Origin of the sequence: Ruminiclostridium cellobioparum DSM 1351 = ATCC 15832 (assembly GCF_000621505.1) — a bacterium.
GTDB lineage: Bacteria > Bacillota > Clostridia > Acetivibrionales > DSM-1351 > Ruminiclostridium > Ruminiclostridium cellobioparum.
Map to the genome: position 1 here is coordinate 53,501 of NZ_KK211290.1, position 57,671 is coordinate 111,171.

Sequence of the window (57,671 nt, forward strand, 5' to 3'; positions counted from 1 at the left end):
CCGGTCCTGCCGGTCCAACTGGCGCTACCGGTCCTGCCGGCCCGACGGGTCCAACGGGTGCTACCGGCGCTGCCGGCCCAACGGGTCCGACGGGTGCTACCGGCGCTGCCGGCCCAACGGGTACTACTGGTCCTGCGGGTGCTACAGGCGCAACAGGTGCTACCGGTCCTGCCGGTCCAACTGGCGCTACCGGTCCTGCCGGCCCGACGGGTCCAACGGGTGCTACCGGCGCTGCCGGCCCAACGGGTCCGACGGGTGCTACCGGCGCTGCCGGCCCAACGGGTACTACTGGTCCTGCGGGTGCTACAGGCGCAACAGGTGCTACCGGTCCTGCCGGTCCAACTGGCGCTACCGGTCCTGCCGGCCCGACGGGTCCAACGGGTGCTACCGGCGCTGCCGGCCCAACGGGTCCGACGGGTGCTACCGGCGCTGCCGGCCCAACGGGTACTACTGGTCCTGCGGGTGCTACAGGCGCAACAGGTGCTACCGGTCCTGCCGGTCCAACTGGCGCTACCGGTCCTGCCGGCCCGACGGGTCCAACTGGCGCTACCGGTCCTGCCGGTTCAACAGGTGCTACTGGTCCTGCCGGCCCAACAGGTGCTACTGGTCCTGCGGGTGCAACAGGCGCAACAGGTGCTACCGGGCCTGCCGGTTCAACAGGTGCTACTGGTCCTGCCGGCCCAACAGGTGCTACTGGTCCTGCCGGCCCAACGGGTACTACTGGCGCTACCGGCCCAACGGGTCCAACTGGCGCTACCGGTCCTGCCGGTCCAACTGGTACTACTGGTCCTGCCGGCCCAACAGGTGCTACCGGTCCTGCCGGTCCAACTGGTGCTACTGGTCCTGCCGGCCCAACAGGTGCTACCGGTCCTGCCGGTCCAACAGGTGCTACTGGTCCTGCCGGCCCAACGGGTACTACTGGCGCTACCGGTCCTGCCGGCCCAACGGGTCCAACTGGTGCTACTGGTCCTGCCGGCGCAACAGGTGCTACTGGTCCTGCCGGCTCGACGGGTGCTACTGGCGCTACAGGTCCTGCCGGCGCAACTGGTGCTACTGGTCCTGCGGGTGCAACAGGCGCTACTGGTCCTGCGGGTGCAACAGGCGCAACAGGTGCTACCGGTCCTGCCGGTCCAACTGGTGCTACTGGTCCTGCCGGTCCAACGGGTCCAACTGGGCCAACTGGTCCTGCGGGTGCAACAGGCGCTACAGGTGCTACCGGTCCTGCCGGCCCAACGGGTGCTGCAGGCGCTACAGGTCCTGCCGGTCCAACTGGCGCTACCGGTCCTGCCGGCCCGACGGGTCCAACGGGTGCTACCGGCGCTGCCGGTCCGACGGGTGCTACCGGCGCTACCGGTCCTGCCGGTCCAACTGGTGCTACCGGTCCTGCCGGCCCGACGGGTCCTGCGGGTGTTGCAGGTATTGCGGGTGTCACCGGAGCAGGCATAGCGGCCTATGCAAATGTGTATAATCTTGCTACACTTGCCGACGCAACAATAATTGGCGGAGCAGATGTACCGTTTAGTAATAACGGACCGCTAGTAGGAGTGACCCATACCCCGGGAACAACATCAATAGTGGTTCCATCAACAGGTAGCTATGAAATAATTTATAATCTTTCCATTTCAGCCGGAATAGGAGCATCCATTGCAATTGCGGTTAACGGAACCGTTAATGCAGCTACTCAAATATCAGCTTTGGTTGCTACCGGTGAACTGAGCGGCAATACAATCCTGTCCCTCACCGCAGGAGATGAGATCACATTGCGCAACAATTCGGCAGTTGCACTCACATTAACTCTTGCACCAAATGTAAGTGCCCAAATGGATATTCTTTTACTGGATTGATTACTCTTTTAAAAGCCTCTGCCCGTATCGCGGGCGGGGGCTTTTTCCCTGATTAACTCCCGGGGCGAACGAATATATATATCTACAACTTTTTAGCAACATTTTCCTTCCATTAGAATAAACTAAGATAGCAACGTATGAAAGGATTTAGCGTTTATTAGACTCAAGGTCTTTATAAACCGGGTACTATATGATAACTATAAGTCTTTGCATGATTGTAAAAAATGAGGAGGAAACCCTTGGCCGCTGTTTGGATACAGTTAAGGACATAGTAGATGAAATAAACATCGTAGATACAGGTTCAACTGACAGAACCAAAGAAATTGCACAGCAATACACCGACAGGATTTATGACTTCCCCTGGACGAACAGCTTTGCAGAAGCCAGAAATGAATCCTATAAATATGCCACAAAAGACTACATATTATATCTCGACGCAGACGATGTTCTCCTGGAAGACGACCGGGAAAAATTCAAAAAGTTAAAGGAAACCCTTGACCCCTCTGTTGATTCGGTGTCCATGTATTATAATGCAGGAATTGATGAATTTGGAAATGTAACTCTGAGATTTCGGAATAATCGCCTCGTAAAAAGAGAAAAAAATTACCGCTGGTATGGTGATTGCCATAACTATCTGGATATCCACGGTAAAATCATCAACTCTGATGTTGCCGTTACCCATAAAAAGCTGCGCCATTCGGTTGGCCGTACCGTTTCAATATTCGAAAGCAAGCTTGCCAGGGGAGATACTTTTTCTCCAAGGGATTACTTTTATTACGGCAATGAATTAAGGGAAAACGGCCGCTTCCAGGAAGCTATCGACAACTACGACAAGAACCTCGAAATGAAAGGCGGTTGGGTAGAAGATAAAATCTTTGCCTGCATTTATAAAGGCGACTGTTATCGCTCATTAGGAGATAAAACCAAAGAACTTGCTTCCCTGTTTCAATCCTTTAATTACTCCCCTCCCAGAGGTGAAGCCTGCAGCCGGATAGGCTACAATTTTCATACCAGGAGAGATTATAAAACAGCAATCTTCTGGTATGAGCTGGCAACAAAGCTATACCCTGATCCTGATAGATGGAGTTTTGTCTATATGGCTTATTATACCTGGTATCCACATTTACAGTTATGCGTCTGCTATTACAGAATTGGTGACTTTCAAAAGGCACACGAGCATAATGAAGAGGCCGCAAAATACAGGCCCTCCGATCCCAGCGTAATTAACAACCGGCGGCTTTTTGAAAGGTTATTTCAAAAAAGTGATGCCGAACAATAAGTTTTTAAATTACACTGAGCCGGTGTCGGAAATTTTTCCGTGCACCGGCTCTCCTGTATCTCTCTTTTATTTATTGAATAAAACCTGATAAAACAAGCTCTGTAACCTTTTACGCATATATCTACGGAAGCTTGTTTCCGGCTGCTCTATAAATTTCATACCATTCAGGCCTTGTCAGTTCAACTCCCGAAGCCTTGCATATATCCTTCAATCTGGAAGCACTTGTTGTACCAACAATAGGCTGCATTTTTGCAGGATGCCTTAAAAGCCATGCTATAGCAATAGCCGTATTTGTAACACCCTTGGCTTCTGCCAGTTCATCAATGGTCTTATTAAGTTCGGGGAATTTGTCATTATTTAAGAATACTCCCTCAAAAAAACCATATTGGAAAGGTGACCAGGGTTGGATTGTGATATCATGTAACCGGCAGTAATCCAGTATACTTCCATCTCTGTCAAAGGAACCGGGGACATTCATATTGACATTTATTCCTGTATCAATCATACCGGTGTGCATTATACTAAACTGGAGCTGATTTGCCACCAGCTTCTGACTCACATATTTTTTCAACAAATCAATCTGCATCGGATTTTGATTGCTTACTCCAAAATTCCTGACTTTTCCGCTGGATTGCAGGATGGAAAACGCCTCTGCCACTTCCTCAGGCTCAACCAGTGCATCGGGGCGATGCAGGAGGAGTACGTCAATATAATCGGTTTTCAGGCGTTTCAGACTGCCGTCAACTGCTTCAAGTATATGCTCTTTTGAAAAATCAAAATACTCTTGCCTGATACCGCACTTTGTCTGGATAATAAGTTTTTCTCTGATTGCAGGTTTCATCTCGATAGCTTCTGCAAACATTTCCTCAGACTTTCCCCCTGCATAAATATCAGCGTGGTCGAAAAAATCTATTCCCTCTTCCAGGGCCGTATTTATAAGCACTGCCGCATCCTTTTTCGAAAGCTCTGTTATCCTCATACAACCAAGAGAAATTTCAGATGCATTTAAAGCTCCGCCAATACTAATTTTTTTCATCAAAACACCTCTTTCTTATATTTTCTAATTTATCCATGTAAATACTAAAATTGTTCTCCATAACTCGAATTCTATACCTTAGAGTTTACTATAAGTCAATACTCTTATAAATTTTAAATATCTCTTGACCTGAAGTATAATATAAGTGTAATTTAGAAATAGAAAAGTTAAAGGGGGTATTTTTTTGGAATACACTATTAAACAGGCAGCTGAAAAAATGAACCTTACAGCGTATACACTCCGGTATTATGATAAAGAAGGATTACTTCCCTTTGTTGTCAGAGACAGCGCGGGTAACAGGCTTTTTACCGATAACGATATCGAATGGCTTGGACTTATCTGCTGCCTGAAAAATACCGGTATGCCAATAAGACAGATAAAAAAATTCATCCAGGGAGCGCTGGAAGGTGATCACACTCTTGAAAGCCGTGTAAAAATGCTGCTGGAACATAGAAACCATGTGTTAAGACAAATGGAAGAATTAAATAAAAACCTGGATAAAATCAATCACAAGATAAAACATTACGGCGGCTGTCTGGAGGAGTATAAAAAACAGAATATCCAGTCTGTACACGCCAATTAGCCATGTCAGTCATCTTAAATTTATGGTATTAAAAACAACATTAAAGAATGGGGTGTGGCAAAACTGACACAATTGAAATATATGCGGAAAATTATATTTTGCGGCACCCCATTTTACCATATTTAAGGGCAAAAAAGGAATAAATATCATTGTCTATTTTTGTGTTGTAGCAACAGCAGCAGCTATAGCCGCACCCAATCCGGAACCGTCTTTTACCAAACGGATTCCGATATTTTCAGCATCCTGCCCTAAAGCGTCGGCAAAAGCTTCTTCCATCAGTTTTGGCGCCTTTGGCATCTTTTCATATATGGTTCCGTCTATTGCTATAATATGCTTGTTTTTAACTCTGGTTCCGTCGTTTTCCTGATGGAACAGGATACCAAGGTGAGAAGTGGCGACAAGTCTTACAGTTCTCTTTAAAACAGCTTCTGAAATACTCTTTATCAGCTCGGCGTCAACCATAGTGCAATTGTAATGTTCCGTGGTCTGTGAGGGATAGAGTATAAAGTTTTCCACCATCAGCGCATTAAAATTCTGGTTGAAAAAAGTATTTGTATCAGTATCGTCATTTGCAAATAACAGTTTTTGATTGTACAGGTCCTTGCAGACTTCCTTAACAATACTTCCCATGTAGTATCCCGACACCATTTTCTCCAGCAGCTGTAAGCCTGGCATCTGGCTGTTCTTGTCTATAATCTCATCATATTTTGTAACAGGAAGCCCCACATTATAGTTACCCGACTCAAGATTCACTATCATTTTTCCGCCATTGATGGGATGATTATTTTCCAGATAACAGGTGTTATGCCCTGTTCCCATGATTGAGCCGATATCTGCATCCTGATAACTGTACATTGCAACAAGCAAAGTCCCCACCGTATCATTCAGTATGGCAACCGGCTCAATGTTTATATTTTTTGCCTTCAGGGCATCTGCAAGAAGTTTATTTATATTCTGACCCTCTACGCCCGAGGTGGTAATCTCTTTTGTCCAATGTATCAAATATGCTTCATTTATGCCTTCCTGCCTGCATGGAAAAGAAAAGGTATTTCCAAGATACATGCTCTCTCCAGGTTCAGTTATCCCCGCCATACATTCGGCCATATAACCAAAGAGCTGGCTTGCATCAGTATTTGATTTTGTGAGGTCAAAATCTTTTTCCTTGTTTATAAGCTTTTCTTTTATCTCTGCAAGCTTTTCAAAATTGCCGTCTTTTATCCTGAACTTTGTACATCTAAGATTTGTCCCCCCCATATCCATAGTCATAAATACGCCATGTTCTTTGCCCGTGGGCTTTCCGATATAGGAAGGTAGCATTTTCAGACAGGTTTTTTCTCCTTTAAGACCGGCTTCCATTGTTTCCTTAAACAGTCCCGCAATTCGAAGCATGCTGTCCTTGTCGATTTCAAATTCTTTTAGTACATTATTTACTACATCGTTATTGAACCCCATATTGCACCTCTTATATTATAGATTTAAATTGGCATCATAATTATTCTATTATTCTGATTTTATTTTATATATGCCGTTTGGTCAAGCAAGAATGCAGATTTTATTCGATCTGTCTGACTATCATACTATTTATATATGACATAATCTTCAGGAGTTGATCGGTTCTTTCATTTTCATAAAATATTTCCAGTTTTTTATCCGTGTTAAAAACATATTTCATTTTCATACCTTTTCCGGTGGCTTCCAGAGCAATATTCTTCAACGCTCTCAGAGGAATATGAATCAGATCTCCTGTAACGTTGTGATTCGGCCTTGAGTTGTTATTTTCCATAAATATAATTATTTCCTGTTTGCAGACAACAGTAAAATGCGCATGAGTCATAACCTTATTGAAAAGTAAACCGGGATGATGGTACACTTTCTTCTGTTTCAGGCTGCACAGCACCGAAGCCCTATCAATTACTGCATTTTTTGCTAGCAAAGCACCGGTATATCTGTTTTCCTCGGTATCTGAAAAGGCTATATCCGAATAATCCACCTTTTCAGTTATAAAAGTGTTTTCAATTAATTTTTTACGTAATTCAACCAGTAAGCCGTTAACAAACTCATTTACGTTGGAATCGAAAAAAATCCGCTCTTTTAAACCATTCCTATAGTCTATTGATATACAATATGAATTAGGCTGGCCTTCGTTTACCACATAGTTTATATCCTCAAAACCTAAATTCATTTTTGATATACTGCCGTTGATATTCTTGATGATTACCAATTTTGTGCTATAAATCATTATAAGCTTTTCAAGCAATTCATCCTTATTAGCGATCAGATTGGAGCACAGCACTATCTTATGGGGCTGGAGCTCATCCTGGCCCAGGCGCCGGTAATACTGCGGGAACTTGTCTTTTAAAATTTTGATATCAATAATGGGCTCTGCAGTGACAGCCCTATCCGATGAAATCATAATTTACTCCTCTTAATCCGCATTCTTTCATTATAAATATCACAAGTATAATTGTACAAAATTATATAATTTTTGTAAAACATTTAATTATAAGTTCATAAATTAACAATATTTTCTTCACAGAATCTACTTATTTGGATTGTATTATATTGATGTAGCAGTAAAAATAATCCAGTATCAAGACAGGAAGGTGTTTATTTGTGAAGAAGAGCATAAGTATTCTCTTAATATCTTTATTTATATTCTCCCTTGCAGCCTGCGGTTCCAATAATTCGCCGGCAGCCGCAGCTGACAGCAGTACGGGCGGCCGGATGCAGGTACAGGCTGCCGACCTTACAGGTGAGGTAAGTTCAGTTTCAGATAATAAAATTACATTGAAGCTTATAAAAATGCCTGCCTTCGGCAGAAACGGAAGAGCTCAGTCAGATAACAGCAACTCATTTTCAGACAGACGGTCCCCTGAAGATAGTGCTGCAAACTCTTCAGCCAGCCGGCCGAAGGGAAGCAATAGTGCTAATCCGTCAGGAAATCAATCGCAGGAAAGAGGTCAGCGTCCTCAAAGGACCGTTGAATATACCGGTGAGACAAAAACTGTCACCATTCCTGGTGACATCAAAATAACAGAAGCTGGGAGAAGACAAAGCGATGACAGCGGAAACGGGCAGTCAGCACTGAGCGTTTCAGATATAAAGGAGGGTGATGTCCTGCAAATCTGGTATTCTCAAGATAACGGCGAAGCAATTTCCAGAGTGGTCTTGATGCGGTCCTTGACCGGTTTATCAGACAGCAATGAGGATCAGACGAATGATACAAACAAAACCGGACAATAGATATTATGGTTTAAAACTATTTTTTCTTGCCAGAGTTAATATAACTGTTGTACTTTTCAACACCCTCGGTTATCCCTGTAACTATTTTGTTCTGATATGAATCGGAATTCAGCAGCCGGTCCTCCTCAGGATTGGTCATGAAGCCCATTTCCAGCAGCATAACAGGTATTTTAGACCAGTTGAAGCCGGTGAGGTCGGTACTCTTTACAGTTCCTGCCGATTTTGCCTTTGTATTTTTAAGAACACCCTCCATTATATACTCTCCGGCTTTCGCACTTTTTAGGAGCATGTCTTTATCCTTGATATATTTATCACCCGGAACCATCATAAGTACTCCCGAAGCCTTTTTGCTTTCGGAGCCGTTTGCGTGAATCCTTATTGTCAAATCTGCGCCTGATTTGTTCCAGAAATCCGTTCTCTCTACATTCGTCATGTTGCAGGTGTGAGTTTCCCTGACCATTATTACATTGGCACCCTTGTCGGCCAGCGCTTTCTTCAGCTTTAGTGAAACAGTCAGATTGAGACTTTCCTCTGTTACCTTTGTCACCACACCAGTTGTTCCGCTTGCAGTTGCCGCTTTCATAACCTTGGAGCCGGGGGCAAGAGGTTCAGTTTTTTTAACTTTTTTTGTCAGTATGCCGTGTCCCGGGTCAATGCAGACCGTTAAGCCGTCAAGCGGTTTTGTTTCCCTGGCTTTAGCCTCGCCCTTATCCTTGTCCGAAGAATTTTTTACAGCCATCTCTTTAATTGTATTTGAAGCCGCTTTATTTTCATCAGTCATTGCTGCTTTCCTTTCGAGAACTACGGTTTCAATGTTTGTACTCACGGAGACAGCCTGTCCTGTATGCGTCTGCGGACTTCCATATGAACAACCTGTAAAGGAAGTCAAGAGTATGCTTAACAATAGGATACCAACGATTTTTTTCATAAATGAAATTCCAGCTCCTGTTTACTTATAATTTGGTCATATATCGAGTTGATTTAACGCGTTGTAACAGCTAGTAGATCGATTATTTCACCAGTAAAAACAGTTTCTGATCATACCGGTACTTCCATACCAACTTCAAGCCATAGATTGCACACAAAGTACTTACTTGAAATAGTACGGTTCAAAACAAGTATTTTCCCGCCGTCGCAGCAACTCGACCATCCGGGTCTCGCGTGCTGCTCAAATTGACCTCATGTCAATTTGACGGCAAAAAAACTTGTTTTTCACCTACAGATTTCAGCAAGCACTTTTAATCGTGCTAATTTATAGCTTGAAGTTGTACTCGCGTACCTGTATAATCGGCAAAACTGTTCAGTTATAAAGTTCATCGATAATTTAACCAGTAGTCTGTAACATCTAAAACGTATATTGTCCGGCGAGGAAAATTTCTTCAGGACAAGGCGGAGGAGAACAGACTACTAACACAACGATTAAATTTATTTATATTATACCAAATCAACAAAAAGTAAAACTGAAATTTCTCAAATTACTAAAATACAAATTTTATTCATAGGATTTATTGCTTGGCAGCCTCCAGAGCCATCATGGCTGCACCGTGGGCGGCGCCGGCTTTTGGACACACGCATTTTAAGCCGGGGAATTCCTGCGATACCTTTTCAGTCAGCGTATTTCCGATATACCTGTCTTTGGTAAGTATGCTTCCGGAAAATGCAATTTCTCCACTATACAAATCAAGCTTTTCAACAACAGGCTTTACCAGCTTGAATAATTCATCACTGCATTTATGGGAAATAGCCATAGCTGCACTATCTCCATTTATGCATGCGTCGGTAAGGTTTGGCGCCAGCCTTGCAATATCCCTCTTATTGATTTCTTTACTATATATATAGCCTATAAGCTCTTCAACCGAATTGATTTTCAGTTGTGAAAATACCATATCTGTAAGTGCGGTGGCCTCTCCTCTTCCGTCATAGGCCCTGACTATCGCGCTCAGCATATCCCTGCCTATGGCATAACCGCTGCCCTCATCATCAATCAGGTACCCGAAGCCGCCTGTCCTGTGCTCAATTCCATGCCTGTTTCTGCCATAGCAGATTGATCCCGTACCTGCAATCAGGATTATTCCAACATCTTTTCCGAGAGCCCCATGGAGTGCTGTCTGATGGTCTCCCGATATAATAAGCCTTCCGGAATATCCACTGCTGACAATTGCAGCTTTCAAAGTCTCCCGTGCCAGGGCATTGCTAATACCTGCCGCGCCGGCACAGGTACATGCGCATTCACTTGACGGACCTGTTTCACTGAATATTTTTTTAAAAATGTATTTCAAGTTGCTTTCAACATTGGTCACTGTTTCGCCATTTATATTAATTGCGCCCGATTTGAACTGGCTTAATACATTTCCCTGCAGGTCACACACAACCACTTCGGTTTTTGTTCCCCCGCCATCCAGCCCTATGACAAATCCGCCCACTTCAACACCTCCTATATATCTACCGGTAATTTGCCGGCCGGTATTATACTGCCTTTGAATATTTCAGAAAGTATATCAAAAATCTGTGTTGTATATTCGTATGCTGCCAGTTTATAGGCTCTTTCGTCAATGCTGCCCAAATCATACGGATTTCTTAATGCCACTGCAATCACATTTTCATTATTCCCGCACAGCCTGTTGACCAGCTCAAGCTGCCCGGGATTCAAATGACCGTTGTAGGTTCCGTAAACAACAGTTTTATGCCCTTCTGCTTTTTCAAGTACCTCTTTAATTTCCTCTGCCGTTGGATTCACTGATGTCAGCAGGAACTGCCCGTCAAACTCCCGGGCCATATATTCAGGAAAACTAAAGCTCTTATCGGCTGAGCTGGATGCCAATGTGGATCTGCCGGCATAGCTCCCTATGAACAGAGTATTGCTGTCAACAGGGGGGATGCCTCTGCCTTTGGCGCCAACGGATGTTATGCTTTTTTCACGGATATCTGCCGCCAGGGCTTTGTGCCCGGGACATCCAACAATGGCTATGTCGTCTCCGCCATATCCGTCAGCATGGTATTTCCTTTTAAAAGCAATTATTTTTTTAACCGATTTGTCAATTGTCTCTACCGGTAATTCTCCGCTTTGAACTGCCTCTTCCATCAATTTGACTGCTTGTTCGACAAGTTCCGGAGTATGGGATATGCATACTATGTTCACTCCTGCCTTTACCGCCTCCAGGGCACCTTTTGCCGTACCGTAATACTTTTTGACCGCATCCATTTCAAGGCAATCCGAAAATACAAGTCCTTCAAAGCCAAGCTGCTGCCTTAACAAACCGGTTATTATCCTGTGAGACATGGTGGCCGGTTTATTATTATTTTCTATTTGCGGAAATAGTATGTGTGATGTCATTACAGCCTCTGCACCGTTATTTATGGCATTATGAAACGGAACTATTTCATTCGACATAAGTTCCGACAATGATTTGTCTATAACGGGAAGGCCTATATGGGAATCCACCGCCGTATCGCCGTGGCCGGGAAAATGCTTTATTATGGGGAGGACCTGTGCGTCGATCAGGCCCTTCATCATTTCCATTCCAAACCCGGAAACCTGTTCCTTGCTGTCCCCAAAAGCTCTGACGCCTATTACGGGATTGTTCCTATTTGAGTTTATATCCAGAACCGGCGCCATGTTCACATTTATACCAAGGGCTCCAAGCTCCCTGCCTGTGGCATGTCCGGCCCTGTATGCGTTCACGGGATCAACTGTTGCTGCTATTGCCATAGCCCCGGGAAAAATTGTCGCATCCCGGGGAAGCCTGGTTACCATACCGCCCTCCTGGTCCACGGCAATAAACGGCTGGTAGCCGGTATTGTTTTCAATAAGTTCCGTCAGTTCACTGCAAAGCTTTCTTACCTGGGACGAGGTTTCGATGTTATGTGAAAAAAGTATGGTATTGCCTATTTTATATTCCTCGACAAGCCTTTTATACTCGGGGCTGATATTTGAAGCAGGAAAACCTGCCATGATCATCTGCCCTATTTTTTCCCTAAGGGTCATTTTTTCCAGCATGGCTAACCTCCATACAAATGGTACTGTGCTTTTATCCTGGCAAATCCGGCGCTTTCCTGCCGGTAGCTGTCCAGTAGCCGTTCCCTGTCCATTTTTTCATTTCTGATGGCATCATCTCCTGAAAGCAGGTCGATAAACTGTCTTGTGCTACCTTTGTAGGACGGCAGAAATTCAAATTCTTCAGAGTACATGTCTTTTATCCTGAATAGCAGTTCAATCCCCGTATCCACTGACAATACACTGCTGTAATCAGTAATATGAACCTGTACGCCTTCACATTTCTCACCGTTGAATTTGGAGGCTGTAGGTTTAAAATGTACAGGCCTGAACAGCACTCCCGGAAGCTTTCTCCTATTCATCTCATCAGCCAGTTTCTGTCCGTCAATAAAAGGCGCACCTATTATTTCAAAGGGACAGGTGGTACCTCTGCCTTCCGACATATTCGTTCCTTCAAACAGGCAGGTTCCGGGATATAAAAGTGCCGTATCAAAACGTGGAATTCCCATTGTAGGCATTACCCACCTTCGTTTTGTATCTGGAAACAGCATTTTCCTGTCCCAGCCCTCACAGGGTATCACATGCAGTTTACAATTAAAATTCATTTGATCATTTGTCATTATTGCAAATTCTCCGATTGTAAGCCCATACCTCATGCAGAGCGGGTATGCTCCTACAAAGGATTTAAACTCCGGTTTCAATATGTTTCCTTCAACGGTCACACCATCCAGAGGATTGATTCTGTCCAGAACTGCAAATTCCCTGCCGCTGTTTGCACAGTCCTCAAGTGCATAAAGCATTGTATTTATAAAAGTAAAATACCTTGTTCCCACATCCTGTATGTCATACACAACAATGTCCACCAGGTCCAGCATTTCCTTTGTCAGACGTTTGGAGTCCTTTCTGTAAAGACTGTAAACCTGCACACCCGTATAAGGATCCAGGTAGGTATCCACAAGAGCTCCGGCTTCAATGTCCCCGCGGACACCATGCTCCGGTGAGAATAATGCGGCAAGCTTATATTTTTTGTGAAATATACTTATTGTTGAGTTAAAATTATTATCAACACCGGAAGGTGAGGTTATCAGTCCTATTCTCTTACCCTTGAACAACCTGTTATACTTGTCTGTTTGTTCCAAACCGTTTAATACCATTTTAACCTCCACTTTTACCAGGTATATAAACCCGGCCGGATTGACTCCGGGATATTAAAGCGAATCCTTTATAACCTTCATGGTTTCGGGTGCTATGGCAAAACACTCGGCTCTGCCTTTTCTGGCCTCTATTCCTCTTACTCTGCTCAAATGCGTGTAATATTCCAGGTACGGGAAAGATTTGCTGCCTGTCACAAACCAGTGTGTAGCCACTGCCTTTTGCCATAATTCAAACCCTTCGGTGATATCCATGTAAATATAAGGCTTGAAATCTACGGCATCCTCCCAGTTTTCGGCATAGTAAAGTCTCGATGCGAAAAAAGCAGGATTTTTACGTTCAAAAAACGGATTTCCTGCAAAGAAGCGGGCATCGTTCACTATTCTGTGAGTAGCCATATGATCCTTATGCATGCTGTTTTTAAAATGGGTTATTATCACATTGGGTTTAACTTCCCGGATTACATCGCATACCTGATAACGAACGGTATCATTGTCAGGCAGTTCGCCATCGGGATAATCAAATACGACAGCTCTGCCTCCAAGCATCTGAGCAAAAGCCTCTGCTTCACGCACCTTTTGCTCACGGTAGGCAGCCAGGGACATATCGGCCGGAGCTCCCTTTTCACCTGCGGTAAGTGCCAGCGTCACTATCTGATCGCCCCTTAGTGCATGGGTTGCCAGAACGCCGCCTGCTGTGAGTTCCATGTCCCCCACATGACCGCCTATTGCTAAAATCGTCATTTTGTTATCGCTCATAATTCCTGCCTCCATTCTTTTCTCATTACTGCAAATTCTCTGACCTCTTTGAAACCCGCCTTTTTATAAATGTTTATGGCAGGGTTTTCAATTCCGGTGTACAGTGACATATAGTCAGCCCTGACTTTAATAAAAGCCTCACACAGCTTGAAAAACAAAATGCTGCCGAGACCATGCCCTTCATGTTCCTGATTGACTCCTATTCCGGCAAAATATCCCCGGCCCGATTCCTGACGTATTACAGGACCTGCGAAACCCACGGCCTTGCCGTCCCGGGCAGCTATCACCACCGGAATACCCTGGCGGGTGCATTCCGCAATTTCCTTCTGCCATAATATATTATCAAAGCCGTGAAGCATTTCTTCTATGCCTGTATGTTTGGAATTGTCAAAAAGAGCCACTTCATAACCTGCTGCTTTAGCCTTTGTTTCTTTTTCAAGAATGCTCTCAGGCATGATGAATTGAGACAAATCCAAATACATGGCGCACTCACGGGTCCGTTCGGCATACCCGTTTTCCAGCAGTCCCTTGTGGAAGAAGCTGCCTGCAAATGCACCCGGCGCATTGTTGTGCTCATGCCTGGGTGTACCGGGGATGTACCAGGGCAGCAGCATTGGGTTGAAGAAAAGCACCTCCGCCTGTTTTTTTCCTTGCTCCAGAAAGGAAGCCTCAAGCTGTTCAAGGAGCAGCCTGAAATTTTCCTGATTTTCATATTTGCTGTCCAATATGATGCAGGTGATATATCCCGACTTATCCCCCAGCGGAAGATCATCTCCGGTACATCCGCATGCAAAGCCTTTTACACCATCAATGTCCAGAACAAAAGTATTATCCCGCTTAAAATACCTGTTTTCACTGAAAATATCTTTAAAGCTGCCTGCATCCAGTTCCTTATAACCGTCCCGAACTGCAGCCCTGTTCCATAAATCAATTATTTCAGCATCATATTTACTGTCATACTTAACGATCATAGTAAGCCTCCATTCTGCTGCCACCCAGCGTCACAAATAGTCTGTCCTGCAAGTAAATCATATAATTCCCATATTATAAAAGCCGCTTGTATTACAGGCTTATCTTTCCCATAACCACCGCTTTGGAAGCCCCGGTGACTCCCGGAATATTATTTGCTTTAGCCGCAACAGTATAGTCGGCAAGTATGGCAAAAGCTATGGCTTCCTTGGCATCACTGCTGTATCCCAGCTGTTCCTGGGTATAGGTCTGGACATTATATGCCGACATTTCGGTTTTTATATAATTTACAAGTGTATTGTTGTAGCTGCCTCCGCCGCCCAGGACAATGTAGTCGGCACTGCACCGGGGCTTTATATACCTTCTGTAGGAATCAGCTATGGACCATGCGGTAAAATATGTGACGGTAGCTATCCCATCCTCATTTGATATATTATTCTCCAGCATATATTGATAAACCATTTCTGTGTAATCCTTGCCGAACAGCTCTCTGCCGGTGGATTTGGGCGGCACCGCATCAAAATAGGGATTGTTGATAAGTCTTTTCAGAAGACTGTCATTTACTGTTCCCTTTTTAGCTATTTCTCCGCCCGGATCATAAAGCAGCCTTCCTTTTGAAGTTTTTTGCACAAGACCATCTATTATCATATTTCCGGGTCCGGTATCAAAAGCGGATATCTCCCATATATTTTTCCCCGCAGGAATTATTGTTATATTTCCGATTCCTCCTATATTCTGGAGCAATACGTTTTTTCCCTCATCACTGTATAGCAGATATTCGGTAAACGGCACCAGCGGCGCCCCCTGGCCTCCTGCCGCCATATCCGCCACCCTGAAGTCGGATACACAGGGTATTCCTGTTCTGGCAGATATAACGGCACCTTCCCCTATCTGGACGGTATATCTGATATCATAACCATCTTCATTTGAAACCTGGGGCTGATGATACACCGTCTGCCCGTGGGAACCGATGAAATCTATATCCTCCGCCTCCAGGCCGGCTTTTTTTATTACCTGGAGGGCCGCCTGGGCAAACAGCTCTCCCAGCAGAAAATTCATATAGCCCAGCTTGTCAACCGTAGATGTATCAACATCAAACAATTCCATTATTTTTTTACGGACACTGCTGCTGTACGGAATATTTTCAAATGCGCATAATTTAATTTTTATTCCAGCATTTACAGTAATTATTTCGACGACTGCGGCATCTATTCCATCGACTGAAGTCCCTGACATAAGGCCTACAGCCCTTCTTACGGTTTTTCCGGCTATTCGTTCAAGCATGATCTCAACTCCCGAAACATTCTGTCTCTAATTCTGGGGCAGCTTTTATCCCTTTACGGCACCTACCGTCACTCCCTGCAGGAAGTATTTCTGCAAGCTGAAAAACAGTATGAACATAGGTATCGCGGAGATAGTTGCTCCTGCCATCATAGGTGAGAAATATGTGGTATTTGCAAAACGGAAATTCTTTAACCCAACCTGGATGGTCTGCATATCCATTGTCTTGGTTACCAGGAACGGCCAGAAAAATGTATTCCAGTTTTCCATAAAGGTCATAATGGCCATTACCGCAAGTACTGTTTTTGAAAGGGGAACAATGATTTTGGTAAATATCTGGAACTGGTTGCAGCCTTCAATTTTTGCACATTCTATTACTTCAGTAGGAAGTGTTGACATAAACTGCTTTGCAAGGAATATGTTATATACTCCGCAAAGGGTAGGCAGCATAAGTGATGCATAGGTATTTGAAAGATTAAAAATATTAACAATCAAAATATATAACGGTACCTGTACAACCTGATATGGAATCATCATCGCAATCAGCAGCAGGAAGAAAAGCCATTTCCTGCCCGGAAACTTTATCTTTGAGAAGGCGTATCCCGCCATGCCTGCAAATACCACATTGGATACTGTGGCAACCGAAGCGATCAGAAGCGAATTCAACAGCCATCTCACTGAATATTCACTGTAATTGAAGAAAAATTTGAAGGAATCCAGTGTAAATTTTGTCGGAATCAACGAATAATTTACCGCTCCGGCTTCTATGGGATCCCCGAACGAAGAGATAATCATAAAGTATATTGGAAATAATGTGGCCACAGCAAATAGCAGGAGAAATGCGATGGATATACCTTTATATATTATCTCGTGCCTCTTGTTACCGCCGTAACTCTTATATAGTGACATGTTAATAATCCTCCTTCTCACCCGGCAATGTATGAATCTATATGTTACAGAGCATTAGTATTCAACATCATCACCCAGCACCTTGAACTGGAATATGGATATAACTGCAATTATTGCTGCCAATACAAGCGACTGTGCAGCGGCTATTCCGAATTTGGAATATTTGAAAGCGTTGTTGAATATGAGCAGTCCCACCATGGTTGTCGCATTGTTGGGGCCGCCTCCCGTCATCATGTAGGCATTCATGAACACCTGGAAGGAACCTATTATTCCCGTTACCAGAAGGAATAATGTTGTAGGCTTCAGAAGAGGGATAATTATATATCTGAGCTTTTTTATAAAAGTTGCTCCGTCCAGATCTGCGCTTTCAAAAAAGCTGTCGGGAATACCCAATAAAGCGGCCAGATAGATTATTATACTTGTACCATGGCTTGACAGCCATGACATCAATAGAAGTGACAGCATTGCTGTATTGCTTGATCCCAGCCAGTTCTGGTTACTGATTCCGAACCACCCTATAATGGTGTTTAATATTCCCTGAGGCATGGGATCAAATATCCACAGCCAGACTACCGAAAGTGCAACTCCGGAAGCTACTACCGGTAAATAATATATGGCTTTAAAAAAAGTCTGGAGAGATTTCTTAAGCGGATATATCATTACTGCAATAATAAAGGAGATAAATAATGAGACAGGTACTGAAAAAACCGTATATGTTACTGTATTTACAATTGATTTGCCGAAAAGCTTATCCTTCAGCAAACCAGCATAGTTTTCCAAGCCAATCCATTGTGAACCCAATGGTTTAAATTCCTGAAAGCTTATTATAAATGCGCTTATGACAGGATAAAGAGTAAACATGGCAAAAACAGCTAATGCAACTGCTATAAATACGTATCCCCAGAAGTAATCTTCATTGAATTTGAATTTTCTCTTTTTAACCTCATTTTTGCAATTATTCATAAGCCCCTCCCGAACCTTGTTACATCTATCTTCCGGTTTTAATTTCCGTCCAGCATATTAATGAAGTCTTTCAAGCCGACCTTACTAATATACTGGACAGAACCTTGATATATTATTAGTCTTTAACTATGCCATCCTCGCCGAAGGCTGCAACAGCAGCTTCTTTTACTGCTTTGTACATATCCTCGGGAGTTATTTCATTTGCCAGTAATGCCTGGAATTTTGGAATTATTACTTCATCCTCGATTTTTATTGCTTTTGCTCCAAGGTCGGTTGGAATATCAGGACGGGCCGGTGCTGCAATCTTCAGCATGTTTTGAACAGCTGTTTCGTTGTCAGGATTTCTGTCAATTTTCATTGACTTGGCTGCCTCATTGGCCGACTTGGTAATATGTGCAACAAACAGGTCATTGTTAGTCATTGCTGCCACTTCTCCAGAAGCCATATAATATGCCGCTTTTACAACATTATCAACATGAGCTTTTGTAGGTTCGTTCTTTCCGCGGAAGGTTACATAACCGTCAACAGCAGGTGTTGAAACAGCCTGTGCTCCTGCAAAGCTTGGTATGGGAAGTACGATGTAGTCTACTTTTATACTGTCTTTAACAGCACTTCCGTCTTTTGCATCAATCTTGGCATTGTTCTTGTTAGCTGAATTTTCAAAGGTTGCAAGTCCTTTTCCTGTTATCATGGTCTGTCCTGTCAGGAACATGTTCCAACGCTTTCCTGCATCAACCGAACTTAATTCCTTTGGCATTGAACCGTCATCGATCAAAGTTCTCAGCTCTTTGAGCAGCTCAAGATAGTTTTTGCTTGTATATGCATATTTCAGATCATTTGTGAAAGAAGAAGGCATTCCGGCCGATTTCACCATTATTGAAAGATAATCCTTTGCTGCAACTCCTGCACAGGCGAATACAAAACCGTAGCGCTTGGTTGCATTTCCTTCCTTTACCACACCTTTTTTGATGGCATCCCTGAACTGATCAAAAGTCCAGCCGTTCTGCTGAATAGATTTGTAATCTATTCCTGCCTGCTCAAGGTACTGCTTGTTACCGCCGATAGCATGTATTTCCATGTATGCCGGAAAGCCGTAAAGTCCATCTCCGTTTTTCATATAATTTAACGGGCCCTCATCAAAATCGGATATCATATCAGCTGTCGCAATATCCTTTATATTCATCAGAAGTCCGGTATCAACGTACTTGGATATTCCGTCGGCACCTATAAAAGCTATATCGGGAGGACTGCCGGCATTAACCTGGACATCCAGCTTTTGAGTCATATCTTCCCAGCTGGCAGGTTCTATTTTCAGAGTAAGATTTGGATACTTGGTATTAAAATCCTTGCTGAACTTATTAAAGTTGTCCTGATAAGTTGCCGAGACAGGCGGAAGCAATGCTGTAACTGTATCTGTCTCTGCCGACGTATTGCCTGAAGCCGAGTTCGTACTTGCTGCGCTTGAACTGTTTGCTGCATTATTGGAATTTCCGCAGGCTGCTGCCAGACCCACAATCATCACTAATGCCAGCATTAAGCTTGTGATACGACTGAATTTTTTCATAATATCCCTCCAAAATTTTTTTAATTTAACTTACCATTGGCACTTCATGCCTGTTGGTAAACTTTAGACTTTTTTAGCCACATCCCTAATTGCTTCTTTTAACCTGCCATTGTTTTTTTCCAGCAGTTCCTCTGCTTCCCGACGGTTTAATCCTGTTTCAATCATCATAATGGCCAGCTTTGCGTTCATTTGGGCCATATCCAGATATCCGGCAGCAGTCTCGTCTGTCACGCCTGTTACAGTACTTACAATGCGTTTTGCCCTGTCCAGAAGTTTTTTATTTGTTGCTTTCAAATCCACCATCATGTTACCGTATACTTTTCCTAGTTTTATCATCGCTGTGGTTGTTAACATATTAAGTACGAGCTTCTGGGCTGTTCCTGATTTCAGCCTGGTTGAACCTGTTATAACCTCCGGCCCCACAACTACTGCAATGCAAATATCACACTTCTCTTCAACCTTTGTATTGTAATTGTTCACAATACCTATTGTTGCAGCCCCGCAAATCCTGGCCTCTTCCAGTGCTCCCAGTACAAACGGTGCACTTCCGCTGGCCGTGATGCCTGCTACAACGTCTTTCGCCGTAATACCGCATTCCCTTACAAGCTTTGCACCTCCGTCAAAGTCATCCTCACATCCTTCCACTGCTGTTCTTAAGGCAATGTCTCCTCCGGCTATGTGTCCCTGAACCATTTCAGGATCAGTCCCAAAGGTGGGCGGACATTCCGAAGCATCCAGAACACCCAGTCTTCCGGAAGTCCCGGCACCGATATAAAATAATTTCCCACCATCTTTAAGCGAATTATAGATGATATCTACAGCTATCGAAATGTTTGGAATCTCATTTTTAACTGCTGCCGGTACTAACATATCCTGTTGATTAATGATCCTTAGCATTTGATCTGTTGAGCACTCATCTATTTCCATGGTTTCCAAGTTCACTTCTTCTGTCGTCAGTCCAGCAAAATAATTCTCCAAAATAACCCCTCCACGCCTTTGTTTCAAGCTATTGTTCATTTCGTTGTATATGTTGTATATATTCTATGAATTTTATTATATAGTATCCAAATGTTATGTCAATATATTTTTAAAATTTTATTTTTTATTAAAATTATATTATGACATTTTATTTCATACAGGGATGTTTTTTGACCCATTTTTTGATGGGTCAAAAACTTAATTTCTTTGTTTATTAAGTATGATATTATGTGTTTTACTGAGATATTTTCTTACGTTCTGGTATTCCGCACTTGCAACACCTGCAAAAAGAATATCAATAGTATTGAGCATTGCTATCCTGGACCCCATGGCACCGCTTCTGATGGTCACCTCAGGTGTTGATATGTTCAGTACAACATCGGCGCCCTCTGCAAGATAGCTCTTACTGTACCGGGTAATTGCTATTACAGATGCTCCCATTTTTTTTGCCACTTCCAGGGCATCCAGTATTTCTACCGTTTTGCCTGAGTTTGAAATAACAACCGCCACGTCACCTTTTTTAAGCAGTGTCGCTGCTGTCAACTGACTATGGCTGTCTGTATACGCATGGCACATTTTATTTATACGCATGAATTTCTGCTGGGCATCCATGCAAACCAGCCCCGAGGCACCTATACCATAAAAGTCGATTTTCTGCGTCTTTATCAGTAATTCTACTGCCTTTTCAATTTCAGACCGGCTTATTACCTTTAGAGTGTCCTCAATGGACTTGCAGTTATTGAGAGATATGTTATTAATTATTGTTTGCAGGTCGTCTCCAGGCTGGATATCGGTGTACTGGTCGGTCTCCTCCTCATCCATTGAACCAAGGGAAGTTGATATGCTTACAATAAACTCTCTGTAGCTTTTATAACCTATTGTTTTGCAGAATCTTAATACCGAAGCATCACTTGTCTTGCTTCTAATTGCCAGTTCCTTGATTGACAGGCTGGGAATTTCATAAGTGTTTTCCAATATATATTCCGCAATTAGTTTTTCTACCGGGGTAAGGCTTTCCTTAATCTCTCTGAGCTTCAGCAGAATATTGTCGTTTGGCGGCATAAAATCACCAACTTTCTTGTGTATTAAATTCCTCTGTTACATTTATAATAATATCATGGATGTAATAAAATTTCAATATAAAATTTTTGTTCGAAATTTTTATTGCAAATTCTCAAGGATTAGTTCTATAATAAGAGCATACCCGATCCTTTAATAAGGTTTAAGGCAGGGAGAGAATTTTCATTACAGTTTTGTGGTCGCTATTGCGGCTCAAAGCCATAATATGGCTTAGGAGGTTAATATGGGAAAACTAAAAATTGCTATAATAGGTTCAGGCAGTACCTATACACCCGAATTGATCGAAGGCTTGATAAAACGGAAAGCCGAACTTCCTTTAGGAGAATTGGTGCTTATGGATATTGACACCAGAAAGCTGAATATTGTCGGAGGCCTCTGCGGCCGGATGATAGCAGCGGCAGGTATCGACTGTAAAATAACACTGACGGAGGATCTGAATACTTCCCTGATCAATGCGGATTTTGTCCTCTGCCAGATAAGAGTGGGCAAACTTCCTGCAAGAGTACTGGATGAGAAGATTCCTTTAAAATATAATCTGATAGGTCAGGAAACCTGTGGTATAGGGGGCTTTTTCAAAGCCCTGCGGACAATACCCGTAATGCTTGGCATAGCCGAAAAAATGCGGCAGCTCTGCCCCGAGGCCTGGCTTATAAACTTTTCCAATCCGTCAGGTATCATATCTCAGGCAATTCTTACAAATACAAAAGTTAAAATGATGGGTCTCTGCAATGTGCCTTTTAATATGTTTAAAAGCGTTAAAGAAACCCTGGAGCTGAAAACGGCTGATATTGAATATGTGGGACTCAACCATCTCAGCTGGATAACCTCAATAAAAAGCGGCGGAAGGGATTATCTTAAAACTGCACTTGATATGGGTTTGAACAGTGAAACAATGAAAAATATCCCTTCAAGCGGCTTCAGCAAGGAATTTATCCAGACAATCGGAGCAATTCCGTCCTCCTATATGGAATACTATTATTACAGGGACAAGAAATTGAAGCTCCTTATGGAGGCTGAACAGACCCGCGGAGAAAAATGCGAGGCTATTGAAGAAGAGCTTTTAAGCATATACTCCAACTCGGAACTCAACACCAAGCCGGAACTGCTCTCCACCAGAGGCGGAGCAAATTATTCCGAGGTTGCGGTATCCCTGGTTGATGCAATTTATAACGATAAACAGGAAAAGCATGTTGTAAATGTATTGAATAACGGAGCTCTGGATTTTATGGGGGATAATGACTCAATAGAAATCAACGCAGTTATTGGTAAAGACGGAGCGAAGCCGGTCAGAATCACGGGTTTCAGCAATTCTCATATCATTGATTATATGAGAATGGTTAAGTCCTATGAGCGGAATACGGTGATAGCAGCCATAAACGGAGACGAAGATGCAGCCATGCGCGCTCTGCTTATGAATCCTCTGGTAGGTGACTACCACCTTGCAAAGGCATGTTTTGATGAACTTAAAGAAGCACACAAAACATACCTGCCGCAATTTTTCAATACTCTATAGAAAAGTTTTGTATTTATTTCGTAAATAACGCGTTGTGCTGATTAAATTTTTGTCTTACTTTACAGTACCCTCTATTGACAATGTACAATACGTTTTTGAATGGTTAATTAGTACAACTGGTACGCGAGGACAACTTCATGAAATAGGATGTACGGTTAAAACAATTGCGAAAAATTGTCAACGAAGGTAAAGCGGTTTTGCCGGTAAAGCAGCAGGACGCTGGCTTCAAATCGAGACAGGATGTCGAGTTTGAGCGACGGCAAAAACGCTTTAAATGAGGCGATACAATTTTAGTAATTGTTTTGGGTCATCCTTATTTTATGAAGTTAGTACGGAAGTTACCAGTTAATATAAGAATTTTACACAGGTAAAGTAATTTAGATTAATTAGTATAGCACGTTAATTAATAAAATAATTATAAAATTTAGGATTGGTGGTTGTACTATGAACAAATATGTAATTGGTGTCGATGGAGGAAACAGCAAAACCGACTATTTCCTTTTTGATATCGAGGGAAACTTTGTAGATCATTTAAGAGACGGCACCTGCAGTCATGAACGCTTTCCGGATGCTTACCAAAGCTCATTCAGGATTATGAACGAAAAAATAAATCAATTGCTGGCGCGTAATGCAATCTCCATGGAAAATATTGCTGCCGGTGCCTTTGGCCTGGCCGGTGTCGATGTTCCCATACAAAAGCAGAATCTGTCCGACGTCATAACAAGAATAGGTTTTAAGAACTTCGAGGTGGACAACGACTCCTTCCTGGGAATAAAGGCAGGTACAAGCATGGGTTATGGTGTCTGCTCCATAAACGGCTCAGGTTCTGTTGCGGGAGGAATCGATCCTCAGGGCGGCAGGCTTCAGGTTGGCGGTATAGGCAGTGAAATATGCGGAGATGAGGCAGGAGGTTTCTTTCTTGCCAGAAAGGCCGTCAGAACTGTTTATGACAGCCTGTACAGAATGAGTCCTGCCACCTCGCTTTCTAAGCCTGTTATGGAGCTGCTTGAAATATCCGATAAATTTTATTACATACAGAGAATCAGCCAGCTGACAGCAACCGGCCAGCTTCCCGTAAAGGAATTGGTACAGCTGTTGTTCCGGCATGCCGATGCAGGTGATCCCTCAGCCGTTTCAGCTGTGGAGAACTCTGCCTTGCAGCTGGCAAAATCGGCTTCGGGCTGCATAAACAATCTTTCTTTTGGGGATATGGTGGAGATTGTCCTGGCCGGCTCGGTATGGGTAAAAGCTGAAACTCCCATACTTTTTGACAAATTTAAGAAGTATGTCTCGGAATTCACCGATAAAAACTGCAGGTATAATATTTTAACCGTGCCTCCTGCCACAGGTGCTGTTCTGTGGGCACTTGAGCTTGTAAACAGTTCATTTGCCGACATCGGAACCAAGAGTAAAGTTATTGCTTCTGTGGAAGATACGATTAAGTAAGCTTGTTTATCTCCTGGGATGTTGCTTTTATTATCTATCTATAGTTTTTGTGCAAAACCTCATGTTTGTTGGCCTCCGGGGGCACGCAGCAGTAGTTTTTATAAAAAACATATTGCAGCACTAGTGGCAGACCGCAGCGCCTTTGATATAAGCTACTGTTGTGTGCTGCATTAATATAAAGGTTACTACTACAAATAAAAATGTGGTATAACTGTGTGACCCTTGAAATACATTTACTTCTTTATTGGCATTCCTAGCTTTACAAATTCTTCTATAGGAGCTATTAGACCATAGTCATTATCTACATAAATTCCTTCCAGAAAGTTTTTTTGTTGCAATATATCTTTCAAACGTTTTTCTGATGTATACGTCATTGTGATAACATGTGGATTTTTAAAAGGTATTTTGTCTAGGTCTTCCTTTTCAAAATCCATAAGAATTGTTCCTGTTTCATCATAATCATAAAATATATGATCTGTCCCAAAATCAACACAATACCGGTTTTTAATCTCCGTTACATCGTAGCAATTGATACTATTAGTATGCTTGAATGCCTTTATCTTATCAAGATTAAATTTTTCGTCTCCTATCAATAAAATCCATTTCAAAATATACTCACATCCTCCCTGTAGTTTATTTAAGGTAATTCAACAAATCTTGTTGGTTGGTAAATACTTTAAAGCCTTCTTTTTGCAGTCCTTTAACTACAGCAGCACCTGCATTCTGGTCTGGTAAATAAACAATAACTTCTTTACTTGTACTGGAGGCTGTATTTATTGCTTGCTTCGTAGCACCTTTTCCTCCACCTTGTTTAACCTGGATTATTGCATTATTAAGCTCGATATCATAATCTGTTAATGGTGTTCCATCTGCTCTATAGACCTTTTTATTAACATCAACAACTTTACCCGGATATTTCGCTTCAATTGCATTTGCAGTTTCACCTACATATTTATCTGTAGAAGTCCAAGTCTTACCCGCTCCCTTAGTTGGTAATTTCACTCCCTCAAATACTTTCCCAGTTACATAAGCTGTAAATACCGAAGCAAAAGCTTCAGCCATATCTGGGTCTTCAAAATTAGTGCCAATATTAAGTTGAAATTGAACAGCAGCCTTAAAATTTTCCACCACTTTTTGAGGTTCATTAACTATAATTCCCGTAAATACTCCTGCCCTTATTAGAATATTATCTGAACCATTTGCTATATCTATTAAAGCTTCAATTCTTTCTGTCGCACTCATATTTTTGTACAAAGCTGATAATTTAATTATATTTAAAGCTGTCAAACCATTACTTGTTCCCTGAGGAGCAGGTGGTCCAATAAATCCTTCAGTCTTCCCCGTCCCCTTATTATCTTTCCCTGTTTGCTTTGCAGGACTTTTATTAAAATTGGTTGCTGCCTTTTTGCTTTTTTCTTTCTCCAGTGCTTCATATGTACGCTTGTCCAGCTTTCCTGTCGGTTCGATACCCTGTAAATGTTCTATCTGTTTTTTACTTTCCGGTGTTCCGTTTTTATTTATACCATCAAATGTATTTATACAGCTTTTTTGAAAATTCAGCAGGGCCTCATAGGTTTCGCCGCTGTTGTCCCACTTTCCATCGGCTCCGTATTTGGGTAACTTGTGCCCCAGAATCATAAGGATTAATTGAGCCTCTTTGACATATCCGTTATACCGGCCTGCTTTTATATCCCAATCATAAGCGGCATTTGTTTCCTTGTTTTTTCCAATTTCCATTATACTACTTTTTGCCTGTTCAGGTACATTAGAATTATTCAGTAATTTATACAGACTATCCAGACTCCTGGCTGTACTGGGTCCACACCCTACATAATTGCCTTTTTTATCATACAGCTCTCCCTTGCCAAGCTTCATATAACCTGTCTGATAATTTATCAAAGATTCTTTTGTAACCTCACCAAAGTATCCGGTGGCTTTGTCACCGCTTTTTCCTGTCCAATAATTCATCCTTATTAATATCTGTTGTATTTTCTTTACATTTTCGCTGGTTTCACCGTATCCTGCCGTTTTGATCCCGTCAGTTTCTTCCTTTACGGGATTTTTAGTATTATTTAGTTCCATTCCCTCCTGCAGCGTAACCCGCTGAATAACATTACCATTTATTTTGGAGGACTTGGGTTCACTTGCCGGTAGGCCCTGTATTGCACCGCTTTCGGAACCATCCCTCTCAGCTCTGGCTCCCATTACACAGGCTTCTCTTTCCAGCTTTGAATCCTCATTTACAGCAGCACCGGTTTTCAGCTGTATTTCAGCTTCTACCCTTCCCTGCTTTTGTTGAACCGCATGCCAGCCTTCATGTGGAAGACATTTTTCCTGTCCCGGGGCGATATGTATGTCAGTCCCCTGCGTATATGCCTGGGCACCGACTTTTTCCGGTTCTTCGGAGTTTTTATGAACTTTTACATCAGAAAGGCTGATTCCGGAAAGGTTCTCAAGCCCAATCTTCAGATTTTCAGGCAAGCCATCACCGGATGGTGCATCTTCCCCAGCTTGTATATTTGTCCGATTAGGTTGTCTGCTTGTTTCTACCGCAGGCACTCCCACCTTTTGAAGCTGTTTTCTGCGTCTACCTTCTTCCATTACTCTTAATGCCTGCTGATAACCCACAGTACTTTGAAAGAACATGAATTCCTCCTGAGTTATGGAATCAGGGTTTGTAAGAATCCATTGCATCAGTATTCTGTAATCGGTCGATCTCACGTTAGGTTTTTTTGCAGGACGCTGCCGGTTAAGCGGTTTCTTATTTAAATTTGCACTGCTTCCTCCAAAAGACGTATTGGGCTTTTTTTCTGCCGGTACTCTGGTGTACATTTATCTCACTCCAATATATTTATGTGTATTTTTCTTCCAATAATAAAGTAGTTTTTGAAGTGGATTTAACATCCTGATAAAAATAAAAAATTCAGCTGATTCAAAATCGGAGTCATCATTGATAACGCAAACAAGATCAATGACTTACAGCCGGATTATTCCTGTTTACCTTAAAAATCCCCATTTCCCTGTTTAGTTCTTCTGCCAGCTCAGACAATTCCTTGGAGGATTGGGCAATTATTTCAACAGCTGCGAGCTGCTCCTGTCCGGCAGCCGATATCTCTTCCATGCTGGCGGCTGTCTGCTGGGCCGTAGCCGCCATATCCTGAGTTTGTCCGGATATTGTCTTTGATTTTCTGTTAACATGCTCTATCTCATCAGCAGTGTTTTGAAATCCGCTTACAATGTGACCGAATGAGCTTTTAATTTTTTCAAAAGCGGCCTGTGTGACAGCCAGAGCCTCCTGCTGTTCATCCATGAGAATATTTGCCGTATTGATGTTTTCCACCACTTGGCCGGTTTTCTCACTGGTCTGATTGGTCAGTTCAATAATTATTTTTGCGGCTTTTGCAGATTCCTCCGCCAGCTTTCTAATCTCATCGGATACTACTGAAAATCCTTTCCCTGCCTCACCGGCCCTGGCTGCCTCAATTGCCGCATTAAGCGCCAGAAGATTTGTCTGATCCGCTATAGAGGTTATGATCTTTATATTACTGGATACCTGCGATATCATTTCACTTAGTTCATTGACAGATCTGCTGGTTTCATATGTAACCTGAATATTTTCCTTCATTTTTTCAGCCTGCACATCTACTGCCTCCTGCCCCTCCTTGATTGTCTCCAGTGATTCAACCGCCCTTGCAGCTCCATTTGCAGCCCCTTCTGTTATATTTTCAATAACACCTGCCACCTCGGAAAGAGTAAAGTTAATGTTATTTATGTTATGTGCCTGACTGCTGTTTCCTCCGGCTACTTCCGTTATGGTGGAAACCACCTGAGTCAGGCTGCTGACACTCTCTCCCGTTGTCTTGCTGAGATTTTGAGAATGAGATGCCAGCTTTTTAGATATGTTTTGAACCTTAACGGCCATCCCTTTTAATGCCGTTCTGACAGCCAGCAGGGCTTCAGCCATTTCTCTGCTTTCATCCCCGGATTTAAACGTTCCCTCCACAGATATATCCTCAACCAGATCAAATTCTGCAGTTTTTTTAGTAATACCGGTTACAGTGATAATTGGTTTTGAAATTATTTTTCCGACTATGTATGCCATCACTATTCCTATTATCATTGATATAAGCAGACCTGCCAGAACCTGAGTGGGAGGCAGAAATGAAAATTCACCCTGAATGCGGGCAGGATCTGCTGCAGAAGAAGCAGCCTGTGAGCCTGCAAAATCAGCAGACGAAGTGCCGAGTGCCCCGGTTCCCATTCTTGAAATCACAGATGCAGCCACATTTACTACTGCCACTATTAAAGAGTTGATTACTGATAGAGTTACAATTTTAGTTGCTATTCCCATTTTCTTCATACGCATCTCTCCCTTTGGAATAAATAAATAATAGCGTCCATCTCTTGAGCTGTTATTTTCCGCTCAGGAACGGTTTTATTATTTATGCATTCATTAGTTTATTTTATTGACATTATATAGGGAGTTTGTTAACGGCTGTTGTTTAAATTGTGGCGGAATTGTGAAGAAATAGTGAATATTGACAAAAAGAAAGATCTGCTCAAGTCAGATCTTTCTTTCTATTTGGAAAACCACTATTTAATTGATACATTTTTTCATCACTCTGTTTTAAACTTGTCCAGCTCTTTGTTCAGGGCTGCGGAAACTTCATTCAACTCCTGGGCATTCTTTGCAAGCTCTTCTGCCGAAGCCATCTGCTGTTCGGTACTTGCGGAAATCTCCTGGGTTGTAGCTGCCGATTCTTCTGCAACAGCAGATATGTTTTCCATGGATTCCAGAACTTTTTCCTTTGATTTCATTATGTTACCAACGGATTTTTCTGTTCTCTCAATATTTGTTATAACATCCTGCATGGCAGAGAATACTGTTTTAAACATCTCTTCGGTACCATTCACCGCCAGTATCTGTTCACTGACCACAGCATTTGAATTCATAACCTCCTGAACGGTATCATTGGTCTTTTTACCGATTTCAGCCACTATGCTGTTGATATTGCTGGTAAATTCCTTTGATTGTTCGGCAAGCTTCTTAACCTCATTCGCAACCACTGCAAAACCCTTTCCGGCTTCACCGGCACGGGCGGCTTCAATAGATGCATTAAGCGAAAGAAGATTTGTCTGCTCCGAGATACCTATCATAATCTTGAGTATCTTCTGTATTTCTTTCATGCTGCTGCTCAGGTCGTTTATATTGTGTGAAACCTTATCTGTGGTCTCACTGACCTGCTTTGATTTAACATTTAAATCCTTTATTGTTCTTGATGCATTTTCATTGAGGTCGTTTATCTTGTTTGCAATGGAAATTACCTGTGATACGTCATCGCCAACATACATGATACCTTCTGACAGTTTGTCCATATGGCTTACGCTGTCATTTATTTCATTAGCCTGATCGGTCGCACCCTTGGCTATCTGCTCGACAGTAACAGAAACCTGTTCGGAAGAAGTATACGCAGCTTCCGAGGCAGCTGCAATCTTGGTTGCCGCACCGACAACATCCATCGAGGTTCTTCTCACCTGTGATACAAGTGCATTGATGTTGGAAAGCATATCATTATAATTTCTGCAGACTTCACCTATTTCGTCATTTTCTCCGTCGGCAATCTGACTTGTCAAATCTCCGTCTTTGGCCTTCTTCATTGTAAGAACAAGCTTGTTTAAAGGAGCTGAAACGCTTCTTGCTATCACAGTACACAACACCAGGGCAAATAAAAGACACAGGATACCAATAATAATTATACTGTTTTTTAAACTATTTGCCTCGCTGTTCAAATATTTATACGGGACTACCGAAATCAGGTACCAGTCTTTTCCTTCTGCAATCTGTGAGTAGGAAACAAGGCTCGGTTCCTTATTAACGTTCATTTCTATATTGCCGGATTTCATTTGATCAAATTTCAACTTCAGATTGGCTTTCTTTTCCATACTCTTTGAGACTTCAGCTGCAATGGCCTTTGTGGGTTCATTGTTACTGCTCAAAGGATAGTCTTCCAGGTCCCTTGAAGATATTATTGTGCCCTTGGAGTCTATGATAAAGATCGGAAAAGCTTTGCCGGTTTTTTCATCTTTTCCTATGTCCAGATTGGTAAATGAAGTTGACAGGAAATTGGCCTTTGGAATAACAATCATTTTAGCAGCTGTGCTTCCGCTGGTCAGAGAATTTATATCCTTCCTGACTCCAAGAAGTTTCTGCTCTTTTCCTCCGATTGTGACAGTGAAATCCGCCCATTCAAGCTTCTTTAAATTTGCTTTGGCCACTTCTTCGGTGTTCAGTGTCAGAGAAGCCGCATTATATACTTCTGCCTGGGCAAAATCATCTCCGTGGAGAAGTGCCGCATAGTGGATATCTTTTGTTGTTGCAAATTTGTTTGTAAGAAAATCAGATATTTTTCTTGACTGCATAAGCTTTTCATAGTCATCTGTCGCCTGTACCGATGATATGGCTTCCTGTATGGTTGTAGAAAGCCCCACATCATATATGTAATTTTCCACCCGGGTTATTTCATTGCTCAAAACAACGCTTGTCTGGCCTGTAACCTGCAGTGAATAGGTTTTGACTTTTTTATCTATAGTTGTCGTTGAGCTGCTGTAAGAAAATATTCCGGTAATCAGTAACATAACTACCAATAATATTACAAATGATGCAATAAGTCTTGTTTGAATCCTAAATTTTCTTAAGAGAAAAGATTTACCTGAAGACCCTTGAAAATTTGATCTGTTTGTATTACCAAAACTAGTAATATTTCCAGCACTACCGGTTTTGTCTTTAAGTACCTTTTTTACCACAGATGAAGCAGATGTTGCAATTGTTTCTAAGAATGCCTTGATCTTTGTTACGACCGGCTGAATATTCATAAAAACTCTCCTCACAATACCTTTGAATTTAGTTATTCGACACTATTCTCTATATATCTCTATAATACTTCACCATGCTCATTTAGGCAAGCAGTTTTTAACTTGCAACTGCCTAAAAATCGACCCATTTTTTGTTTAAATTTACACTAAAAAACTCCATTTATACAACAATTTTGTTTCCATCACATGACATAAAATCCACCTATGGAAATTATTAACGCCTGTTTAGAGATTTAACTTTTTCATGCGTATTTGTAAATATTTATTGAAATTACCTGGCAGGATTTGTGAGTAAAATAATTGAAGCTGCAGCTAAAAATATTACCGTTACAGCGAGTGCAAATGCCGATATTTTTTTGTAATTAAGGATATTGATTACTCTGTGCCTTACATTCGTTTTACCAAAAGCAGCCTGTATAAGGTAGTCCTGACCGGTACCCACACCCAGTAAAGTTCCGGCATACGCTTTTCTCTCCGGCCCAGTCAGCCCTCTGACGGCCCTTATATCACAGGAAAGCTCCATGTCGTCAATAAAAAGTCTAAGAAACACCCAGGCCAGAGGATTGAACCAATGCAGGCAGGCTGCAGTTACAGCGATTAACCTTACCAGATTGTCGTGCCTCTTTATATGTACGTTTTCATGCAGCAGAATAAACTTCAGGCCTGATCTCCCAAGATATTGCTCCGGAATAAGAATCCGCTGCCTTAAAAAGCCGTGCACCAGAGGAGAGTCTACCATCCTGCCTGTAAATATATTGCCTGATACAGGGATTGCGGTCCTGAATCTTTTATATGCCATAAAGCATATTACTGCCGCGGCCGAAATGGCAAGAACAGCTCCTGCTATCCATATGGACGCAGCTGTTCCGAATATGCTTTCCAGCAGTTTTGTTTTGTAGGTTACGGGGAAATATGCTCCGGCCGCACCGATTGTGTTAGTCATACTCAGGCTTATGGCCCGCTCCTCCGTTCCGGGGACCGTGACCACTCTTTTGACAAAGGACCCCGCAAAATTCAAAAGACTGACCCTGCTCGACACCGAAAAGGGGATAAGGAGTCTCAGCAATACCAGTGACCAGAGGTAATAAATCCCCATCCCCGGAATCAGTTTAAGCTTCCTGAGCATTATTATCAGCAATCCGATTACCGATGCCGTTATGCTCATATTCAGCACCGAATAAAAAACAGTGTTCAGCATGGCATCACTCACCGCTTTTCTCTATTATACGTTTGAGTTCTTCTATCTCTTCCCTGCTCAGTTCTTCCCCTGCAATAAAGGATGAAAAGAACAACTTTTTTGATCCATTGTACAATTTGTTGATCAGGTTTGAAGTTTCGGCAAACTGTACCTGTTCCCTGGTTATCAGGGCGGTACATAAAAAATTGGGTTCGTCCCTTTTGATGGCTTTTTTCTCAACAAGTTTTTTTATTATGGTATAGGTGGTGTTCTTATTCCAGCCGATCTTCTCCCCGGCCATCAGTGTAAGCTCTTTGGCCGTAGCGGGACCACTGTCCCATAATAGCTCCATTATCTTTATCTCACTGTCAAAAAGTTTTATTTGTTCCATACGGTAAACCTCCATCCGGTATGCACACCCGCAGTCCTGTCCAGGAAACAGGAATGCCGAATAAAATGAATTCTAATTAAATTAACGCGTTGTGATAGTTAATTTAATTTTTGCTTTACCCGTGTAATTTTTTTATATCAAATGGTAACTTCCGTACTAACTTCATGAAATAAGGATGCTCCCAAAACAATTGCGAAAATTGTTTTTAACTGTGCATCTTATTTCATAAAATTGTACTCGCGTACCAGTTGATTCCGATTAAATCTATCTGTAAAGCAAAACAAAATTTTAATTAGCACAACGGGTTAAATTAAAAAAAATGCAGACTACTACTATAGTTTATACTATAAAACTACAGTTATAGTCCGCAAATGTCAATAATTTTTTAGGAGAAAAAATTTATATCAAGGCACTATCCGAGATAGCCGGCTCTCGGTGTTACACCAAAGGCTCCGGCCAGTACCTTTAAATTATCGTCAGTAATAGTTTGCTTTATGGGCATGTTCATTATTTTTATATATATCTCGGCTGCCTTTTCCACCGTTTCAATAAGCCCGAAGGTTTCATCCAGGTCTCTGCCCGTACCGAATATTCCGTGCATGCCCCATACGACTACTCTGAATTCCTTCATTTTTTGAGCAGTAACCCTGCCTATTTCCTCGTTTCCGCACAGCATCCAGGGCAGTACGCCAACCCCGTCCGGAAATACTACCAGACATTCCGTGCACATCTGCCAGAGGGTTCTGGTAAACGCTCTTTCATCAAGCTCATGTACAAAGGTCATAGCAATTGTATTGGTTGGATGGGTGTGAATAACAACCCTATGGTTTGGATCGGCCTTCAGACGTTCTATATGTGTCATCAAGTGGGCAGGCAGCTCGCTGGTCGGTTTGCCTCCGTCCTCATAACCCCAGAGCAGGTCCAGGCTTTTGCCGTCCTCTTTGACTTTTACTATTCCGAGGTTTATTCCAGGGGCATCCATGACATTTTTAAAGTATTTTCCCGTCCCGCTAACAACAAAAATTCTGCCTGCCAGAGATATCCCGTCAAAGGTCATGGGAATATTCCTTATGGCTTTTTTTATGTCCAGATATTCCGCCGCTTCCGCTTCAGGTACTATATAGCTTATGTTGCCTCCATTTCTTTCATCCCAGCCCAGTCTGTAGAGATTTGAGGTCAGCTTGCATATTTCTGTTATGAATGGTGCCGTCAATATATCTTTCATTTCAGATCTCTCTTTCCTTTTATTTAATTTCTGCTTTCTAAGTCCCGGTTTTCAGTCCCTCTTCTTTTATTCCTGTTTTTTAAGTCCTGGTTTTAAGCACTTCATTTTCATATTTTTTTACCTCTGCCAGCCAGCTTTCTCTCACAGGAACGCCCATTGTCCGGCAGTAATAATCCCAAACAGCGCCGAAGGGATAGGTCTTGAGTTCTTCAAGCATTGCCAGTCTGCCGGTATAATCACCGTCAAGCTCCAGCTGCCTGAGTTCTTCGGTAGGCTCCAGCAGTGCCTTCAGCAACGCTTTGATCATATTTCTGCTGCCTATTACCCATGCAGCAATTCTATTGATGCTGCCGTCAAAGAAATCAAGTCCAATGTGAGTACGCTCATAAAGCTTGCTTCTTACAAGTGACTGGGCAATATGGTTCAGTTCATCGTCCATTATTACAACGTGGTCGCTGTCCCATCTGACCGGACGGCTCACATGCAGGAGCAGCTGATCTGTGAACATTAAAACCGTTGCTATCTTGTCGGATATGACTTCGGTGGGATGGAAATGTCCTGCATCCAGGCAGACAGTCTTGTTATTTCGAACGGCATATCCAAGGCAGAATTCGTTTGAGCCTACCACATAGCTCTCGGTGCCTATGCCGAAAACCTTGCTTTCCACGGCATCAATATTGCAGTTTGTATCTATCTCTTCCAGGAACACCTCGTCAAGAGCACTTTTCATGCGCTGCCTCGGTGCTTCCCGGTCAACAGGGATGTCCTTGTAGCCGTCTGGAAACCAGAAATTGGTCACGCAGGTCTGCCCCAGCTCTTTTCCGAAATATTCCCCTATTTTACGGCTTTTTTTGCAATGCCTGATCCAGAAATCCCGTGTCTCCTTATCGGCACTGCTGATGGTAAACCCGCTGTGGGCCCTCGGATGTGAAAAACATGTGGGATTGAAATCGAGGCCCAGTCCCTGCTGTTTTGCCCAATTTACCCAGCCTTCAAAATGTCTTGGCTCAAGCTGGTCCAAATCAACTTTTTCGTCTGTGTCGGCATAAATTGCATGAAGGTTGACCTTATGCTTTCCGGGGATAAAGGTCAGAGCCTTTTCAATGTCCTGTCTCAGCTCCTGAACATTTGTGGCTGCACCGGGATAATTTCCCGTTACCTGTATTCCTCCGCTGAGAGCCTGATCCTTGAACAAAAAGCCTGCCACATCATCCCCCTGCCAGCAGTGCAGTGATATTTTAATTTTTTTCAAGACTTCAATAGCCTGGTCGGTGTCCACACCCAGCCTTGCATAAGCTTTTTTTGCCAGTGCATATGCTTCGTTAATTTCGCTCATGATGATGCCCGTACCCGGCATTTCGCACAAAACATAGCGTTGGAAATGACATGGCACGGTACCTCCTTTACTGATTTTTATAATTTCTTTCAGGATTTCCTCATAAAATTTTTATATAATCCTCGTAAGCCCTTTGCCATTCCTCCTGCTGAACAGGCTTGAATACTTTAATATCGGTTGAATTGCGGATTATTTTTCTGGCCCCGGACAGGTCCTTTATCTCACCCAGAGCAATAAACTGAACTGCAATGTTCCCCATAACAGTAGCCTCCACAGGGCCGGCATGAACATCCCTGCCGCTTGCATTTGCAGTCATTCTGCACAAAAGTGCATCTTTTATCCCTCCGCCTATAATATTTATGGTATTAAAATGTTTACCGGTAAGCTTTTCAAGATTTTCTACAGTATACCTGTATTTCAGTGCAAGGCTCTGGTAAATGCATCTCATGATTTCCCCGCGGGTTTTGGGCACGTACTGCCCGGTTCTGCCGCAATAATCTTTTATTCTTTCAGGTAAATTGCCCGGGGTCTCAAAATCCGGGGCGTCAGGATCTATATAGCACAGGAAGGGTTCGGCTTCCAGCGCCTCATTTTCCAGTGTATTGAAATCCACATCAAAGCCTTCTCTCTGCCATTGCCTTCTCGACTCCTGAATAAGCCATAAACCCATGATATTTTTGAGAAAACGGATTTTATCATTAAAACCTATTTCATTGGTAAAGTTGGCTTCCATTGATTCCTTGCATATAATGGGTTTGTCACTTTCTATTCCAAGCAGCGACCAGGTTCCGCAGCTGATGTACACAAAATCCCTGTTAACGGCAGGAGCACTCACCACTGCCGATGCGGTATCATGTGTGGGAACTGCAATTACCGGAACTTCCCCGCAGGACAGCTCCTGGCACAATTCCCTTGAAAGGGTTCCATAAATCTCACCGGGGTATATTGTTCTTGCGAATAAACTCTTTTTTATACCCAGCATTTCGCACACATCAAAACACCAATTTTTAGCCTCGGGGTTGAACAAGCCTGTAGTTGAAGCATTGGTTATTTCGCTCCGCTTTTTCCCGGTCAGGAAGTAAGCCAGCAGATCAGGAATCTGGAGCAGGGTTTCGGCATTTTCCATAATCTCGGGTTGGTGCTTCGCCAGGTAGGCCAGCTGGAATACGGTATTTATTCTCATATGCTGGATTCCCGTTGCCCCATACAAAGTTTCCTTCGGTATGAGTTCAAACACCTGTCCGTCGATTCCCTCAGTCCTTAAATCCCTGTAATGAACCGGATTTCCCAGCATATTGCCCCTTTTGTCCAGCAGCGCAAAATCCACGCCCCAGGTGTCAATGCCTATGGCATCAAAGCCCCCTGCCCGGACGGCTTTTGCAATGCCCTGCCTGGTTTCATGGTAAAGTCTCAGGATGTCCCAATAAATGGTCTTTCCAACAGTGACGGGCTCATTTGCAAATCTATGAATTTCCTGCATTCTTATGGTTTGTCCGTCGAATTCTCCCAGCATCGCTCTTCCGCTGGAAGCTCCAAAGTCGAATGCCAGAACTCTCCTATTGCTCATCCCGGCCCTCCTTTATAATTATTTATATTGAATAGTGTCAATCAGATAGCTATTTTTTATTACGATTCAATTATATTATACGTGTTTATTTGCGTCTATATTTGCTCATTATGTTGATTTTAAATCATTGTTTTGCTAAAATTTAATCATACACAGTCACAAACAAGCACCCATGAATAATAATTTGACGAAATACTTTAGGAGATGATAAATACAAGCCATGTTTGAAGAGGAGCGCCACAATAAAATCTTAAATATGATAAATTCTAAAAAAAGTGTCAAGGTCCACGAATTAAGTGAAGCGCTGTATGTCAGCACCGCAACTGTAAGGCGTGACCTGGCCAAAATGGAAAAAGCAGGTGTAATAAAGCGTTCCCATGGCGGTGCCGTACTTGTTGACAGTTCAAGTGCCGAGTCTGCCATATCGGTGCGGGAACTGGAAAATATAAAGGAGAAAAAGAAAATAGCCGGGCTTGCCATAAGCTTTATCAGCTCCAACTCGGTTATCTTCATGGACTCCAGCAGCACCGCCGGCATGGTCATTCCCTACCTTTCACAGTTCAAATACCTTACGGTCATTACCAACGGACTTAAGAACGCTCTGCTTCTCTCAGAAAAAACAGATGCTAAAATCTATATGCCCGGAGGAATTGTCAGTACCCGTTCAAACTCTCTCCTTGGAAGCGATACACTTGACTATCTGTCAAACCTGAACGCCGGACTTGCCATCTTCTCCTGCAGCGGACTGACTCCCAACAATGGTGTAACCGACGCCTCCTTCGAACAGTCCAAACTCAAAAGGGCACTCATCAGGAACTCCAAAGTCCGCGTGCTCCTGTGCGACAGCAGCAAGTTCGGCGGCATCTACATGTGCCGGACCTGTGGCTTTGAGGAACTGGACTATATTCTCACAGACAAAAAGCCACAGACCGGATTTATGGAAGCAGCGTCAAAACATGGCTGCGAAATACTCTGGCCCCAGTAGAGACAGCAGAGTATGTACGGCCGCTCTCCCGAAATAGTTTCAAAATGCTCAACAGCAGCCGGCGATGCGGCTGCTGTTGAGCATAAAAAGGGGCTGCTGCCCGATGATGAATAAATCCATCCACCGGACAGCAGCCCCTGTGTATCTATATCAAGCCTGCATAAAGCCTGCAGGTCATTCGTTTTCATTTACGGTCAATCGGCATTGTCGTTGAACTGCTCAATGGTTTTATAAATTCTTTGCATCCTGAGATCGGTATCGGCGATGGTATCGGCGCACTCCTGCAATTCCCTCGCCACTGAAGGCGGAATGGCATCTATGGTTTTGTACTTCAGCTGATGCTCCAGACTGGCCCAGAAATCCATTGCCATTGTTCGTATCTGAATTTCAACAGGCACCCATTCCTTTCCGTCCGAGAAAAACACAGGTACCTTTACAACCAGGTGCAGACTTCTGTATCCATTGGGCTTGGGATTCTTTATATAGTCGGTTTCCCTGATCAGCTCTATATCGTCCTGCTGCGTGAGCATCTTTGCTATCATATATATATCTTCAATGTAGTAGCAGACAACTCTTATACCTGCTATATCATGCAGATTGGCTTTTGCCGATTCCATACTTATCTCAAGTTCTTTTCTGTTCAACTTTTCAAAAATACTTTTAATGGACTTGATTCTGCTTTGCATATGATGTATTGGATTTCTTTTATGAATAAACTGAAACTCATCATCGAGTATTTCAAGCTTTGTGCTTATTTCCCGTGTTGCCGATTGATATAAATGCTGCATTTCAAGGAAACTTGCCTTCAATACTTCTACATCATCACAAAACAGCATTTGTTCCAGACCGTTCAGAGAAGTTATAGCAGTAGTTCTTTTCATCATCATTATTTATAGGACTCCCTTTCGCGATATGGTATCGCTATCCGCTATTTTTGTATCAAGTCAGTCGGATTCACCGGCTTGCATAATATTTGCAAACAACTCTTACACTATATTATAACGATGCATTTTTAAATAAGTATGAAATATTTGTGAATTTTAATTAACAAAATTGTGTTGGCCGGTTAGTTGATTGATCAACTTTGCGGATGAAACATTCCTGCTGATTCGATTGGTACTTACGCACTAACTTCATGAAATAAGGCTGCACCCAAAACAATTGCAAAAATTGTATCGCCTCATTATAAAGCGGTTTTGCCGTCGCCGACAATTTTTCGCAATTGTTTTTAACCATGCATCTTATTTCATGAAGTTGTCCTCGCGTACCAATCTAATCAGATAAGTATTTAACTGCAAAGTTGAAAGTCAGCCGACTTGCACAACAAATAATTGTTAACCTTACGACCAGGCTGGCAGCTTGGTCATCATTGCCTTTGCAGCAGCTCTGGCTGCCTGTTTGTCCAGTCCCTGGGTTCTCACAATAAAATCCGTCATGCCCTCAAGCTTCTCATCATAGGACTGCATTGACCCGTCAGGCCTTGCACAGAATTTGCAGTAATCCTTTCCGGTATCTCCCATGGCATAGTCTGACGCATCTTCCATCGGCATTCCGCACGCTATACATATTTTCATATTAACCTCCATGAGCCGCTTAGCGGCCACAAAACTGTAATGAAATCTTTTCCTTCCTCATCCGCTATAAGGCGAATAAAGGAGGTTAATTGGCCATGTGCGCTTTCAAAGTATTGCAAAATACTTTGAATATTTCGCACGGCCATAAATTCACAGGTTGGCTTGGAAGACGAACGCAAGTGAAGTCTTTCAAGCTAGCCTCCATGAGCCACATTTGTGGCCGCAAAATATTATATAAGCAAATTATCCTTTATCGCAATTTGGCGAATAAAGGAGGTTAATTGGCCATGTTCGCTTTCAAAGTATTTGATAAAATTTCTTCATTCATAAGCTGAAGCTGTGAGGCGGCTCAGCAGTTGTCATAGGCACTCAAAACTCCCTGCAGGCAGGTTACGACTCCCTTTATACCCGAAACTGTCAGTGTCAGCAATATGGTATCCTTCAATTCTTCCCTGGTGGCTCCTGCCTGCTTTGCCATAGGCGTATGGGCAATTACCGCCCCTGCATCACCCTGGGAGGCTTTCATTCCAATATAGATCAGCTGCTGTGTCCTGGCATCCAATCCCCCTGTTGAGGACAATGCTTCAATAAGGTTATTAAACGCGGCAGCCACCTCCGGTGCCTCATTTTGAAAAACTTCCATGGGATTCTTTATTTCCATGTTCTCTCCTTTCCGGCCTGAAACACAGTCGGTTCCAGCCTTAAATAATAATTATCCGCTTGTTCGGGTAATCAAATCCATATAATATTGCACCAGTTCCTGACCGTAGCGCTGCAGCACTGATCCCCCGGGGGAAAACAGGTCATTATTGGTCAAATAGTGGTGGAGCAAACCTATCCATCCGTTAAACACCAGGTGTACCGGAAGGTTTTTGACCCTGCCCTCACTGATATCACGCTCCAGAGCCTGGCTTATATGAAATGATATGGCCGACTGGATCAGTACAAATGTATTCCTTGCTCCGGGCGGCAGCAGCCTGTGCTCGGTTACCAGCCTTGTATAAAAGTTTTCATATTCCTCCAGCCCCCGTATGTGAGCTTCCAGCACCTCTTTCACCCCGTTTTTTCCTCCGGCCAGCTCATGAAGCCGCAGATTGATTCTGTTTCCGAATTCATCTATCACAGCTGCCAGCAGTTCCTCCTGGGTTTTAAAATGGGCAAATATGGTCCCGTGGGAAACTCCGGCTTCTTTTGAAATAGAAGCGGTTGTGGTTGTGGTGAAACCCTTCAGAGCAAAAAGCTTTAATGCGGTTTCAACAATAAGCCGCCTTGTGGCATTTTTCTGTTTTTGCCGTTGATTCTCCCTTTGAGGGTTGATATTATCCTTCAAATTTATGGCTGACATCTGTCTCCCCGTTTCAGAATATTTTTCATTAAGTAATAACTCATTGAGTATATACTCATTATATTGATCTCTACAACAATTGTCAAGACATAAAAAAATTCATGCATTGTCAATTTGATCCGGAATGATACAAATATAATGCATGAATTAATTTATGTCGGTTTTATGTTTAACTACAGAGGTAAAGGTTTTACTTGCGCCTTCCTGTTGATAATGCGGTTTATAATTCCAAAGTCTGACCGGGTTTTAACTCGGATATCTTATTATTCCGGCCCAGCCACACTGTTATTGCAGTAGGATTGTAAACCAGGGTTCCGTCCACATTGACCACCAGACTTCTCAGTGCTGTTATGTAGTCTTTTATCTCAATGTTTGAAGCATACCAGACATTATCATCTCCTGATGCTTCAGAACAGAAATTTTCAATCATATCCCAATTGTTTTGCCTGTCGAATTCATAGCTGTGTCCCCATATGTAAAACAGGGGCATACTGAGCCAGGCAGGCTGATTCTTGAACTTTTCCAGCTTTTCCGGAAGATTGTCGCTGTGGTGGCAGGTAGGATGCCATTGCAGGAAATCAGCCGGCACGTTGAACCCGTTTGTGGCATTAACTGTTCTGGAGTATTCAATCCCTGTCAATTCCAGAGTTTTAAGTGTCCTGTCGTCATATACGCCAAAGGGATACGACATTCCCCTCATGGTATAGCCTGTGAGTCTTTCAAGATTGCGCCTGTCCTCCCATATCTCCTGGGTGAGCTGTCCCTGGGATATCTGGGTGAAATAAGGGTGGGTAACACTGTGGCAGGACACTTCATGCCCCGCATAAAGTTCCTTTACTTCCTCCTGCGTAACATAGCTGTCTTTTCCGAGAGTACCTGAATTCAAATGAAATGTACCCTTCATATTATATTTATTGAATATTTCAACCAATCTGCGGTCAAATATCTGGCCGTCGTCGTAGCTTAAGGTCAGAGCCTTGCTCTTTCCACCGGGGTAATAGGTTTTGAAGCTCATTTTCGGTTCCTTTCTCAATACCATAAAGTATTAGTTAAATGTTGGATTTCTTGATACATTTTTATAATAAGTCGGGTAATACCGGTAGTCAAGCACCAATTATCCCGCGCGGCCCGGTGCTGTATCTAACCCTTTACAGCTCCTGCCACCAGACTCTTTTGCACCTGCTTGTTCAGTAGAAGGTAAATGAGCAGTGTCGGAAGGGTTGCCACCACAAGCGCCGCACCTATTGGCCCCCAGGAGGTCTGATACTGTCCCGACATGGACTGGATACCCACGGTCAGTGTTTTTGCGGAATCTTCGCTTATGAATACAACTGCAAACATCAATTCATTCCAGGCCTGAAGGAAGGTAAATATCGCCACTGTTGCAACAGCAGGCCGCAGCAGCGGGAGAATAACGGTCAAAAAGGTCCTGTAAATACTGCAGCCGTCTATGCAGGCCGCTTCTTCCAGCTCCCTGGGTATGGTGTCCAGAAAACCGGTTATTATCATTATGGCCATGGGGATTGCAAAAGCCGTATACGGGATAATAAGTGACCAGACAGTATTTTTAATGACCCCCACCGTCCTTAACATAAGAAAGATAGGCAGCAGTGCCGAGTGTATGGGAATCATCATTCCCAGCAGCATTATTGACATGGAAACCTTCTGAAATTTCCACTTCATTCTTATCAAAGCATATGCCGACATGGTAGCTACTATTGTTGTTAATATTATAGTCATACCGGTAACAAAAGTGCTGTTTAATAAATATGTACCCACCTTACCATTCATAAATGCCGCAGCATAATTTTTCCAGAGAAAGTGATTCGGAAGTCCTGCCACATTTCCTCCGAATATTTCGGAATTATCCTTTAAGGAAAAACAGACAAGCCAGTATATGGGAAAAAGTGAAGCTATGGTCCAAAGCCCCAGAATCAGGTAAATAACAGACTTTGCTACATAATCCAGCGGAGTTTTTTGGCTTTTTATTGATTTCATCGTATACTCCTCCAATCAGTTTACTTGAACTTTGCCGAACAGTTTGTTAATCAATGCCGTAAAGAGCAGGCATTCCGCAATGATAAATACCGCCATGGCACTTCCGTAACCGTATTGGTTGCTCATAAATATGGTTTTGACCATCAGCGTGCTGGGCACTTCGGTTGTTCCGGCAGGGCCTCCGTTTGTCAGCACGTAAATAAGGTCAAAAACTTTTAGCGATCCGACGGCCGAAAAGGTTACACTTACTTTCAGCATGGGTGTGATCAGGGGTAAGGTTATTCGAAAGGCTGTTGACAGTTCACCCGACCCGTCGATTTTAGCCGCCTCGTATATATCCGGGGACACTGACTTGATGGCCGCATACATAAGCAGCATGTGATATCCGACATATTGCCACAAAATTGGTACAAATGAAGCGAAAAGTGCTGTTTTTGAATCACCCAGCCACTTCTGGGTTAAACCGCCCAGACCGATATTATTCAAAACCACATTCAGCAGGCCGTATTCCGGGTGGTATATTTTCATCCACAACTGTCCTATTACAACAGTGGATATGATGACAGGAACAAAGTATGCTCCTCTGAAAAATCCTTCCCATTTTACTCCCCTTGCAAGCAGTAAGGCAAAGAACAGCGAAATGGGAAGCTGTATAAACACCGACACTGCTAAAAAGATAAAAGAATTGCGGACCGACAGGGGAAATCCGTCGACATTGTGCACAAACAGCTTCTTGAAATTCTCAAGGCCTGTGAATGCCGACTTCCCGATCCCGTCCCAATTCTGTGTGCTATAGTATGCAGACATTATTACAGGTGCTGCGATTATTGCAAGAAAAAAAAGTATTCCCGGCAGCATAAATATAAAAATCGCTTTTTTGTCTGAGAAAACTCTATCCATAAACTTATCTCCGTTTCTGAAAAAGGAGCTGGAATAAGTTATCCCAACTCCTTTCAAATTATGATGTCCCGCAGTGCGTATGAATTACTTCTTTGTGTTCATTGTCTGCAAATCCTTGACAAACTGTTCAGGTGTTATTCTCTTTGCAAAAAGTTCTGCGGATTTGTTCATGTACAATTGTGAATCATCACCTTCAAGCAGGGTATTCCACCAGAGGGTATATGTCTTTGAATCCTGGGTCAGCTTGACAAGTTCCTTGGTCAAAGGATCGATTTTGGATTCGTCAACCGATACCTTCCAGGTTGGAAGTCCGGCACCTGCAAGGTAAACTTCCTTTGCAAAATTCTCAGATATGTATTTTATAGCTTTAACAGATTCGTCCTTGAATTTTGTATTTGCATTTACAACAAATATTTCGGACACACCGCCTGTAAAGTCGTTTATATCACTCTTGTCGCTCAATTTCGGGAATTTGATGATCTGTATCTTGTCCTTTATCTTGCTTTCAGGCCTCATAATGTTGCCTATAGTCCAGCTTCCGTTAAAATACATTGGAATTTTGCCTTCATAGAAAGGCACTTCCGATTCGTCTCTGGTAACCCCCTGAGCTCCATCCGTGAATGCACCCATGTCAATAAGCTCCTGTAACTTTCTCGCACCTTCAATAATATCGGGATCCTCAAAGGAACCGGTCTTTGTCAAAGCCTTGTAGCAGGCATCATATCCCGCCTGTCTGGTCTCCAGAATATCCAGGTACATATCGATGCACCACGTATCCTTGGCCCCGACTGCCATGGGGGTAATTCCCTTTGCACGGAAGGCCTTTACGGCTGCGGTAAGGTCCTCATAGGTTTCAGGGATCTTAACATTGTTCTGTGCAAAAAGCTCTTTGTTGATAAAGAAGGTGCCAACCGACATGGAGTGTGCCAACCCATATATCTTACCGTCAAAGGTCATATTCGACAGGGTGCCGGTAAGCTGTCTGCTCCTGGTTTCATCATCCAGATAGTCGTTCAGCGGAAGCAGCTTTCCCGCATCTACAAAGCTTTTCATGTATCCGCCGCTCCAGTAGAAGAATATGTCGGGAGCTTCATTGGCCGCTACGGCTGCTCTTATCTTTGTTTTATAGGTTTCATTTTCGGTAGCGTCAACCTTTAATTTAATATCAGGATTAGCCGTCTGAAAATCCGCCAGAACTTTTTCGAAAGGAGCTTTGCTTGACTCGGAATCTGCCGCCCAGATATGCCATAACGATAAAGTAACAGGTTCTTTTTGAACCGATGCTTCACTGCTGCCCGCTTTGGAGTCTGAGACCGTGCTGTTGTCACTGCCTGCAGTTGAACCGCCGCAGGCTGTGATACTGAAGAGCATTGCCGCCGCCAGAATTAAGCCAGGTATTCTTTTTGCAATCTTACTCATCTTTAATTTCCTCCTTTTTTGGCCATAGACCTCTTGTTAGCTTAATTATAATTCCCGGCCCGGCTTCTATGAACGTAGGTTTTTGACTTATAATCAGTAATATTTTTACCATGTCAGATCAAGTTGGAAGATAAAATAAATGTTATGCATGAAAGACGATTTTAGTTCCAGCACGCGAGTATGACATCAAGAAATGGGAAGCACGGTTAAACGAACTTATTGAAAATGTAGGCGAGCAACAAATATTTTAGCCGACAAAATGACAGGAGGTCATTTTGAGCAGTACGCGAGACCCGGATGGTCGAGTCGCTGCGGCGGCTCAAAAATAATTGTTGCAAGCCATACTATTTCAAATAAGCTCGTTGTGTGCAACCCATTGATTGATGCTCATACGGGAGTGCTATAAAAGTTTTAGATATAGCATTTACTTTATTTCACAACAGCCCATTACTGTTATAAATATTATTTATTTAACTTCTTATAGTCATTTACTGAATAACCGGTATATTTCTTGAAGCATTTTCCAAAGTAATTGGGGTCGGGTATACCAACACTTTCAGCCACTTCGTATGCCATTCTGTCGTATTTGCCAAAATACTCTATTGCCTTTTGAATTCTCAGGCGTGTAAGGTATTCGACAAAATTAAAACCGGTGTGCTGTTTAAAGGTCCTGCTCAGGTAGCTGGGATTGATGTAGAAATTGGCTGCCAGTGACGTAAGTGTTAAGTCGGCATTCTGGATATTATCTTCAATATATGTAATGACCTTATCCATCAGGTTGTTTTTCTTGTTTTCCCTTAAAAGTTTTATTTTGCAGGTAATCCTTTTGGATATGGCAATAATGTACTCTTTCATTTCAGGTATGTTGCCCAGTCCCAGGATATGGGAATACACCTCCGAGACAGAAGTAAAAAAATCACCCGTATTGAGCTCAAACTCACTTATGGTACTCAGAATCGAAGTTATCAGGCTTATGGCAAATACCCTTACTTCATTGCTGTTTGTTGAAGTTATTCCTGAAATCTCCTCAAACTTCCTGTCGATGAGTTCATGTACCTTTTCATCCAGGCCGGCTCTTATAAAGAACAGGATTTCTTCAGTCTCCACCCTGGTTTCCACCGTCCTGGAGTTACCTTTTTGAATGCAGATATCGCGGTAGCTTATCACAAGGTTATTGCCATAGATAAGCTTGTAGTTCAGTGCCTCAATTGCCTCCTTGTAGCCCTGCCGGAGCTGATTTATGTCACTGTGGCAATTACCCACCCCTATGCTCACATTGCACTTAAACTTGTTGAGTATCAAGGTTTTTATATGTTCACAGCACTGGAACAGGTTGATTTCCCTTTGAGAATTTATTATCACTGCATTACTGTTAAAATCCGGGAAGACCACAACTCCGGAATCCGCTTTAAAATACTGCTTTATTGTATCCAGGTACAAGAGTTCCTGCACCATATCATTTTCAGGGTCCTGCCCTTTTAAACTTTTAGCCGGAGACACAGCGGCAATTTGAAAATATTTACAAAGACCGGACAGGCCGTAATATTCCATCCGTTCACCCATATCAGAGGGCTGCGGCCTTGAGAACAACAATTCATTCAGAAACTTTTCCCTTAAAAACGGCAAACTTTCCTTCAGCCGCTTTCTTACTTTTTCATACTCCTCCCTGTCGGTTTGCTCGCTCATGATTTTGTTTCGTAGGTTTTCAACAGATTCTTTTATCTCGGCACGTTTCACAGGCTTCAGCAAAAAATCGGAAATGCCCATTTTGATACCTTTTTTTGCGTACTCAAATTCTTCATATGCAGTGAGGATAATAACCTTTACGTCTGGATAATTCTCCGCAACCAGCCCGGCAAATTCCAGACCGTCCATGAAAGGCATCCTGATATCACTTATAACCAGGTCGGGCTTGAGCTCTTCCATTAAATTCAGACCCTCTTGGCCGCTTGAAGCCTCACCGGCTATAACAAAGCCCAGGCTTTCCCAATCCAATATCAATTTAAGAAGATTTCTGGTATTTTCCTCATCGTCCACAAGCATTACCTTTATCCTGTTCGTATTCATACCGATCTCCTGTCCTCCTGACTTACTGGTATTCTCAAAGTTATTTTCGTCCCCTGTTTGTAAGTGCTCTCAATTATGTACAGATCTTCCCGCTCGTAATAAATTTTGACCCTCTGTATTGTCCCCCTCAGCCCGAAGCTGTTCAAATTGTTGTCCAGAGCGTTGTTATTCAGCTGCTCAAGCTCTTCCTCCGTCATGCCCATTCCATTGTCCTCAACGGTAAATATCACATATCCGTCCTGCAATTTGGCAGATATGCGGATATCCCCATGCTCGCCCTTGGGTTTTATTCCATGGTAAATGGAATTTTCCACAAGAGGCTGAAGAATGAGCTTAACGGTGCTGTACTTTAATATTTCATCATCAATATCGTAATGCACCGAAAAAATATCGCCATACCGGAGGAGCTGCAGATGTATATAGTCCCTGACTATTTCCAGTTCATCCTCAACCGTTATTATTTCACTGCCCTTGCTGAGGCATTTTCTATAATAACTTCCCAAAGCCTCCAGGGCATCATACAACTCTCCGTTTTTTCCCGCCAGAGCGAGATATCCCATGGCATCCAGCGTGTTATACAGGAAATGGGGTTTTATCTGCTCCTGCAAAACATTCAATTCGGCCTTCCTTTTGGTCTTCTGTTCGGTCACTATCCTTCCAATGAGGTTTTTTATTTCTATGACCATCAGATTGTATCCGTTTTTCAGTTTGCCTATCTCATCATTTCCGGTTTCCATTTCCACAATGTCAAACTGTCCGCTTTCAACAGCTTTCATTGATTTCAGCAGCCTGTGTATGGGAGAGGTTATAAGTCTTGAAACGAATATAATACCTATGCACAGCAGAACACCGTTAAGTATTATTATGAGCAGGCTTGCCATCCTGTACAGCGAGCCCTCGGCCTGCAGCTGTTCCAGAGGTATTCCGATAATCATTTTCCAGCCGTAGCGTTCCAGAAACATGGTTGAATAAAGATAGGGCTTGTCATTATGGTCGAATATTGAGGAATTTGTCTCCTTATATACCTGTGAATCCAGTAAATTGCGGTATTCCTCCTGATCAAGGTCATCATTGGTGGATATTATCCTGTTATTTTCATCCAGAATAACTATCCTGGTGCCGTATTTCTGTACAATCTCGTTGTAACAGCTCTGGAACCCGTCCTCCGATAAATTGACCATCAGAAGGCCTATGGGTTTCATTGTAATGTTATTGTTTATTATCCTGAGAAGTGAAACGGTCTTTTCACTGCTGTGAATGTTGAAGACACTGTCGGCATTGAGCCTCACTATATAATAGCCCTGCTCCTTTTCCACATCCTTGTACCAGTATGCATTTTTTATATTCTGAATCTTAAGACTTTTCAGGTATTTTTTATCCGAGCCGTACCGGGTGTCAAAATTATCAAATATGTAGACTGATTTTATATAGGGAGCCGAATCCATAAGGGTCACCAGATAATTTGTAAGCTTTCTCTGGGATTCCTGGGTATTGGCCAGTTCCTTGTAAGTGAGAATATCCTGTATATCCATGTTTCCCATGATGATGCGTGAATTGAAGCTTGTGTTGTCAAGCATGGTATAGATGTTTGACTTCAGCGAATACAGGGTCTGCATGGATAAATCCCTGCTTTTTTGCAGAGTCAGCTGGTAACTCAGCCTGTAATATACTACAGAGGATATTATGAGTGACAAAATAAGAAATGCAAGATATAAAATGGTCATTTTGGCTGAAATGTTAAGATTGGTATAAACCAGCTTGCACAGATTTTTTATTTTTTTCATAAGCTGCAAGCACTCCCCGTTTCCATAATACTCTTCCCCAACCATAATTTTATCAAGTATATCATACACAATACAACAAATTCCGCATGGAGTAAACGTAAAAAAACGACTGCTGTCAGTCGTTTTTTTACTGTATTCCATTTCAGCTATTCCATTAAAGTCCCTTTCCGGCCACAAATGCCGCCAGATCAGCATAACGGTTTGAAAAACCCCACTCGTTGTCATACCAGGAAACTATCTTTACCATGTTTCCCTCCAAAACCATTGTTGAGAGTGCATCTACTATTGAGGAGGCAGGATCTCCCTTATAGTCTATGGATACCAGCTGTTCTTCGGAATAGTCCAGAATTCCCTGCATCTTTCCTGCGGCTGCCTCTTTAAAGGCTGCATTGACTTCCTCTTTTGTAACTGTCTTCCCCACTTCCACAACCAGATCCACTACCGACACATCAGGAGTCGGGACCCTGTAGGCAAAGCCGTTCAGCCTTCCGTCCAGCTCCGGAATGACAAGGCCTATTGCTTTTGCAGCACCCGATTTTGTGGGGATAATCGACATTCCTGCGGCTCTGGCCCTTCTCAGATCACTGTGGGGCAGATCGAGTATTTTTTGATCATTTGTATAGGAATGCACTGTTGTCATCAGACCTTTTACTATTCCAAAACTGTCGTTTAAAACCTTGGCCACAGGGGCCAGGCAATTTGTAGTGCAGGAGGCATTTGACACTATATTGTGAGTTCCTGGCCGGTACTTTTCCTCATTGACACCTAAAACTATGGTAATATCCTCATTGGTTGCAGGAGCTGAAATAAGCACTTTTTTAGCCCCTCCCCTTGTAATGTGGACTTCGGCTTTTTCTCTCTTTGTAAACAAGCCTGTGGATTCAAGTACAATTTCAATTCCCCTGGCTTTCCAGTCGATATTTCCGGGATCCCTTTCTGCAAGGATCTCTATTTTCTTACCATTTACCACCAGATAATTTTCCATCACTTCCACAGTTCCGTTAAACTTGCCGAAAATGGAATCATATCTCAAAAGGTGAGCCAGTGTTTCAGCATCGGTCAAATCGTTAATTGCTGCTATTTCAAGTTCGCCGGAATATTTCTCCAGCAATACCTTGAAAGTGTTTCTGCCTATTCTTCCAAACCCGTTGATACCAATTTTTATACTCATAATCATTCTCCCTTCTTTGTATAGTTATGAGGAATCCCGCCTTGTTTTATTCGGTTCCTTATAACTACCGCCTTGTTTTGGTTTTCTTTACAAATTAATTATATTATCTGATATAATATAAATGAAATGCATATTAGACATACTTGATATAAATGGAGGTTATATCTATGAACCTTGAACAATACAGGGCATTTTTTTATACGGTAAAATTCGGAAATATTTCAAAAGCGTCAGAACAGCTGTATATAACCCAACCGGCTGTCAGCAGGTCCATTCAGCAGCTGGAGGACTCCCTGAAATGCACCTTGTTTTTCAGGACCTCAAAGGGTGTGAAGCTCACACCTGAAGGAGAAATCCTGTACAAATATATAGAACAGGCTTTTAACTTTATAGAAGCGGGCGAAAACAGGATAAGAGACATAAATAACCTGTTGACGGGAGAAGTGAGGATAGGAGTGAGCGATACCATCTGCAAGTATTACCTCATACCCTACCTCAAGCTGTTCAAGACACTTCATCCCGGCATCAAAATACATGTTATCTGTCCTACCACGCCAGGGATAATAGCACTTTTGAAGACCGGGAAAATTGATTTCGGCATTATCAACCTGCCCTACCGGGATGACCAGCTGAATTTTCAGAATATAATCAGAGTTCAGGATTGCTTTGTCGCCGGAGAAAAGTATGCCTACCTGAGCAAGCAAATGCAGCCCTTGCGGGAAATAGTCAGTCATCCCCTGCTTTTACTGGAAAAAAACAGCAACTCAAGACTGTTTATTGATGATTATTTTAAATCCAATTCAGTGACTGTGGAGCCCGATTTTGAACTGGACAATATTGATCTGCTCATGCAGTTTGCAAAATATGACTTCGGTATTGCCTGTGTAATAAGAAATTTTATAGAAGATGAACTTGAAAACCGGAGGCTATATGAAATCAAACCCGTAGAAAGAATTCCCTCCCGGCATATCGGAGTCACCTGGCTGAAAAACGTCCCTCTGTCGTCTGCCGCAAAGGTGCTCATCAGCAACCTGGACTACCTTGAAACCTCGGAATTCTGAGGATACCGGGTTCCGGCAGGAATTAACTGGCAGCCCCTGCTTTATTGATTAAACCTGCCCGGCATAGTATAATTAGATATATTACGGGGTCCTATTCCCCTCTTACAGGGGGTTGTCATGAAAGTGTTCTTAAAAATTTTATGTATATTGATTTTAATAGTTCTCATTACAGATATCGCAGGGAGCTTCTACTTTTATCATATTTCGGTTGCGCGGACCAGCAAGGATTTCCTTGCCAACGACAGTGCTCTGATAAATGAAATCGCTGCTGAAAATATCAGCGTATCCCCGGCAGATGTGCCTGCAAATGCCAAACTGTACAGCACAATGCAGGAAGCACAGCCGGAAGCACAGCCAGGAGAACAACAAAACGAGCAGCAGGAAGAACAACAAGTGGAGCAGATAGAAACCGGCTGGTTCAGCAATCAGCCCTATGAAGAAGTTTCCATAACCTCGGAGGACGGTTTGAAGCTGGCAGGCTATTACCTGGGGGCAATAGTGCCCACCAATAAAACCGCCATACTGGCACACGGGTATTCTTCACAGGGAACCTATATGGGTTCCTATGCCAAAATATATTACGATATGGGCTATAATGTGCTGCTGCCCGATGACAGAGGGCACGGCAGGAGCGAAGGTAATTTCATAGGTTTCGGCTGGACAGACAGAAAAGATTATTTAAAATGGATAGATTTTATTATAAACAGAGTAGGCCAGGACTCCCAGATCGTGCTTCATGGAGTTTCCATGGGGGGAGCCACCGTTTTAATGACCGGCGGTGAACTCCTGCCGACAGCTGTTAAGGCCATTGTGTCGGACTGTTCCTACACCTCCGTCCAGGCCGAACTCGAGTACCAGCTGAAAAGATTGTACAATCTTCCCGCGTTCCCGATACTGGACAGTACAAGTCTGCTGTCAAAAATAAGGGCGGGCTACTCCTTTAAAGAGGCTTCTGCCCTGGAACAGGTTAAAAGAAGCAAAACACCGACCCTGTTCATACACGGCGATGCCGATAAATTTGTTCCCTTTAGCATGGTATATGAGCTCTATGAGGCCTGCACCAGCGAAAAGGACATATATATAGTTCCCGGAGCTGGTCACGGCGCCGCCTTTGATACCGATACGGCCGGGTACAGGAACAAGGTAGGAGAATTCGTCGGCAAGTATGTAAATTAAATACATGATCCAGATTATTTAAGCCGTTTATTTATTCAAAAAGCATTAGGCTTTCAGCGATTTATGTCGAAAATATATAGGTAAACCAAAGAAAAAGGATGGAGCCTTAGCCTTGAAAAAATTTTTTCGTACGGCAGCGCCGTTTATAGTACCTCTGGGATTGCTTATTACGGCATTCTTTTGCCAGAGCAGGCTTGAAGCCCTTTCACCCGGGCTAAAATGGCTGGTGGGCCGTTTACCATATATATTATTTACGGCTGCCGCAATTTTGAGCTGGAGGTTCAACAGAAGCAGGGCATTTTTTATTGTACTTGTGCTGGCCGCCGGGGAGCTTTTTATTTCGGCAGCGCCGGTTTTGCTGCATGGAAACAAATCGGCGATATCTCTGGTAACTACAGCAGCAGCTATGCTTATACCAATAAATCTTCTGGTGTTTTCACTCTTGAAGGAACGCGGAGTTTTCACAGTCTGGGGCCTGATGAACACAGCTTTTATTGTGCTGCAGACCGGTTTTGTTTATTATCTGTTAAAATCCGGGAGCAGGGTTCTCACAGCAATCAATCAATGGAATATGATCCCCCGGGACATAAAAGTCCCCGGACAGCTGCCGCAGCTTTCGCTTTTAATCTATATTGCAGTCCTTGCGGCAATGCTGATCCGGTTTATTGCAACCCGGTCCTGTCCCGATGCAGCAGCTCCAGGTGTGCTTTCTGCGGTTTTCCTGGCTGTGAGCCTTAACAGAGGCAGTCTGGCCATCCCTGTCTTCTTTTCTGCTGCCGGCGTCATTATGATAGTCTCTGTAATTCAGGATTCGTACAGTATGGCTTTCCTGGATGAATTGACCGGACTGCCCTCCAGAAGATCACTGAAATATGAGCTTATGAAACTGAGCGGAAAATATACAATAGCAATGCTGGACATAGATTTTTTCAAGAAATTCAATGACACCTACGGCCATGATGTGGGAGACCAGGTTTTGAAAATGGTTGCAGGCTGTATTAAAGATGTTTCGGGCAGCGGTAAACCTTTCCGGTACGGCGGTGAGGAATTTACCGTTGTGTTTCCCAACAGGACATTGAAGGAAGCCTTACCCTTCCTGGAAGAATTGAGAGAAACAGTTTCAAAAAAGGGTTTTGTCCAGAGATCTGCCGACAGGCCCAAAAACAAACCTAAAAACGGCAGGGGAAAGTCCGGAACAGGGAAACAGCTGTTTGTCACAATAAGTATCGGAGCAGCCGAAAAAAATGACAGGAACCGGCTGCCCGACGAAGTCATAAAGGCTGCCGATAAAGCCCTTTACAGAGCCAAGAAAAAAGGAAGGAACTGTGTGAGCAGGTAGTTTTATTTAATATGCATTACGTTTTTTGTACTCTCCCGGTGCGGTTCCTATTATTCTTTTAAAAAGCCTGTAAAAGTTTGAATAGTCATTAAAACCGGAGGAATAGCAAGCCTCTGTCACACTCAGCCCCCGGGCCAGTAATTCCTTGGATCGTGCCAGGCGTTTATAGATGACATACTGGTGAAGATTCATACCGGTATTTTTTTTAAACAGTCTGGTCAGGTAGTGTCTGTTTATAAAAAATTGCTGTTCGATACTCTCAAGGGAAAGATCTCCCTGAAGGTTCTCGTTTATGTGGTCAAGTATGGGAAATAATCTTGCGGATATTCCCTTCTGCTCAACAGCATCCCCGCTTGAAGACAGAAAGGCTCTGTTGAGCAGAACAAGCAGCTGGATAAAATAAGTATTCCTCAATATTTCGTCGGCAGGATTTTTATTTTTGCCGGTGTGTTCAAGCTTTTCCATAAGTTCGAGAAATTCCTGCCGCTGCACAGCATCAAACTCAATTTTGTTTCTTTCTCCCTTCCTCCTGCCGTTAAAGCACTGGAGCAGATCAAAGGCACCCGAGCCGTACATGACAGGTATTGCATCGTCAAACTGGATAAAAGCCCTTTCATAGGTTTTGTTTGATTTAAAGGAAGGCTTGTGTATTTCATATTTATTGGTTATTATCACATCTCCCTGCTTCAGTTCGTATATCTTATTCTCTACGAAATAATTCACATCCCCCGAAATAAGGTAATAAATCTCATATGCATCATGCAGGTGAAAATCAATGCTGATGATATCACTTCTTGTATGGCTGAATTCCAGACCGGCTTTGTCACCAAGATTCCTGATCACTTCCATAACAGCCCTCCTCCGCATTAATTGAAATAGTCAATTTTAGCAATGTTTTTGTTCAAAACCACATTGTTTATTTCTTAATTTTACAATAAAATTAAACTAAAGAACACATTGTTATACCAGTAATTTTAATAAAATTAACTAGTGGTTTGTAACATCTAAAACTTATATTGTCACAGACCACCAGCATGTTTGGAGAGAGATCATGAATAATAATGTAATTGCCGCACAGCTTTTCACTCTTCGCGACCATCTTCGCACCCCCGCTGAAATTGAAAAAACATTTGAAAGGGTCAAAGACCTGGGATATAAAGCCGTCCAGGTTTCAGGGCTGGGAGTGACAGATCCTGTTTTTATCAGAGATTTAACCTCCAGGCTTGGGCTGAAGGTATGCGCCACCCACTATCCCTTTGAGCGCTTGAGAAATGAGACAGATGCCGTTATCGGCGAACACGGGACAATGGCCTGTGAGTTTGCAGGTATCGGCAGTATGCCGGCCGAATATCCCAGAACAAAAGACGGTTACCTCAGCTTTGCCCGGGATGCATCTGCTGTCGGCAAAAAGCTCTCGGCCCACGGTCTTAAGCTCATATATCACAACCACAGCTTTGAATTTCAGAAGTATGGCGATACCACTGCTCTGGATATTCTCATAAACGAATCCGACCCCGAATACCTGGGTTTTGAAATTGATACATACTGGGTCCAGGCTGGCGGCGGAAGCCCGGTTCAATGGCTGAAAAAAGTGGCCGGCCGAATAGATGTGGTGCATTTCAAGGATATGGCTCTTGTGGAAGAAAAGCAGGAAATGGCTGCAGTAGGTGAGGGCAATCTGGACTGGCCTTCCATAATAAAGGTGTGCAGGGAAATCAACGTCAAGTGGTATGCCGTGGAACAGGATGTATGTCCCAGAGATCCCTTTGACTGCCTGACATCAAGTCTGAAATATCTTCAGCAATATATATGAAATATCATAGCAGTAAAGGAATAAACAAATATTACAGCTGTTTTGCGGCCGCTATGGCCAATTAACCTCCTTTATTCGCCACATTGCGATAAGGGATATAGTTTTTCATCACTTTTTGTGCCTTGAGCACAGCGAAAGGAATGATAGTTAATATGGAAAAGCTACGAATAGGAGTAATCGGAATAGGAAATATGGGATCATACCATGCCGTCTGCCTCAATAACGGAGAAATCCCAAACGCAGAACTCACAGCCGTTTGCGATACCTCGCCCCAACGTTTGAAATGGGCCTCTGAAAATTTGGGTGCCGGAGTACAGCGTTTTGACAGGGCAGAGACGTTGTTCCAGTCGGGACTTGTTGACGGAGTCATCATTGCAGTCCCCCACTATGATCATCCCACCCTGTCAATTGAAGCCTTCAAACATCATCTTCATGTTCTGTGTGAGAAACCCGCAGGAGTATATACCAAACAGGTAAGAAGGATGAATGAAGCTGCCGCAGAGAGCGGACGGGTATTCGGCATAATGTACAATCAGAGGACAAATCCGCTGTACCTGAAGCTGAGAGAGCTTGTAAAAGCAGGTGAACTGGGCAAAATCAAAAGAACAAACTGGATAATCACCAACTGGTACCGCCCTCAGGCATATTACAATTCCGGAGGCTGGAGAGCCACCTGGGCAGGTGAAGGCGGCGGAGTAATGCTCAATCAATGTCCACACAACCTTGATCTATGGCAGTGGACCTGCGGTATGCCCATCCGGGTCAGAGCCTTTTGCGGCTGCGGCAAATATCATGATATTGAAGTAGAGGATGATGTAACAGCATACGTGGAATATGAAAACGGAGCTACCGGAGTATTCATCACTTCTACCGGAGATGCCCCGGGAACAAACCGCTTTGAAATAACCGGAGATATGGGGAAAATAGTAATTGAAGACGGAAAGCTGAATTTTTGGAGAAACAGGCTGTCCGAACGTGAATTCAATAAAACCACCACCATTCCTTTTTCCCAGCCGGAGGTATGGAAATGTGAAGTACCCCTTTCAGGGACTGAAACAGCTCACAAAGGCATTATTACCAATTGGGCGGAAGGAATACTAAAGGGTACGCCTCTTCTTGCACCAGGTGAGGAGGGCATAAACGGACTTCAGATATCGAATGCAATATATTTGTCCTCCTGGCTCAATGACATGGTTGAGATTCCGGTTCCCGAAGAGCTGTACTATGAGAAGCTCAAAGAAAAAATCGAAACCTCGGCTTATAAAAAAACGGTTTCCGAAGTTAAGGTATCCGATGTAAACGGAACCTTTAACAGCAAATGAGAATGAATTCCCGCCGTCCGGTTTACAAACCGGCCCGGTCAAAGGAGAAAGCTTATGAATAATATGACAAACCCCATCAATGATTCCTGTAAATTCAATGCTGCAATAATCGGCTGCGGCGCCATTCATGCCTTACATGCCGATACTGTTATGAATAGCCCTCTTGCAGTACTTTCTTCGGTGGCGGATATAGACCCCGCCAGGGCAAAAGCGTCCTCCGAGAAATACAACTGCAATTATTTCACCGATTACACCAAGGTTTTAGAGGATGAAAATATTGATGTAATCCATATATGCACACCCCATTACCTCCATGCCGATATGGCAATAGCAGCCATGGAGCACGGAAAGCATGTCATTCTTGAGAAACCGATGGCTATAAAACTGACGGATGCCGAAAAGCTGATATACACGTCGGATGCAACCGGAAAGCAGCTTGGCATATGCTTTCAAAACAGGTATAATACCAGCTCGGTAAAGGCCAAAAGCTTCCTCACCTCGGGCAGGGGCGGCAAACTCCTTGGTGCAAGAGCTTTTGTGACCTGGTGCAGAGACG

At 43.1% G+C, this 57,671-nt stretch carries 49 protein-coding genes (1 of these 49 cut by a window edge); 13 read left to right on the forward strand and 36 right to left on the reverse strand.

Annotated elements, in window-relative coordinates; translation table 11 throughout:
* Both T344_RS31620 and T344_RS0120910 read left to right on the forward strand, forming a co-directional pair.
* Window positions 1-1,844 (forward strand): BclA C-terminal domain-containing protein (locus T344_RS31620; RefSeq protein WP_084331297.1); only part of this gene is annotated, 1,844 nt, incomplete at its 5' end.
* A gap of 190 nt (window positions 1,845-2,034) precedes the next feature.
* The gene (locus T344_RS0120910) at window positions 2,035-3,123 is read left to right on the forward strand and encodes a glycosyltransferase (protein ID WP_027630307.1); all 1,089 of its coding nucleotides are present in this window, start codon (window positions 2,035-2,037) and stop codon (window positions 3,121-3,123) included.
* A 121-nt stretch (window positions 3,124-3,244) separates the two neighbouring features.
* Here T344_RS0120910 and T344_RS0120915 read toward each other — a convergent pair whose 3' ends face one another.
* Window positions 3,245-4,159, reverse strand: a complete 915-nt coding sequence (locus tag T344_RS0120915) for an aldo/keto reductase (protein WP_027630308.1) — start codon at window positions 4,157-4,159, stop codon at window positions 3,245-3,247.
* A 184-nt stretch (window positions 4,160-4,343) separates the two neighbouring features.
* On the opposite strand from T344_RS0120915, the gene T344_RS0120920 reads away from it, so the two are divergent.
* Window positions 4,344-4,742, forward strand: coding sequence for a MerR family transcriptional regulator (locus T344_RS0120920; RefSeq protein ID WP_004628699.1), 399 nt, complete (start codon window positions 4,344-4,346; stop codon window positions 4,740-4,742).
* 153 nt (window positions 4,743-4,895) lie between these two features.
* Here the strand turns inward: T344_RS0120920 and T344_RS0120925 are convergent, their stop codons facing one another.
* Together T344_RS0120925 and T344_RS0120930 are read right to left on the reverse strand one after the other, a co-directional pair.
* Complete coding sequence (locus T344_RS0120925) at window positions 4,896-6,194, reverse strand: hexokinase family protein (protein ID WP_027630309.1); 1,299 nt, start codon at window positions 6,192-6,194, stop codon at window positions 4,896-4,898.
* Between the two features lie 100 nt (window positions 6,195-6,294).
* Complete coding sequence (locus T344_RS0120930) at window positions 6,295-7,155, reverse strand: hypothetical protein (RefSeq protein WP_027630310.1); 861 nt, start codon at window positions 7,153-7,155, stop codon at window positions 6,295-6,297.
* A 200-nt stretch (window positions 7,156-7,355) separates the two neighbouring features.
* Between T344_RS0120930 and T344_RS0120935 the strand changes: the two genes are divergently transcribed.
* Window positions 7,356-7,985 (forward strand): hypothetical protein, encoded by a 630-nt coding sequence (locus T344_RS0120935; protein ID WP_027630311.1) that lies wholly within the window; start codon window positions 7,356-7,358, stop codon window positions 7,983-7,985.
* 16 nt (window positions 7,986-8,001) lie between these two features.
* Here T344_RS0120935 and T344_RS28960 read toward each other — a convergent pair whose 3' ends face one another.
* The 12 genes from T344_RS28960 to T344_RS0120995 all read right to left on the reverse strand — a co-directional run bounded on the left by T344_RS28960 (window position 8,002) and on the right by T344_RS0120995 (window position 21,615).
* Window positions 8,002-8,913, reverse strand: coding sequence for an N-acetylmuramoyl-L-alanine amidase family protein (locus T344_RS28960; RefSeq protein ID WP_242842118.1), 912 nt, complete (start codon window positions 8,911-8,913; stop codon window positions 8,002-8,004).
* Window positions 8,914-9,490: 577 nt separating this feature from the next.
* On the reverse strand, window positions 9,491-10,408 hold the full coding sequence (locus T344_RS0120945) for an N-acetylglucosamine kinase (protein ID WP_027630312.1): 918 nt from the start codon (window positions 10,406-10,408) through the stop codon (window positions 9,491-9,493).
* An 11-nt stretch (window positions 10,409-10,419) separates the two neighbouring features.
* Entirely contained in the window at window positions 10,420-11,982 is a 1,563-nt protein-coding gene (nagZ, locus tag T344_RS0120950; protein WP_027630313.1) for a beta-N-acetylhexosaminidase, read from the reverse strand.
* A 2-nt stretch (window positions 11,983-11,984) separates the two neighbouring features.
* The gene (locus tag T344_RS0120955; protein ID WP_027630314.1) at window positions 11,985-13,133 is read right to left on the reverse strand and encodes an exo-beta-N-acetylmuramidase NamZ family protein; all 1,149 of its coding nucleotides are present in this window, start codon (window positions 13,131-13,133) and stop codon (window positions 11,985-11,987) included.
* Between the two features lie 54 nt (window positions 13,134-13,187).
* Complete coding sequence (locus tag T344_RS0120960; protein ID WP_027630315.1) at window positions 13,188-13,889, reverse strand: PIG-L deacetylase family protein; 702 nt, start codon at window positions 13,887-13,889, stop codon at window positions 13,188-13,190.
* Entirely contained in the window at window positions 13,886-14,860 is a 975-nt protein-coding gene (locus T344_RS0120965; RefSeq protein WP_027630316.1) for a GNAT family N-acetyltransferase, read from the reverse strand. Before T344_RS0120965 ends, T344_RS0120960 begins: the two co-directional genes overlap by 4 nt.
* Before the next feature lie 91 nt (window positions 14,861-14,951).
* A complete protein-coding gene (anmK, locus tag T344_RS0120970) occupies window positions 14,952-16,142 on the reverse strand; it encodes an anhydro-N-acetylmuramic acid kinase AnmK (RefSeq protein ID WP_027630317.1) in 1,191 nt (396 codons plus the stop codon).
* A gap of 45 nt (window positions 16,143-16,187) precedes the next feature.
* Window positions 16,188-17,048: a carbohydrate ABC transporter permease gene (locus T344_RS0120975; RefSeq protein WP_027630318.1), complete on the reverse strand. Its 861-nt coding sequence runs from the start codon at window positions 17,046-17,048 to the stop codon at window positions 16,188-16,190.
* A gap of 54 nt (window positions 17,049-17,102) precedes the next feature.
* The gene (locus tag T344_RS0120980; protein WP_027630319.1) at window positions 17,103-18,011 is read right to left on the reverse strand and encodes a carbohydrate ABC transporter permease; all 909 of its coding nucleotides are present in this window, start codon (window positions 18,009-18,011) and stop codon (window positions 17,103-17,105) included.
* A gap of 115 nt (window positions 18,012-18,126) precedes the next feature.
* Window positions 18,127-19,575, reverse strand: coding sequence for an ABC transporter substrate-binding protein (locus T344_RS0120985; RefSeq protein WP_027630320.1), 1,449 nt, complete (start codon window positions 19,573-19,575; stop codon window positions 18,127-18,129).
* 63 nt (window positions 19,576-19,638) lie between these two features.
* Window positions 19,639-20,553, reverse strand: a complete 915-nt coding sequence (gene murQ, locus T344_RS0120990; protein ID WP_027630321.1) for an N-acetylmuramic acid 6-phosphate etherase — start codon at window positions 20,551-20,553, stop codon at window positions 19,639-19,641.
* Between the two features lie 198 nt (window positions 20,554-20,751).
* A complete protein-coding gene (locus tag T344_RS0120995; protein WP_027630322.1) occupies window positions 20,752-21,615 on the reverse strand; it encodes a MurR/RpiR family transcriptional regulator in 864 nt (287 codons plus the stop codon).
* A gap of 241 nt (window positions 21,616-21,856) precedes the next feature.
* Between T344_RS0120995 and T344_RS0121000 the strand changes: the two genes are divergently transcribed.
* Both T344_RS0121000 and T344_RS0121005 read left to right on the forward strand, forming a co-directional pair.
* Window positions 21,857-23,146, forward strand: a complete 1,290-nt coding sequence (locus tag T344_RS0121000) for a 6-phospho-beta-glucosidase (RefSeq protein ID WP_027630323.1) — start codon at window positions 21,857-21,859, stop codon at window positions 23,144-23,146.
* A 444-nt stretch (window positions 23,147-23,590) separates the two neighbouring features.
* Complete coding sequence (locus T344_RS0121005; RefSeq protein WP_027630324.1) at window positions 23,591-24,592, forward strand: N-acetylglucosamine kinase; 1,002 nt, start codon at window positions 23,591-23,593, stop codon at window positions 24,590-24,592.
* Between the two features lie 233 nt (window positions 24,593-24,825).
* Here the strand turns inward: T344_RS0121005 and T344_RS0121010 are convergent, their stop codons facing one another.
* From T344_RS0121010 to T344_RS0121050, 9 genes are all read right to left on the reverse strand, one after another.
* Complete coding sequence (locus tag T344_RS0121010; protein ID WP_027630325.1) at window positions 24,826-25,200, reverse strand: hypothetical protein; 375 nt, start codon at window positions 25,198-25,200, stop codon at window positions 24,826-24,828.
* Window positions 25,201-25,225: 25 nt separating this feature from the next.
* Window positions 25,226-27,424, reverse strand: a complete 2,199-nt coding sequence (locus T344_RS30025) for an eCIS core domain-containing protein (RefSeq protein WP_051572111.1) — start codon at window positions 27,422-27,424, stop codon at window positions 25,226-25,228.
* Between the two features lie 136 nt (window positions 27,425-27,560).
* A complete protein-coding gene (locus tag T344_RS28970; protein WP_034862586.1) occupies window positions 27,561-28,952 on the reverse strand; it encodes a methyl-accepting chemotaxis protein in 1,392 nt (463 codons plus the stop codon).
* Window positions 28,953-29,209: 257 nt separating this feature from the next.
* Window positions 29,210-31,465: a methyl-accepting chemotaxis protein gene (locus T344_RS0121025; RefSeq protein ID WP_027630327.1), complete on the reverse strand. Its 2,256-nt coding sequence runs from the start codon at window positions 31,463-31,465 to the stop codon at window positions 29,210-29,212.
* A 271-nt stretch (window positions 31,466-31,736) separates the two neighbouring features.
* The gene (locus T344_RS0121030; protein ID WP_027630328.1) at window positions 31,737-32,663 is read right to left on the reverse strand and encodes a M56 family metallopeptidase; all 927 of its coding nucleotides are present in this window, start codon (window positions 32,661-32,663) and stop codon (window positions 31,737-31,739) included.
* A gap of 4 nt (window positions 32,664-32,667) precedes the next feature.
* Window positions 32,668-33,033 carry a BlaI/MecI/CopY family transcriptional regulator gene (locus tag T344_RS0121035; protein WP_027630329.1) on the reverse strand — a complete coding sequence of 122 codons (366 nt, stop codon included), beginning with the start codon at window positions 33,031-33,033 and terminating at the stop codon, window positions 32,668-32,670.
* 412 nt (window positions 33,034-33,445) lie between these two features.
* Window positions 33,446-34,258: a rhamnulose-1-phosphate aldolase gene (gene rhaD / locus T344_RS0121040; protein WP_027630330.1), complete on the reverse strand. Its 813-nt coding sequence runs from the start codon at window positions 34,256-34,258 to the stop codon at window positions 33,446-33,448.
* 79 nt (window positions 34,259-34,337) lie between these two features.
* The gene (gene rhaA, locus T344_RS0121045; RefSeq protein WP_027630331.1) at window positions 34,338-35,594 is read right to left on the reverse strand and encodes an L-rhamnose isomerase; all 1,257 of its coding nucleotides are present in this window, start codon (window positions 35,592-35,594) and stop codon (window positions 34,338-34,340) included.
* 100 nt (window positions 35,595-35,694) lie between these two features.
* Window positions 35,695-37,161, reverse strand: a complete 1,467-nt coding sequence (locus T344_RS0121050; protein WP_027630332.1) for a rhamnulokinase — start codon at window positions 37,159-37,161, stop codon at window positions 35,695-35,697.
* A 220-nt stretch (window positions 37,162-37,381) separates the two neighbouring features.
* Here T344_RS0121050 and T344_RS0121055 point away from each other — a divergent pair, with 220 nt between their 5' ends.
* On the forward strand, window positions 37,382-38,146 hold the full coding sequence (locus T344_RS0121055; protein ID WP_027630333.1) for a DeoR/GlpR family DNA-binding transcription regulator: 765 nt from the start codon (window positions 37,382-37,384) through the stop codon (window positions 38,144-38,146).
* A gap of 194 nt (window positions 38,147-38,340) precedes the next feature.
* Here T344_RS0121055 and T344_RS0121065 read toward each other — a convergent pair whose 3' ends face one another.
* The 11 genes from T344_RS0121065 to gap form a co-directional block, all read right to left on the reverse strand.
* On the reverse strand, window positions 38,341-39,033 hold the full coding sequence (locus tag T344_RS0121065) for a GTP pyrophosphokinase (protein ID WP_027630334.1): 693 nt from the start codon (window positions 39,031-39,033) through the stop codon (window positions 38,341-38,343).
* Window positions 39,034-39,486: 453 nt separating this feature from the next.
* Window positions 39,487-39,720 carry a zinc ribbon domain-containing protein gene (locus T344_RS0121070; protein ID WP_027630335.1) on the reverse strand — a complete coding sequence of 78 codons (234 nt, stop codon included), beginning with the start codon at window positions 39,718-39,720 and terminating at the stop codon, window positions 39,487-39,489.
* A 349-nt stretch (window positions 39,721-40,069) separates the two neighbouring features.
* Window positions 40,070-40,381: a carboxymuconolactone decarboxylase family protein gene (locus T344_RS0121080; protein WP_027630337.1), complete on the reverse strand. Its 312-nt coding sequence runs from the start codon at window positions 40,379-40,381 to the stop codon at window positions 40,070-40,072.
* 51 nt (window positions 40,382-40,432) lie between these two features.
* Window positions 40,433-41,065, reverse strand: a complete 633-nt coding sequence (locus tag T344_RS0121085) for a TetR/AcrR family transcriptional regulator (RefSeq protein ID WP_051572114.1) — start codon at window positions 41,063-41,065, stop codon at window positions 40,433-40,435.
* A gap of 220 nt (window positions 41,066-41,285) precedes the next feature.
* On the reverse strand, window positions 41,286-42,080 hold the full coding sequence (locus T344_RS0121090; protein ID WP_027630339.1) for a polysaccharide deacetylase family protein: 795 nt from the start codon (window positions 42,078-42,080) through the stop codon (window positions 41,286-41,288).
* 125 nt (window positions 42,081-42,205) lie between these two features.
* Window positions 42,206-43,063: a carbohydrate ABC transporter permease gene (locus T344_RS0121095; RefSeq protein WP_051572116.1), complete on the reverse strand. Its 858-nt coding sequence runs from the start codon at window positions 43,061-43,063 to the stop codon at window positions 42,206-42,208.
* A 15-nt stretch (window positions 43,064-43,078) separates the two neighbouring features.
* Window positions 43,079-43,963: a carbohydrate ABC transporter permease gene (locus T344_RS0121100; protein WP_027630341.1), complete on the reverse strand. Its 885-nt coding sequence runs from the start codon at window positions 43,961-43,963 to the stop codon at window positions 43,079-43,081.
* A gap of 84 nt (window positions 43,964-44,047) precedes the next feature.
* Entirely contained in the window at window positions 44,048-45,382 is a 1,335-nt protein-coding gene (locus T344_RS0121105; protein ID WP_027630342.1) for an extracellular solute-binding protein, read from the reverse strand.
* Between the two features lie 462 nt (window positions 45,383-45,844).
* Window positions 45,845-47,449, reverse strand: coding sequence for a response regulator (locus T344_RS0121110; RefSeq protein WP_027630343.1), 1,605 nt, complete (start codon window positions 47,447-47,449; stop codon window positions 45,845-45,847).
* Window positions 47,446-49,233 carry a sensor histidine kinase gene (locus tag T344_RS0121115; protein WP_027630344.1) on the reverse strand — a complete coding sequence of 596 codons (1,788 nt, stop codon included), beginning with the start codon at window positions 49,231-49,233 and terminating at the stop codon, window positions 47,446-47,448. The genes T344_RS0121110 and T344_RS0121115 overlap by 4 nt, the downstream gene beginning before the upstream one ends.
* Window positions 49,234-49,387: 154 nt before the next feature.
* Window positions 49,388-50,404 (reverse strand): type I glyceraldehyde-3-phosphate dehydrogenase, encoded by a 1,017-nt coding sequence (gene gap / locus T344_RS0121120; RefSeq protein ID WP_027630345.1) that lies wholly within the window; start codon window positions 50,402-50,404, stop codon window positions 49,388-49,390.
* A gap of 167 nt (window positions 50,405-50,571) precedes the next feature.
* Here gap and T344_RS0121125 point away from each other — a divergent pair, with 167 nt between their 5' ends.
* The 3 genes from T344_RS0121125 (at window position 50,572) to T344_RS0121135 (ending at window position 53,980) form a co-directional block, all read left to right on the forward strand.
* Window positions 50,572-51,465, forward strand: a complete 894-nt coding sequence (locus T344_RS0121125; protein WP_004624661.1) for a LysR family transcriptional regulator — start codon at window positions 50,572-50,574, stop codon at window positions 51,463-51,465.
* 117 nt (window positions 51,466-51,582) lie between these two features.
* Complete coding sequence (locus T344_RS0121130) at window positions 51,583-52,641, forward strand: alpha/beta hydrolase (protein WP_027630347.1); 1,059 nt, start codon at window positions 51,583-51,585, stop codon at window positions 52,639-52,641.
* 112 nt (window positions 52,642-52,753) lie between these two features.
* Window positions 52,754-53,980, forward strand: a complete 1,227-nt coding sequence (locus tag T344_RS0121135; RefSeq protein WP_027630348.1) for a GGDEF domain-containing protein — start codon at window positions 52,754-52,756, stop codon at window positions 53,978-53,980.
* Window positions 53,981-53,986: 6 nt separating this feature from the next.
* On the opposite strand, the gene T344_RS0121140 is transcribed toward T344_RS0121135, so the two are convergent.
* Window positions 53,987-54,829: an AraC family transcriptional regulator gene (locus T344_RS0121140; protein ID WP_051572118.1), complete on the reverse strand. Its 843-nt coding sequence runs from the start codon at window positions 54,827-54,829 to the stop codon at window positions 53,987-53,989.
* Between the two features lie 202 nt (window positions 54,830-55,031).
* Between T344_RS0121140 and T344_RS0121145 the strand changes: the two genes are divergently transcribed.
* The 3 genes from T344_RS0121145 to T344_RS0121155 form a co-directional block, all read left to right on the forward strand.
* A complete protein-coding gene (locus T344_RS0121145; RefSeq protein WP_027630350.1) occupies window positions 55,032-55,793 on the forward strand; it encodes a sugar phosphate isomerase/epimerase family protein in 762 nt (253 codons plus the stop codon).
* Between the two features lie 152 nt (window positions 55,794-55,945).
* On the forward strand, window positions 55,946-57,115 hold the full coding sequence (locus T344_RS0121150) for a Gfo/Idh/MocA family protein (protein ID WP_027630351.1): 1,170 nt from the start codon (window positions 55,946-55,948) through the stop codon (window positions 57,113-57,115).
* A gap of 54 nt (window positions 57,116-57,169) precedes the next feature.
* Window positions 57,170-57,671, forward strand: the beginning of a protein-coding gene (locus T344_RS0121155) for a Gfo/Idh/MocA family protein (protein WP_051572120.1). The gene runs 539 nt beyond the window's last position; 502 of the gene's 1,041 nt are visible here — the first part of the coding sequence; it begins with the start codon at window positions 57,170-57,172; the stop codon falls past the right edge of the window.

What these genes read in the sequence shown, in the direction of transcription:
- T344_RS0121000 (WP_027630323.1), top strand. Translation starts at nt 21,857, where the DNA reads ATGGGAAAACTAAAAATTGCTATAATAGGTTCAGGCAGTACCTATACA.
- T344_RS0121005 (WP_027630324.1), top strand. Translation starts at nt 23,591, where the DNA reads ATGAACAAATATGTAATTGGTGTCGATGGAGGAAACAGCAAAACCGAC.
- T344_RS0121055 (WP_027630333.1), top strand. Translation starts at nt 37,382, where the DNA reads ATGTTTGAAGAGGAGCGCCACAATAAAATCTTAAATATGATAAATTCT.
- T344_RS28970 (WP_034862586.1), bottom strand. Translation starts at nt 28,952, where the DNA reads ATGAAGAAAATGGGAATAGCAACTAAAATTGTAACTCTATCAGTAATC.
- T344_RS0120930 (WP_027630310.1), bottom strand. Translation starts at nt 7,155, where the DNA reads ATGATTTCATCGGATAGGGCTGTCACTGCAGAGCCCATTATTGATATC.
- T344_RS0121025 (WP_027630327.1), bottom strand. Translation starts at nt 31,465, where the DNA reads ATGAATATTCAGCCGGTCGTAACAAAGATCAAGGCATTCTTAGAAACA.
- T344_RS0120985 (WP_027630320.1), bottom strand. Translation starts at nt 19,575, where the DNA reads ATGAAAAAATTCAGTCGTATCACAAGCTTAATGCTGGCATTAGTGATG.
- T344_RS0120995 (WP_027630322.1), bottom strand. Translation starts at nt 21,615, where the DNA reads ATGCCGCCAAACGACAATATTCTGCTGAAGCTCAGAGAGATTAAGGAA.
- T344_RS0120915 (WP_027630308.1), bottom strand. Translation starts at nt 4,159, where the DNA reads ATGAAAAAAATTAGTATTGGCGGAGCTTTAAATGCATCTGAAATTTCT.
- T344_RS0120925 (WP_027630309.1), bottom strand. Translation starts at nt 6,194, where the DNA reads ATGGGGTTCAATAACGATGTAGTAAATAATGTACTAAAAGAATTTGAA.
- anmK (WP_027630317.1), bottom strand. Translation starts at nt 16,142, where the DNA reads ATGCTTGAACGAATAGCCGGAAAAACCGTAAGAAGGGCTGTAGGCCTT.
- T344_RS0121125 (WP_004624661.1), top strand. Translation starts at nt 50,572, where the DNA reads ATGAACCTTGAACAATACAGGGCATTTTTTTATACGGTAAAATTCGGA.
- T344_RS0121100 (WP_027630341.1), bottom strand. Translation starts at nt 43,963, where the DNA reads ATGGATAGAGTTTTCTCAGACAAAAAAGCGATTTTTATATTTATGCTG.
- T344_RS0120980 (WP_027630319.1), bottom strand. Translation starts at nt 18,011, where the DNA reads ATGAATAATTGCAAAAATGAGGTTAAAAAGAGAAAATTCAAATTCAAT.
- T344_RS0120965 (WP_027630316.1), bottom strand. Translation starts at nt 14,860, where the DNA reads ATGATCGTTAAGTATGACAGTAAATATGATGCTGAAATAATTGATTTA.
- T344_RS0120910 (WP_027630307.1), top strand. Translation starts at nt 2,035, where the DNA reads ATGATAACTATAAGTCTTTGCATGATTGTAAAAAATGAGGAGGAAACC.
- T344_RS28960 (WP_242842118.1), bottom strand. Translation starts at nt 8,913, where the DNA reads ATGAAAAAAATCGTTGGTATCCTATTGTTAAGCATACTCTTGACTTCC.
- T344_RS0121105 (WP_027630342.1), bottom strand. Translation starts at nt 45,382, where the DNA reads ATGAGTAAGATTGCAAAAAGAATACCTGGCTTAATTCTGGCGGCGGCA.
- T344_RS0121150 (WP_027630351.1), top strand. Translation starts at nt 55,946, where the DNA reads ATGGAAAAGCTACGAATAGGAGTAATCGGAATAGGAAATATGGGATCA.
- T344_RS0121130 (WP_027630347.1), top strand. Translation starts at nt 51,583, where the DNA reads ATGAAAGTGTTCTTAAAAATTTTATGTATATTGATTTTAATAGTTCTC.
- T344_RS0120975 (WP_027630318.1), bottom strand. Translation starts at nt 17,048, where the DNA reads ATGTCACTATATAAGAGTTACGGCGGTAACAAGAGGCACGAGATAATA.
- T344_RS0121115 (WP_027630344.1), bottom strand. Translation starts at nt 49,233, where the DNA reads ATGAAAAAAATAAAAAATCTGTGCAAGCTGGTTTATACCAATCTTAAC.
- T344_RS0121070 (WP_027630335.1), bottom strand. Translation starts at nt 39,720, where the DNA reads ATGAAAATATGTATAGCGTGCGGAATGCCGATGGAAGATGCGTCAGAC.
- T344_RS0120960 (WP_027630315.1), bottom strand. Translation starts at nt 13,889, where the DNA reads ATGAGCGATAACAAAATGACGATTTTAGCAATAGGCGGTCATGTGGGG.
- nagZ (WP_027630313.1), bottom strand. Translation starts at nt 11,982, where the DNA reads ATGCTGGAAAAAATGACCCTTAGGGAAAAAATAGGGCAGATGATCATG.
- T344_RS0121035 (WP_027630329.1), bottom strand. Translation starts at nt 33,033, where the DNA reads ATGGAACAAATAAAACTTTTTGACAGTGAGATAAAGATAATGGAGCTA.
- T344_RS0121110 (WP_027630343.1), bottom strand. Translation starts at nt 47,449, where the DNA reads ATGAATACGAACAGGATAAAGGTAATGCTTGTGGACGATGAGGAAAAT.
- T344_RS0120955 (WP_027630314.1), bottom strand. Translation starts at nt 13,133, where the DNA reads ATGGTATTAAACGGTTTGGAACAAACAGACAAGTATAACAGGTTGTTC.
- T344_RS30025 (WP_051572111.1), bottom strand. Translation starts at nt 27,424, where the DNA reads ATGTACACCAGAGTACCGGCAGAAAAAAAGCCCAATACGTCTTTTGGA.
- T344_RS0121085 (WP_051572114.1), bottom strand. Translation starts at nt 41,065, where the DNA reads ATGTCAGCCATAAATTTGAAGGATAATATCAACCCTCAAAGGGAGAAT.
- rhaD (WP_027630330.1), bottom strand. Translation starts at nt 34,258, where the DNA reads ATGAAAGATATATTGACGGCACCATTCATAACAGAAATATGCAAGCTG.
- T344_RS0121030 (WP_027630328.1), bottom strand. Translation starts at nt 32,663, where the DNA reads ATGCTGAACACTGTTTTTTATTCGGTGCTGAATATGAGCATAACGGCA.
- rhaA (WP_027630331.1), bottom strand. Translation starts at nt 35,594, where the DNA reads ATGAGCGAAATTAACGAAGCATATGCACTGGCAAAAAAAGCTTATGCA.
- gap (WP_027630345.1), bottom strand. Translation starts at nt 50,404, where the DNA reads ATGAGTATAAAAATTGGTATCAACGGGTTTGGAAGAATAGGCAGAAAC.
- T344_RS0121050 (WP_027630332.1), bottom strand. Translation starts at nt 37,161, where the DNA reads ATGAGCAATAGGAGAGTTCTGGCATTCGACTTTGGAGCTTCCAGCGGA.
- T344_RS0121080 (WP_027630337.1), bottom strand. Translation starts at nt 40,381, where the DNA reads ATGGAAATAAAGAATCCCATGGAAGTTTTTCAAAATGAGGCACCGGAG.
- T344_RS0121140 (WP_051572118.1), bottom strand. Translation starts at nt 54,829, where the DNA reads ATGGAAGTGATCAGGAATCTTGGTGACAAAGCCGGTCTGGAATTCAGC.
- T344_RS0121095 (WP_051572116.1), bottom strand. Translation starts at nt 43,063, where the DNA reads ATGAAATCAATAAAAAGCCAAAAAACTCCGCTGGATTATGTAGCAAAG.
- T344_RS0121145 (WP_027630350.1), top strand. Translation starts at nt 55,032, where the DNA reads ATGAATAATAATGTAATTGCCGCACAGCTTTTCACTCTTCGCGACCAT.
- T344_RS0121090 (WP_027630339.1), bottom strand. Translation starts at nt 42,080, where the DNA reads ATGAGCTTCAAAACCTATTACCCCGGTGGAAAGAGCAAGGCTCTGACC.
- T344_RS0121065 (WP_027630334.1), bottom strand. Translation starts at nt 39,033, where the DNA reads ATGATGATGAAAAGAACTACTGCTATAACTTCTCTGAACGGTCTGGAA.